General features: G+C 72.3%; 53 protein-coding genes and 3 tRNA genes (2 of these 56 only partly in view). 34 read left to right on the top strand and 22 right to left on the bottom strand.

Annotation, left to right across the window (positions count from 1 at the left end; genetic code table 11):
- From CLT74_RS15770 to ilvD, 3 genes are all read right to left on the bottom strand, one after another.
- Positions 1-1087, bottom strand: the 5' portion of a protein-coding gene (locus CLT74_RS15770; protein WP_199172389.1) for a DUF4037 domain-containing protein. It extends 8 nt beyond the left edge of the window; only the first 1087 of its 1095 coding nucleotides appear in the window; it begins with the start codon at positions 1085-1087; its stop codon lies off the left edge, out of view.
- Between the two features lie 43 nt (positions 1088-1130).
- Entirely contained in the window at positions 1131-1601 is a 471-nt protein-coding gene (locus CLT74_RS15765) for a hemerythrin domain-containing protein (protein WP_099847221.1), read from the bottom strand.
- A gap of 321 nt (positions 1602-1922) precedes the next feature.
- The gene (ilvD, locus tag CLT74_RS15760; protein WP_099852085.1) at positions 1923-3770 is read right to left on the bottom strand and encodes a dihydroxy-acid dehydratase; all 1848 of its coding nucleotides are present in this window, start codon (positions 3768-3770) and stop codon (positions 1923-1925) included.
- 110 nt (positions 3771-3880) lie between these two features.
- On the opposite strand from ilvD, the gene CLT74_RS15755 reads away from it, so the two are divergent.
- The 5 genes from CLT74_RS15755 to serA all read left to right on the top strand — a co-directional run bounded on the left by CLT74_RS15755 (position 3881) and on the right by serA (position 11892).
- On the top strand, positions 3881-6286 hold the full coding sequence (locus CLT74_RS15755; protein ID WP_099847220.1) for an EAL domain-containing protein: 2406 nt from the start codon (positions 3881-3883) through the stop codon (positions 6284-6286).
- Between the two features lie 186 nt (positions 6287-6472).
- Complete coding sequence (locus CLT74_RS15750; RefSeq protein ID WP_099847219.1) at positions 6473-8344, top strand: acetolactate synthase large subunit; 1872 nt, start codon at positions 6473-6475, stop codon at positions 8342-8344.
- A gap of 62 nt (positions 8345-8406) precedes the next feature.
- Positions 8407-8922 carry an acetolactate synthase small subunit gene (gene ilvN, locus CLT74_RS15745; RefSeq protein WP_099847218.1) on the top strand — a complete coding sequence of 172 codons (516 nt, stop codon included), beginning with the start codon at positions 8407-8409 and terminating at the stop codon, positions 8920-8922.
- Positions 8923-9005: 83 nt separating this feature from the next.
- Entirely contained in the window at positions 9006-10019 is a 1014-nt protein-coding gene (gene ilvC, locus CLT74_RS15740) for a ketol-acid reductoisomerase (RefSeq protein ID WP_099847217.1), read from the top strand.
- Positions 10020-10293: 274 nt separating this feature from the next.
- Entirely contained in the window at positions 10294-11892 is a 1599-nt protein-coding gene (serA, locus tag CLT74_RS15735; RefSeq protein ID WP_099847216.1) for a phosphoglycerate dehydrogenase, read from the top strand.
- Positions 11893-12070: 178 nt separating this feature from the next.
- Here the strand turns inward: serA and CLT74_RS15730 are convergent, their stop codons facing one another.
- Both CLT74_RS15730 and CLT74_RS15725 read right to left on the bottom strand, forming a co-directional pair.
- A complete protein-coding gene (locus CLT74_RS15730; protein WP_099847215.1) occupies positions 12071-12430 on the bottom strand; it encodes a hypothetical protein in 360 nt (119 codons plus the stop codon).
- 378 nt (positions 12431-12808) lie between these two features.
- Positions 12809-13654 carry an FAD:protein FMN transferase gene (locus CLT74_RS15725; protein WP_099847214.1) on the bottom strand — a complete coding sequence of 282 codons (846 nt, stop codon included), beginning with the start codon at positions 13652-13654 and terminating at the stop codon, positions 12809-12811.
- A 212-nt stretch (positions 13655-13866) separates the two neighbouring features.
- On the opposite strand from CLT74_RS15725, the gene CLT74_RS15720 reads away from it, so the two are divergent.
- Together CLT74_RS15720 and CLT74_RS15715 are read left to right on the top strand one after the other, a co-directional pair.
- Positions 13867-14898, top strand: coding sequence for a 3-isopropylmalate dehydrogenase (locus CLT74_RS15720; RefSeq protein WP_099847213.1), 1032 nt, complete (start codon positions 13867-13869; stop codon positions 14896-14898).
- 194 nt (positions 14899-15092) lie between these two features.
- Entirely contained in the window at positions 15093-16193 is a 1101-nt protein-coding gene (locus tag CLT74_RS15715) for a branched-chain amino acid aminotransferase (protein ID WP_099847212.1), read from the top strand.
- Positions 16194-16251: 58 nt separating this feature from the next.
- On the opposite strand, the gene CLT74_RS15710 is transcribed toward CLT74_RS15715, so the two are convergent.
- A complete protein-coding gene (locus CLT74_RS15710; protein WP_099847211.1) occupies positions 16252-16992 on the bottom strand; it encodes a tyrosine-protein phosphatase in 741 nt (246 codons plus the stop codon).
- A 59-nt stretch (positions 16993-17051) separates the two neighbouring features.
- Positions 17052-17513, bottom strand: coding sequence for a PRC-barrel domain-containing protein (locus CLT74_RS15705; protein WP_199172194.1), 462 nt, complete (start codon positions 17511-17513; stop codon positions 17052-17054).
- Positions 17514-17828: 315 nt separating this feature from the next.
- Here CLT74_RS15705 and cimA point away from each other — a divergent pair, with 315 nt between their 5' ends.
- Entirely contained in the window at positions 17829-19412 is a 1584-nt protein-coding gene (cimA, locus tag CLT74_RS15700) for a citramalate synthase (RefSeq protein ID WP_099847210.1), read from the top strand.
- Between the two features lie 9 nt (positions 19413-19421).
- Here the strand turns inward: cimA and CLT74_RS15695 are convergent, their stop codons facing one another.
- A complete protein-coding gene (locus CLT74_RS15695; protein WP_099852080.1) occupies positions 19422-20366 on the bottom strand; it encodes an endonuclease/exonuclease/phosphatase family protein in 945 nt (314 codons plus the stop codon).
- A 475-nt stretch (positions 20367-20841) separates the two neighbouring features.
- Here CLT74_RS15695 and CLT74_RS15690 point away from each other — a divergent pair, with 475 nt between their 5' ends.
- The 7 genes from CLT74_RS15690 (at position 20842) to arfB (ending at position 26384) form a co-directional block, all read left to right on the top strand.
- Entirely contained in the window at positions 20842-21339 is a 498-nt protein-coding gene (locus CLT74_RS15690) for a hypothetical protein (RefSeq protein WP_099847209.1), read from the top strand.
- Positions 21340-21526: 187 nt separating this feature from the next.
- Positions 21527-22576, top strand: a complete 1050-nt coding sequence (locus tag CLT74_RS15685; protein WP_099847208.1) for an AAA family ATPase — start codon at positions 21527-21529, stop codon at positions 22574-22576.
- Positions 22577-22602: 26 nt separating this feature from the next.
- Positions 22603-23595 (top strand): DUF58 domain-containing protein, encoded by a 993-nt coding sequence (locus CLT74_RS15680; protein WP_486582736.1) that lies wholly within the window; start codon positions 22603-22605, stop codon positions 23593-23595.
- Positions 23592-24551 (top strand): VWA domain-containing protein, encoded by a 960-nt coding sequence (locus CLT74_RS15675; RefSeq protein ID WP_099847206.1) that lies wholly within the window; start codon positions 23592-23594, stop codon positions 24549-24551. Before CLT74_RS15680 ends, CLT74_RS15675 begins: the two co-directional genes overlap by 4 nt.
- 62 nt (positions 24552-24613) lie before the next feature.
- Positions 24614-25477: a trypsin-like peptidase domain-containing protein gene (locus CLT74_RS15670; protein ID WP_099847205.1), complete on the top strand. Its 864-nt coding sequence runs from the start codon at positions 24614-24616 to the stop codon at positions 25475-25477.
- A 108-nt stretch (positions 25478-25585) separates the two neighbouring features.
- A complete protein-coding gene (locus CLT74_RS15665) occupies positions 25586-25882 on the top strand; it encodes a hypothetical protein (RefSeq protein WP_099847204.1) in 297 nt (98 codons plus the stop codon).
- 76 nt (positions 25883-25958) lie between these two features.
- Positions 25959-26384 carry an alternative ribosome rescue aminoacyl-tRNA hydrolase ArfB gene (gene arfB / locus CLT74_RS15660; protein ID WP_099847203.1) on the top strand — a complete coding sequence of 142 codons (426 nt, stop codon included), beginning with the start codon at positions 25959-25961 and terminating at the stop codon, positions 26382-26384.
- Between the two features lie 25 nt (positions 26385-26409).
- Here the strand turns inward: arfB and CLT74_RS15655 are convergent, their stop codons facing one another.
- Positions 26410-27471 (bottom strand): 3-methyladenine DNA glycosylase, encoded by a 1062-nt coding sequence (locus CLT74_RS15655; RefSeq protein WP_486582735.1) that lies wholly within the window; start codon positions 27469-27471, stop codon positions 26410-26412.
- A gap of 50 nt (positions 27472-27521) precedes the next feature.
- Positions 27522-28829: a hypothetical protein gene (locus CLT74_RS15650; protein ID WP_099847202.1), complete on the bottom strand. Its 1308-nt coding sequence runs from the start codon at positions 28827-28829 to the stop codon at positions 27522-27524.
- Positions 28830-28962: 133 nt separating this feature from the next.
- Here CLT74_RS15650 and CLT74_RS15645 point away from each other — a divergent pair, with 133 nt between their 5' ends.
- The 4 genes from CLT74_RS15645 (at position 28963) to CLT74_RS15630 (ending at position 30417) form a co-directional block, all read left to right on the top strand.
- Positions 28963-29766 carry a fumarylacetoacetate hydrolase family protein gene (locus tag CLT74_RS15645; protein ID WP_099847201.1) on the top strand — a complete coding sequence of 268 codons (804 nt, stop codon included), beginning with the start codon at positions 28963-28965 and terminating at the stop codon, positions 29764-29766.
- Positions 29767-29874: 108 nt separating this feature from the next.
- A tRNA-Gln gene (locus CLT74_RS15640) sits at positions 29875-29946 on the top strand.
- Positions 29947-30082: 136 nt separating this feature from the next.
- Positions 30083-30155, top strand: a tRNA-Glu gene (locus CLT74_RS15635).
- A gap of 186 nt (positions 30156-30341) precedes the next feature.
- Positions 30342-30417: transfer RNA gene (locus CLT74_RS15630), tRNA-Glu, on the top strand.
- A 180-nt stretch (positions 30418-30597) separates the two neighbouring features.
- Here CLT74_RS15630 and CLT74_RS15625 read toward each other — a convergent pair.
- A complete protein-coding gene (locus CLT74_RS15625) occupies positions 30598-31284 on the bottom strand; it encodes an IclR family transcriptional regulator (RefSeq protein ID WP_091084913.1) in 687 nt (228 codons plus the stop codon).
- Positions 31285-31333: 49 nt separating this feature from the next.
- Here CLT74_RS15625 and leuC point away from each other — a divergent pair, with 49 nt between their 5' ends.
- From leuC to CLT74_RS15605, 4 genes are all read left to right on the top strand, one after another.
- Positions 31334-32779: a 3-isopropylmalate dehydratase large subunit gene (gene leuC, locus CLT74_RS15620; protein WP_099847200.1), complete on the top strand. Its 1446-nt coding sequence runs from the start codon at positions 31334-31336 to the stop codon at positions 32777-32779.
- 14 nt (positions 32780-32793) lie between these two features.
- On the top strand, positions 32794-33381 hold the full coding sequence (gene leuD / locus CLT74_RS15615) for a 3-isopropylmalate dehydratase small subunit (protein ID WP_099847199.1): 588 nt from the start codon (positions 32794-32796) through the stop codon (positions 33379-33381).
- A 173-nt stretch (positions 33382-33554) separates the two neighbouring features.
- The gene (locus CLT74_RS15610) at positions 33555-34160 is read left to right on the top strand and encodes an HU family DNA-binding protein (protein WP_099847198.1); all 606 of its coding nucleotides are present in this window, start codon (positions 33555-33557) and stop codon (positions 34158-34160) included.
- 148 nt (positions 34161-34308) lie between these two features.
- Positions 34309-36216 (top strand): endonuclease/exonuclease/phosphatase family protein, encoded by a 1908-nt coding sequence (locus CLT74_RS15605; protein ID WP_099847197.1) that lies wholly within the window; start codon positions 34309-34311, stop codon positions 36214-36216.
- Positions 36217-36348: 132 nt separating this feature from the next.
- Here the strand turns inward: CLT74_RS15605 and CLT74_RS15600 are convergent, their stop codons facing one another.
- From CLT74_RS15600 to cofC, 5 genes are read right to left on the bottom strand one after another with little or no spacing between them, the layout of a single operon-like run.
- Complete coding sequence (locus CLT74_RS15600; RefSeq protein ID WP_099847196.1) at positions 36349-37227, bottom strand: NUDIX hydrolase; 879 nt, start codon at positions 37225-37227, stop codon at positions 36349-36351.
- Positions 37215-38747 carry a CYTH and CHAD domain-containing protein gene (locus CLT74_RS15595; RefSeq protein ID WP_099847195.1) on the bottom strand — a complete coding sequence of 511 codons (1533 nt, stop codon included), beginning with the start codon at positions 38745-38747 and terminating at the stop codon, positions 37215-37217. The genes CLT74_RS15600 and CLT74_RS15595 overlap by 13 nt, the downstream gene beginning before the upstream one ends.
- A gap of 23 nt (positions 38748-38770) precedes the next feature.
- Entirely contained in the window at positions 38771-41065 is a 2295-nt protein-coding gene (locus tag CLT74_RS15590; RefSeq protein ID WP_099847194.1) for an RNA degradosome polyphosphate kinase, read from the bottom strand.
- Positions 41066-41118: 53 nt separating this feature from the next.
- Positions 41119-41316, bottom strand: coding sequence for a cold-shock protein (locus CLT74_RS15585; protein WP_099847193.1), 198 nt, complete (start codon positions 41314-41316; stop codon positions 41119-41121).
- Positions 41317-41365: 49 nt separating this feature from the next.
- Positions 41366-42007: a 2-phospho-L-lactate guanylyltransferase gene (cofC, locus tag CLT74_RS15580; RefSeq protein ID WP_099847192.1), complete on the bottom strand. Its 642-nt coding sequence runs from the start codon at positions 42005-42007 to the stop codon at positions 41366-41368.
- 129 nt (positions 42008-42136) lie between these two features.
- On the opposite strand from cofC, the gene CLT74_RS15575 reads away from it, so the two are divergent.
- From CLT74_RS15575 to CLT74_RS15555, 5 genes are read left to right on the top strand one after another with little or no spacing between them, the layout of a single operon-like run.
- Positions 42137-42874: a lysophospholipid acyltransferase family protein gene (locus CLT74_RS15575; RefSeq protein ID WP_099847191.1), complete on the top strand. Its 738-nt coding sequence runs from the start codon at positions 42137-42139 to the stop codon at positions 42872-42874.
- On the top strand, positions 42871-43869 hold the full coding sequence (locus tag CLT74_RS15570; protein WP_099847190.1) for an NAD(P)H-dependent glycerol-3-phosphate dehydrogenase: 999 nt from the start codon (positions 42871-42873) through the stop codon (positions 43867-43869). The genes CLT74_RS15575 and CLT74_RS15570 overlap by 4 nt, the downstream gene beginning before the upstream one ends.
- 8 nt (positions 43870-43877) lie before the next feature.
- Positions 43878-45029 carry a cystathionine gamma-lyase gene (locus CLT74_RS15565; RefSeq protein ID WP_099852078.1) on the top strand — a complete coding sequence of 384 codons (1152 nt, stop codon included), beginning with the start codon at positions 43878-43880 and terminating at the stop codon, positions 45027-45029.
- A complete protein-coding gene (locus tag CLT74_RS15560) occupies positions 45029-45850 on the top strand; it encodes a putative protein N(5)-glutamine methyltransferase (RefSeq protein ID WP_099847189.1) in 822 nt (273 codons plus the stop codon). Before CLT74_RS15565 ends, CLT74_RS15560 begins: the two co-directional genes overlap by 1 nt.
- Before the next feature lie 38 nt (positions 45851-45888).
- Complete coding sequence (locus CLT74_RS15555; RefSeq protein ID WP_486582325.1) at positions 45889-46935, top strand: ROK family protein; 1047 nt, start codon at positions 45889-45891, stop codon at positions 46933-46935.
- Between the two features lie 84 nt (positions 46936-47019).
- Here CLT74_RS15555 and CLT74_RS15550 read toward each other — a convergent pair whose 3' ends face one another.
- Together CLT74_RS15550 and CLT74_RS15545 are read right to left on the bottom strand one after the other, a co-directional pair.
- Complete coding sequence (locus tag CLT74_RS15550) at positions 47020-47220, bottom strand: DUF397 domain-containing protein (RefSeq protein ID WP_099847188.1); 201 nt, start codon at positions 47218-47220, stop codon at positions 47020-47022.
- Positions 47221-47224: 4 nt separating this feature from the next.
- Complete coding sequence (locus tag CLT74_RS15545) at positions 47225-48070, bottom strand: Scr1 family TA system antitoxin-like transcriptional regulator (protein ID WP_099847187.1); 846 nt, start codon at positions 48068-48070, stop codon at positions 47225-47227.
- A gap of 275 nt (positions 48071-48345) precedes the next feature.
- Here CLT74_RS15545 and CLT74_RS15540 point away from each other — a divergent pair, with 275 nt between their 5' ends.
- Both CLT74_RS15540 and CLT74_RS15535 read left to right on the top strand, forming a co-directional pair.
- Positions 48346-48582 (top strand): hypothetical protein, encoded by a 237-nt coding sequence (locus CLT74_RS15540; protein WP_099852073.1) that lies wholly within the window; start codon positions 48346-48348, stop codon positions 48580-48582.
- 150 nt (positions 48583-48732) lie between these two features.
- Positions 48733-49839 carry a D-alanine--D-alanine ligase family protein gene (locus CLT74_RS15535; RefSeq protein WP_099847186.1) on the top strand — a complete coding sequence of 369 codons (1107 nt, stop codon included), beginning with the start codon at positions 48733-48735 and terminating at the stop codon, positions 49837-49839.
- A gap of 42 nt (positions 49840-49881) precedes the next feature.
- Here CLT74_RS15535 and CLT74_RS15530 read toward each other — a convergent pair whose 3' ends face one another.
- Both CLT74_RS15530 and CLT74_RS15525 read right to left on the bottom strand, forming a co-directional pair.
- Positions 49882-50499 carry a DUF3515 family protein gene (locus tag CLT74_RS15530; RefSeq protein ID WP_099847185.1) on the bottom strand — a complete coding sequence of 206 codons (618 nt, stop codon included), beginning with the start codon at positions 50497-50499 and terminating at the stop codon, positions 49882-49884.
- Entirely contained in the window at positions 50500-50733 is a 234-nt protein-coding gene (locus CLT74_RS15525) for an Lrp/AsnC ligand binding domain-containing protein (RefSeq protein WP_013284547.1), read from the bottom strand.
- Positions 50734-51098: 365 nt separating this feature from the next.
- Here CLT74_RS15525 and CLT74_RS15520 point away from each other — a divergent pair, with 365 nt between their 5' ends.
- A complete protein-coding gene (locus tag CLT74_RS15520) occupies positions 51099-52037 on the top strand; it encodes a thiamine-phosphate kinase (protein ID WP_099847184.1) in 939 nt (312 codons plus the stop codon).
- Between the two features lie 49 nt (positions 52038-52086).
- Positions 52087-52548 (top strand): GNAT family N-acetyltransferase, encoded by a 462-nt coding sequence (locus CLT74_RS15515; RefSeq protein WP_099847183.1) that lies wholly within the window; start codon positions 52087-52089, stop codon positions 52546-52548.
- A gap of 86 nt (positions 52549-52634) precedes the next feature.
- On the opposite strand, the gene rpmB is transcribed toward CLT74_RS15515, so the two are convergent.
- The gene (gene rpmB, locus CLT74_RS15510; protein ID WP_093401721.1) at positions 52635-52826 is read right to left on the bottom strand and encodes a 50S ribosomal protein L28; all 192 of its coding nucleotides are present in this window, start codon (positions 52824-52826) and stop codon (positions 52635-52637) included.
- 232 nt (positions 52827-53058) lie between these two features.
- Between rpmB and CLT74_RS15505 the strand changes: the two genes are divergently transcribed.
- A complete protein-coding gene (locus CLT74_RS15505) occupies positions 53059-54660 on the top strand; it encodes a DAK2 domain-containing protein (protein WP_099847182.1) in 1602 nt (533 codons plus the stop codon).
- A complete protein-coding gene (gene recG / locus CLT74_RS15500; RefSeq protein WP_099847181.1) occupies positions 54657-56861 on the top strand; it encodes an ATP-dependent DNA helicase RecG in 2205 nt (734 codons plus the stop codon). The genes CLT74_RS15505 and recG overlap by 4 nt, the downstream gene beginning before the upstream one ends.
- 161 nt (positions 56862-57022) lie before the next feature.
- On the opposite strand, the gene CLT74_RS15495 is transcribed toward recG, so the two are convergent.
- Positions 57023-57308, bottom strand: partial view of a cell wall anchor protein gene (locus CLT74_RS15495; protein ID WP_099852071.1) — the 3' end only. It continues 1217 nt past the right edge of the window; the window shows 286 of its 1503 coding nt (coding positions 1218-1503); the start codon falls outside the window, past its right edge; it ends in the stop codon at positions 57023-57025.

The raw sequence follows: 57308 nt of genomic DNA, 5'->3' as shown, positions 1-57308 counted from the left end.
CGTGCAGTGCGGCGGCGACGGCCCGGGCCGGGTCGGCCGCGCTGAGCACGTCGGTGCTGTCCACGAACTGGTCGACGCCACCGACGTGTCGCGGCAGTGCGGACACCTCCGGGTCGGTGACCGCGCCGTAGGTGGCGTCGGCGAACCGGTCGGCGGCCAGGACGCGGAACGGCCGGTCGTGGAACGGGCGTACGGTGGGCTCGATCGGCTCACTCAGCCCGAGGTCGTTGTGGGCGCGGGCGAGATGCTCGTACGCGGCGCAGAGCGCGTCCTCACGGCGCGGCCAGTCGGTGGCGGCGAGGGCGGCGGTGAGCAGCGGTCGCAGCGCCGGGGCGCAGCGCAGCCGGGCGAATGCGGCACCCAGCCACTTGCTGTAGGGCGGGTAGCGACGTTCGATGAGCATCGCCAGACGCATCAGGTCCCGGACCAGCCGGGCGGTGACCAGCCGGGAGCCCAGGTCGTCGCCGTTCTCCGCGCAGCGGCCGGGGAAGGCTTCCTCCTGGGCGACGCGCCGCCACTGGCAGGCCAGCAGATAGCGCCAGACGTCGTCGGGATACCAGGTCAGCGCCCTGCGGACGGGTCCGAGCTGGCCGAGCCCGTCGTGGAAGACCGCCCCGGCGGTGACCTCCAGCAACAGTTGGGTCGGGATGGCCAGCCAGTCGCGGGCGGTCAGGCCGCTGCGCGGGTCGCGGCCGAGGCGGGCGGCCAGCCAGCCGTCGAGGTCGAGCACGTCGATGCGGTGGTCGACGCGGCCGTGGCCAGCGGTCCGCAGCGTGCGGGAGCGTCCGGGCTCGGCTGGGCTGAAGCTGGTGCTCCAGCCGCGCACCGCGACGGGCATCCGCTCGGCGAGCACGCTGCTGACGTCGCTGGCGTGTCGGCGGGCGTCGGCGGGCCGGAGGAACAACAGCAGCCGTGGACCCCAGTCGTGATCCGTCGAACGGGCGGTGTCGAAGCCGAGCACCTCGGAACCGGGGCCGAGCAGCGCCGCCGAGTGCGCGAGCCCGGGGAAGCTGGTGTCGAGTATCGGCCGGACCGCCTCGTGGTACGTACTGGCGGCCAGCGACAGGCCGGGAACGAACGTCGGCACGATCACCGCCTCTCGTCGCTTGTCGCTGTGAGCTGCGGACAGCTCACAGCGGCCCCAGGACCTCCGACGGGTCCGCGTCCAGGGCGAGCGTGTCGAGCACCGCCAGGAGTTGCCGTTCCTCGTAGCGGAAGTGGCTCTCCATGATGGCGGCGATCCCCTCGACGTGGCGGCCGAGTTCGGCCGGGGAAGCGGCCCGATCCACGGCAGCCTGCAGCCCTGCGAGCAGATGCGCGATCATCGAGTGGTCCTGCTTCAGGTAGCGCAGGGTGTCGCGCAACTCCGGATGGGCGGCGGCGATCGCGGGGAACAGCTCGCGGTCCTCGCCCTCGTGGTGCCCGGTCAGCGCGGCACAGAAGCCGTGACAGAACAGCAGCAGGTCACGGGTGGCTGGGCCGGCCGCGTCGCCGCGATCCAGCGCGCTGCGGGTCAGGCGCAGGGCTTCGCGCAGCCGATCGTGCACGCTGCGCAGCTCGTGACTCCAGGCGACGAGCCTGGTCTTCTCGCCCTCAGACACAGGAGGGCGAAGGGAACGACAACGTCATCGTCGTGGTCCTTCGTATCCGACGCCTCCATGCCTGACACGGTCTGCCACCGGCACGCGACGTTGGGATCAGGCTACCCGACGGAGCCGGCGACCGTTGCCCCCGGACGCACCGTCGGAGGCACTGTCGAGCTGATCCGTCCGTGCTGTCAAGCGGGGTCCGTCACCCGCCGCAGCCACCGCGATCCACTTGCGCCATCAGCTCGACAGCACCACACCCACCCCTGATGTCCGGCCCCGCCCGAGGCAGGACCATCCGACCGAACCTTCCCCCAGCGATGCGCCGTCAACGTGTCACTCCGGGACGCGACGGTAGGCGCCGTCGCTGGCCGAGGTGGCCATCGAGGCGTACGCGCGCAGCGCCGCCGACACCGGGCGCTGCCGGTCGAGCGGGGTGTACGGGCGGTCCCGCTTCTCCTGGGCGACCCGGCGGGCGTCCAGCACGTCGGCCGGCACGTTCAGCTCGATCGAGCGGGCCGGGATGTCGATGACGATCTCGTCGCCCGGCTCCACGAGCGCGATCAGCCCACCGGAGGCGGCCTCGGGGGAGGCGTGCCCGATGGAGAGCCCGGAGGTGCCGCCGGAGAACCGGCCGTCGGTGAGCAGTGCGCAGGCCCGGCCGAGGCCCCGTCCCTTGAGGAACGAGGTGGGGTAGAGCATCTCCTGCATGCCGGGGCCACCCTTCGGCCCCTCGTAGCGGATCACCACCACGTCCCCGGCGACGATCTCCTTGGCCAGGATGGCGGTCACCGCGTCGTCCTGCGACTCGTAGACCTTCGCCGGGCCACGGAAGGTCAGGCACTCCTCGGGCACCCCGGCGGTCTTCACCACGCACCCGTCGGGGGCGAGGTTGCCGTGCAGGATGGCCAGTCCGCCGTCGGCGGAGTACGCGTGCTCGCGGTCCCGGATGCAACCGCCGGCCGCGTCGGTGTCCAGCGACGACCAGCGGTTGGTGGTGGAGAACGGCTCGGTGGTCCGCACCCCACCGGGCGCGGCGTGGAACAGCTCGATCGCAGCCGGGGTGGCCGAGCCGCCGCGCACGTCCCAGTCGGTCAGCCACTGGGCGAGCGAGGGGGAGTGCACCGCGTGCACGTTCCGGTGCAGCAGGCCGGCGCGGTCGAGTTCGCCGAGGATGGCCGGGATGCCACCGGCCCGGTGCACGTCCTCCATGTGGTACTGCGGCGAGTTCGGAGCGACCTTGGCCAGGCAGGGCACCCGGCGGGAGATCGCGTCGATGTCGGCCACGGAGAAGTCCAGCTCGGCCTCGCGGGCGGCGGCCAGCAGGTGCAGGATCGTGTTCGTCGACCCGCCCATCGCCACGTCCAGGGCGACGGCGTTCTCGAATGCGGCCCGGGAGGCCACCTCGCGGGGCAGCACCGAGGCGTCGTCGCCGTCGTACCACCGCTTGGCGATCTCCACAGCGGTGCGGCCGGCCTCGACGAAGAGCGACCGGCGCGCGGCGTGGGTGGCGAGCGTGGAGCCGTTGCCCGGCAGGGCCAGGCCGATCGCCTCGGTGAGGCAGTTCATTGAGTTCGCGGTGAACATTCCGGAGCAGGAGCCGCAGGTGGGGCAGGCGGACCGCTCGATCTCGCCGAGCTGCTCGTCGGTGACGGCCTCGTTCGAGGAGGCGATCATCGCGTCGATCAGGTCGATCTTGCTGTGCACGATCCCCTCGATCGCCATCGTCTTACCGGCCTCCATCGGGCCGCCGGAGACGAACACGGTGGGGATGTTCAGCCGCAGCGCGGCCAGCAGCATGCCCGGGGTGATCTTGTCGCAGTTGGAGATGCAGACCAGGGCGTCCGCGCAGTGCGCGTTGACCATGTACTCCACCGCGTCGGCGATCAACTCCCGGCTGGGCAGGGAGTAGAGCATGCCGCCGTGGCCCATGGCGATGCCGTCGTCGACAGCGATCGTGTTGAACTCCCGGCCCACCCCGCCGGCCTCGGCCACCGCGTCGGCGACCAGGCCGCCCATGTCCTTGAGGTGTACGTGGCCCGGCACGAACTGGGTGAAACTGTTCGCGATGGCGACGATCGGCTTGCCGAAATCGTCGTCGGTCATCCCGGTGGCCCGCCAGAGGGCCCGGGCGCCGGCCATCGTCCGACCGTGCGTGGAGGTCTTCGACCGCAGCTCAGGCATGTGCACCAGTCTGACACCGTTGCGGCCGGCCGGACACGGGCGTCGTCCCGTGTCCCAACAGATGCACACCCGATCCCCACAGCGGGCATCGATCCGGCAGAGTTGAGGGCGTGCAGACACCCCCGGCCATGATCGGCGCTGCGGTGCTGAGCGCGCTGATCGCCCTGACGGCCGGCGTGTTGCTGGCCGCCGCCGTCCGGCGCCGGGCCACCCCGCACCGTCCGGCGTACGCGGTACTTGCCGTGGGTGGCGCGTTCGCGGTGGTGACCATGCTGGTCGGGGTGGCCGTCGCGGTGACCACGAGCGAGCACTGGGCACACGAACAGCAGCAGCGCATCACCTGGGCGACGCTTGTGGCGCTCGGCACGGCCACCGGCGGGCTGCTGTTCTGCTTCGGTCTGCTCCGTCTGCCCGGGGTGACCGGTTCGGTGCCCTCGGCGGCCCGGCTCGCGCTGGACGGCGTGATCGTGGGCGCCGCGCTGTGGTTCGTCGGCTGGGTGTTGTTCTCCGAGCCGACCCGGCTGCTCGGCGAGGCCACGCCGACGGCCTGCCCGTCGATCCTGCTCGCCTCGGTCAGCGCGGCGTTGAGCGCCGGGCTCTCCGCGATCATGGTGCTCCGGGCACCCGCGCCCCGACGCTGCCTCACCGTGCTGGGCACCGGGATCACCGCCGTGTCGGTAGGTGGTCTGGGTGTCGCGGCCGGGCTCTGCCAGGCCGGGCCGGGGCTGGCGCTGGCCGGTGCGGTGGTGCTCGCGGTGGGGCTGCTGATCACCGCGGTTGCGGCCTACCGGATCGACCCGCCGGGCCAACTCGCCATCGACGTGATCCGCCACGACGGCGAGTACGCCTTCGTGCCGATGGGCGCGATGGCCGCCTCGGCGATGTACCACCTCCTCCAGGACGGCCGGTTCGACGGGCTGGCCATCGCCGCCGGCAGCGTCGAGGGGTTCGCCCTGGTCGCCCGGCAGTACCTCACCCTGCACGACGTGCGGGCGTACGCCCGCCGGCTGGCCGACCGGGAGGCGCACTTCCGGCAGCTCGCGCACACCGACGCGCTCACCGGCCTGGCCAACCGTCGTGGCCTGTTGCAGGCCCTGCACCGCGGCGCGGAGGAGCAGGTGCCGTGCGTGCTGCTCGGGTTGGACCTGGACGGCTTCAAGAACGTCAACGACATGCGCGGTCACGACGTCGGCGACGCGGTGCTGGCCGAGGTAGGCCGACGGTTGCGGGGCAACCTGCGTCCCGGTGATCTCGCGGCCCGGCTCGGTGGTGACGAGTTCGCGGTGCTCATGCACGGTGGCGCGGCGGAGGCAGGGGTGGTCGCGGAGCGGCTGCTCCGGGTGCTCGGCGGCGCCTACGAGCAGCCCGATGCGCCGGTCTTCCTCTCGGTGAGCATCGGCCTGGCCGGCTGGGCCGACGAGCCCGACGTCGAGCTGCTGCTGCGGCACGCGGATCTGGCGCTGCGCTACGCCAAGCAACGCGGCAAGAATCGGATCGAGCGCTACGACGGCGCGTACGACCGGCTGCTGCGCCGCCGTACCACGCTGGAGCACGAGCTGCGCGGTGCGATCGAGCGCGACGAGTTGCGGCTGGTGTTCCAGCCGGTGGCCTCCCTGCCGTCGGTGCGCCCGGTCGGCGCGGAGGCGCTGCTGCGCTGGCGTCACCCGGAGTTGGGCAACGTCCGGCCGGACGAGTTCATCCCCCTCGCCGAGGAGAGCGGGATGATCGCCAAGCTCGGTGCCTGGGTGCTGCACCAGGCCTGCTATCAGCTGTCCCGCTGGCTGGCCGAGGGCCACGACGTCTGGGTGTCGGTGAACGTCTCTCCGCGCGAGCTGCACGCCCCCGAGTACGTGGTGCAGGTCGCCGAGGCGTTGCGTGCGCATCACGTGCCGCCGCAGCGGCTGGTGCTGGAGGTCACCGAGCACGCGGTCGCCACCGACCTCGACGAGCTGATCCGTCGGCTGACCGCGCTGCGGTTGACAGGTGTGCGGATCGCCCTGGACGACTTCGGGGCCGGCTACTCCTCGCTGAACCAGCTCCGCCGGCTCCCGATCGACATCCTCAAGATCGACCACGGGCTGGTGGCGGAGCACGAGCCGGTCCGGCCGGTCGGTCGCGACGGCCCTGCCTTCGCCCCGATGGTCGACATCGTGATGCGGTTGGGTCACCAGTTCGGCCTGGAGGTGATCGCCGAGGGGGTCACCACGCCCACGGAGTTGGCCGCGGTGGTGGCGGCCGGTTGCCGGTTCGGTCAGGGTGCGTTGTTCGGCTGGGGCGTACCGGCCGAGCACCTGGAGGCGATGCTGGAGGCGGCGACGTCGGCGGGTGCTCGCCCGGCCCGTCCCGCCGCCGACCCGCTCCCGCGCCCCGTCGGGCCGCCGGTCCCGCGCCGGGGTGGGAGCGTCCCCGAGCAGGTAGTTCCGGGCCCACTCGGCGCGCCGCACGATGACGCGCCGTCGTCCGTGAACCAAAATGTGGGATCAGTTGACTCATCGCGTGAGATGCGTCAGTCTTGAGCCCATGTCGTCGAACCGGTCGCTGCGAGTACTTACCTGAGCGCACTCTCCCTGACTGAGAGTGCGCTGGCCCCGTGCATCTGGCACGCGGGCCTTTTTCTTGCCGTCGAACCAATCGGAATGCCGGCCCCGCCCGCGTTCCACAGTGTGAGCAGCCCCACCCACTCCAGCCGAAGGCCAACCGCCATGACGAGACCCACGCCCGAGACTCTCGCCCACTCCGCCCGGCGCGCCCGTACCGCCGCCGAGGCACCGGGCGACGCCGACCACGCCCGCGCCGCCGCGCCGGCCGGCCCGGCGGCCCGCCCCGCCCCGGCCCAGGTGTCCGGTGCCGGCTCGCTGGTGCGCTCCCTGGAGGCACTCGGCGTAGACGTCGTCTTCGGCATCCCGGGCGGCGCGATCCTGCCGGCGTACGACCCGCTCTACGACTCGACAGTGCGGCACATCCTGGTCCGGCACGAGCAGGGCGCCGGCCACGCCGCCACCGGTTACGCCCAGGCCACCGGCCGGGTCGGGGTGTGCATCGCCACCTCCGGGCCGGGCGCGACGAACCTGGTCACCCCGATCGCCGACGCGTACATGGACTCGGTGCCGCTGGTGGCGATCACCGGTCAGGTGGCCCGTCCGTCGATCGGCACCGACGCCTTCCAGGAGGCGGACATCCAGGGCATCACGCTGCCGATCACCAAGCACAACTTCCTGGTGCAGGACGGCAGCGAGATTCCCCGGGTGCTGGCCGAGGCGTTCCACCTTGCCTCGACCGGGCGTCCCGGGCCGGTTCTGGTGGACATCCCCAAGGACGTTCTCCAGGCATCGACGACCTTCGCCTGGCCGCCCGTCCTGGACCTGCCCGGCTACCGGCCGACCCTGCACCCGCACGGCAAGCAGATCCGGGAGGCGGCCCGGTTGATCAGTGGTGCCCGCCGGCCGGTGCTCTACGTCGGCGGCGGCGTGCTGAAGGCCGGCGCCACCGAGGGTCTGCGCAAGCTGGCCGAGCTGACCGGCATCCCGGTGATCACCACCCTGATGGCGCTCGGCGCGTTCCCGGACTCGCACCGGCAGCACCTGGGCATGCCCGGCATGCACGGCACCGTCGCCGCGGTCTACGGCCTCCAGAAGGCCGACCTGATCGTGGCGCTGGGTGCCCGGTTCGACGACCGGGTCACCGGGAAGCTGGACTCCTTCGCCCCGGACGCCACTGTGGTGCACGCCGACATCGACCCGGCCGAGATCGGCAAGAACCGGCACGCGGACGTGCCGATCGTCGGGGACGCCCGGCACGTCATCGACGAGCTGCTGGCCGCGGTCACCGCCGAACGGGCGGCGGGTCGTACCACCGACATCTCCGACTGGTGGACGCAGCTCGACGACCTGCGCGAGCGGTACCCACTGGGCTACGAGGAGCCGTCCGACGGCACCCTCTCCCCGCAGTACGTGATCAAGCGGCTGGGGGAGATCGTCGGACCGGACGCGATCTACGTCGCCGGGGTCGGCCAGCACCAGATGTGGGCCTCCCAGTTCATCTCGTACGAGAAGCCGCAGACCTGGCTCAACTCCGGCGGCCTCGGCACCATGGGCTACGCGGTGCCGGCGGCGATGGGCGCAAAGGTCGGCAAGCCGGACACGGTGGTCTGGGCGATCGACGGCGACGGCTGCTTCCAGATGACCAACCAGGAACTGGCCACCTGCGCCCTGGAGGGCATCCCGGTCAAGATCGCTGTGATCAACAACGGCAACCTCGGCATGGTCCGCCAGTGGCAGACCCTCTTCTACAACGAGCGCTACTCCAACACGGAACTGGGCACCCACAAGCACCGCATCCCGGACTTCGTCAAGCTCGCCGAGGCGCTCGGCTGCGTCGGGCTGCGCTGCGAGAACGCCGAGGACGTCGACAAGACCATCGAGGCCGCGATGTCCATAAACGACGCGCCCGTGGTGATCGACTTCGTGGTCGGCAAGGACGCCATGGTCTGGCCGATGGTCCCCGCCGGCACCAGTAACGACGAGATCATGTTCGCCCGCGGCGTCCGCCCGACCTTCGACGAGGACGATATCTAGGTCATGGCCGATTGCACCGAGCGCAGCGAGGGCCATGAGGACATGACAAGAAAGGCACAGCCGTGACCATTCACACCCTCTCCGTCCTGGTGGAGAACAAGCCAGGTGTGCTGGCCCGGGTCTCCGGGCTGTTCTCCCGGCGCGGGTTCAACATCGACAGTCTCGCGGTCGGCGAGACCGAGAACCCGGACGTCTCGCGGATCACCATCGTGGTCAACGCGGAGTCCTCGCCGCTGGAGCAGGTCACCAAGCAGCTCAACAAGCTGGTGAACGTACTCAAGATCGTCGAGCTGGATCCGACCACCTCGGTGGCCCGCGAGCTGCTGCTGGTGAAGGTGCGCGCGGACCGCAACGCCCGAGGTCAGGTGCTGGAGACGGTGAACCTGTTCCGGGCCCGGGTGGTCGACGTGGCCGCCGACACCCTCACCGTCGAGGCGACCGGCACCCCCGACAAGCTCGACGCGCTGCTGCGCGACCTTGAGCCCTTCGGCATCAAGGAGATGGTCCAGTCGGGTCTGGTGGCGATCGGGCGCGGCTCGCGCGCGATCACCGCCGGCCCGGCCCTGCGGGCCGCCTGACCCCATCCCGGCTCGGCTCCGCGTGACCGGGGTCGGCCACCAGCCACGACGGGCCGCTGCGGCCGCCGTACGAAAGGGAAGTCATGAGCGTTGAGGTGTACTACGACGACGACGCCGACCTGGGCCTGATCCAGGCGAAGAAGGTCGCCGTGATCGGTTACGGCAGCCAGGGGCACGCGCACGCGTTGTCGCTGCGTGATTCCGGTGTCGACGTGGTGATCGGTCTGCCGGAGGGCTCGAAGAGCCGACCGAAGGCAGAGGAGCAGGGGCTGCGGGTGCTCACCCCGGCCGAGGCGGCGGCTGAGGCCGACGTGATCATGATCCTCGCCCCGGACACCGCGCAGCGCCACATCTACGCCGAGTCGATCGCGCCGAACCTGGCGCCCGGCAAGGCGCTGTTCTTCGGGCACGGCTTCAACATCCGATACGGGCTGATCAAGCCGCCGGCCGAGGTGGACGTGGCCATGGTCGCCCCGAAGGGCCCCGGTCACCTGGTCCGCCGGCAGTACGTCGACGGCAAGGGCGTGCCCTGCCTGGTCGCCGTGGAGCAGGACGGCAGCGGTGACGCGTTCGCGCTGGCCCTGTCGTACGCCAAGGGCATCGGCGGCACCCGGGCGGGGGCGATCAAGACCACCTTCACCGAGGAGACCGAGACCGACCTCTTCGGCGAGCAGGCGGTGCTCTGCGGCGGCGCGGCGGCGCTCGTGCAGACCGGTTTCGAGGTGCTCACCGAGGCCGGCTACGCGCCCGAGGTGGCCTACTTCGAGTGCCTGCACGAGCTGAAGCTGATCGTGGACCTGATGTACGAGGGCGGCATCGCCCGGATGCGCTACAGCGTCTCCGACACCGCGGAGTACGGCGATCTCTCCCGTGGGCCCCGGGTCATCGACGGCCGGGTCAAGGAGGAGATGCGCAAGATCCTCGGTGAGATCCAGAACGGCGAGTTCGCCCGTGAGTGGGTGGCCGAGGACGAGGCCGGCCGGCCCAACTACAACAAGTGGCGGACCGAGGGCGCGGCGCACCCGATCGAGGAGACCGGCGCGAAGCTGCGCGGCATGATGAGCTGGGTGGACCGGCCGATCACCGAGACCGCCTGAGCGCTTTCCCCAACGGCACCCGGACCGGCGTTCTCCCCGACGCCGGGTCCGGGTGCCGTGCTGTCTCCGGCCGGCTAACGATCGTTAACACGCACGTCACGTCCGGTTTGTGAGGGCACTCACCCCACACTCCGGGGCACGCCGGGCGGCCCGCCCCCTACGATCGCGGGTAGGTGCTCCAGGCGGCACCTGACGGCCATGGCCCGGGAGCGCGCCGGGCGCAGCGCAGCGCCCAGCCCCCGGCCGACCGCTCTGACGACATCTACGAGGACCAATGACTCCTGTCGTACTGATCGCCGAAGAACTCGCCCCCGCCGCCATCGAGGTGCTCGCCCACGACTTCGACGTCCGGCACGTGGACGGCACCGACCGCCCGGCTCTGCTCTCGGCGCTCTCCGAGGCCGACGCCGTCATCGTCCGCAGCGCCACCCAGATCGACGCCGAGGCCATCGCCGCCGCCCCCCGACTCAAGGTCGTGGCCCGCGCCGGTGTCGGTCTGGACAACGTCGAGGTGCCGGCCGCCACCGCGCGGGGCGTCATGGTCGTCAACGCGCCCACCTCCAACATCGTCTCCGCCGCCGAGCAGGCCGTCGCGCTGCTGCTCGCGGTCGCCCGCAACACCGCAAGCGCCAGCGCAGCGCTGAAGGCGGGGGAGTGGAAGCGGTCGAAGTACACGGGCGTGGAGTTGCAGGGCAAGACCGTCGGCGTGGTCGGCCTCGGTCGCATCGGTGTCCTCTTCGCCTCCCGCATCGCCGCGTTCGGCACCCGGCTCATCGCGTACGACCCGTACATCCAGCCGGCCCGGGCCGCACAGCTCGGCGTCCGCCTGGTCGGTCTGGAGGAGCTGCTGCGGGAGAGCGACTTCATCTCGATCCACCTGCCGAAGACCCCCGAGACCGTGGGCCTGATCGGCGAGAAGGAACTGTCGATCGTCAAGCCGGGCGTACGGATCGTCAACGCCGCCCGGGGCGGCCTGATCGATGAGCAGGCCCTCGCCGACGCGCTCGCCGAGGGCCGGGTCGGCGGTGCCGGGGTGGACGTGTACGCCAAGGAGCCGTGCACCTCCTCGCCGCTGTTCGCCTTCGACAACGTGGTGGCCACCCCGCACCTGGGCGCCTCCACCGCCGAGGCGCAGGACAAGGCCGGCCTGGCGGTCGCGAAGAGCGTGAAGCTCGCCCTGCAGGGCGAGTTCGTGCCGGACGCGGTGAACGTGCAGGCCGGCGGCGTGGTCGCCGAGGACGTCCGCCCGCTGCTGCCGCTGGCCGAGAAGCTCGGCCGCGCCTTCACCGCGGTGGCCGGCGGGGTCGCCGCCAGCGTCACCGTCGAGGTACGCGGTGAGATCGTCGACCACGACGTCTCGGTGCTCAAGCTCGCCGCCACCAAGGGCCTGTTCAGCTCGGTTGTCGAGGAGCAGGTGACCTACGTCAACGCGCCGCACCTGGCCGCCCAGCGCGGGGTGGAGGTGTCCCTGACCACCCAGACCGAGACCGTCGACCACCCGGTGCTGGTGACCGTACGCGGCGCGCTGCCCGACGGCCGTACGGTGAGCGTCTCCGGCACCGTCACCCAGGCCGGCACCCGCGACGTCATCAAGCTGACCGAGGTGGACGGCTTCGACGTGGAGATCGGCGCGGAGGGCATCCTGCTCTTCCTCCGCTACGCCGACCGTCCGGGCGTGGTCGGCACCGTCGGCACCCTGCTCGGTCAGGCCGGCATCAACATCGCGGCGATGCAGGTGGCCCGCCGGGAGGCCGGCGGTGAGACGCTGATGACCCTCACCGTGGACCAGGCGCTCGGAGCCGACCTGCTCACCTCGGCCGCAGACTCGATCGGCGCCACCTCCGCGAGCGCCGCCGACCTGCGCGACGAGTAACCGACGCGACGCACCCCAGGCACGCCACGACGGGGCTCGACCGAGGACCTCGACAGACGCCCTCGGTCGGGCCCCTCGTCGTGCGATCGCCGAGCACGGGTCGGCGGTCCACCGCCCGCCCGACGCACCACCGGCACGGCGACGCCGGATCGCCCCGTCGCCGGGCGCGGCGGGTCGGTCAGCCGGGCAGCCGGATCCCGGGCGGCGGGTAGACCGAGCCGTCCTGGGCGTCGAAGAGCATCAGCCGGTGCTCGCCGGCCAGCCGTTCGATGTCCAGCAGCACCTGGTCCGGGCAGGCCGGGTCCAGGTTCAGCTCGATGTGGTCGGCCGCCTTGTGCAGCGGCGCGACGGCCCAGGGAGTGTTCGGGCCGGGCGGCTGGTCCGGGTAGCTGGCGATGAGCGCCCGGTAGAAGCCCACACACCGTGGGTCCGGTTGACGCTCGTGGTGCCGGCCGTTGCGGCACTGCTGCACCGCCGCTCGTACGTCCTCGGGCGTCGCCCCGTCCGCCAGGGCCCACACGCTCAGATCGAAACTCACGGCGGACAGCGTGCCATCTGCGGTTCACCTTGTCGAAAACGGCCCTGCCGCAGGCAAACCGCCGGGGGTACCGGGATCGCACAGATGCTCCCCTGTGGAACCCTTGCCGCGAAACGCGTCAATTCGATAGCGTACGAGTGCGGTGACCTGCCGAGCCTGTGGCGCCGGCCCGTCTTCGGGTGGCGAGGTCGACGTCCGGCCGAGCGGCCCCGCACCCCTCGATTGCGCGAGCCACGCGCACTCGTCGTCGACCGGCCTCCACGGTCGTTGCCGCGACCGTGGAGGCCGATCGCTGTTTCGGTCACCGAGCAGCCGCCCGACATCCCAGGTGACGGTCCGCTGTCGTCACGCGTGGTAACCGGCGGGCGTTCGTACTGGTCAGCGGTGTGCGGCGAAGAGCACCCGGTAGTCCGACCCGGGGCGGAACCAGGCCAACCCGGCCGCTCCGGCGGCGTACAGCGCGGTGGCGTAGGCGTCGGCGACCGCGAGGTCCGGGCCCACCACCGTGGCGGCGACCAGCTGCCCGGCCGGCTCGCCGGTGTGCGGATCCACCACGTGGCCCTGCCGTCCGGTCACCCCGGAGGTGCCCACCGCGCCGGCCGTCATCTCCAGCAGCAGTGGCCCCCGGCCCCGGTCGGTGGGGTGATGCACGGCGACCCGCCACGGGCCGCCGTGCCCGGCGTTGCCGCGTACCACCAGGTCGGCGCCGCTGAGCACCGCGTAGTCGTGGATGCCGGCGTCGCGCAACCGGGCCGCTGCCCGCTCGACCGCCCAGCCGCCGAGCAGGCCGCCCGGGTCGAAGCCGCCGGGCACCGCCCAGGCGTCGAACCAGCCGTCGGTGGCCGCGCGCATCGCGGCGCACCTGTCCACCAGGTCGGTGAGCGGTGGGTACGACTCAGGGTTGATCTCACCCCGGCGCAATCGGGACACCAGGCTCTCCGGCCGGTTCGGGCCGTACGTCAGGTCGATCGCCCGTAGCTCGGCCACCGCGTCGCGTAGCGCCTCACCGGTGCCGCGCCGGCCCAGCCATTCGGGGGCGTTCAGCAGCAGGGTGTACTCGGCGGTCGAGGTGCGGACGGTGTGCCGGACGGCGATCCGGTCCCCGGCGACCAGGTCGGCCCGGTCCGGTCGCTGCTCCCGGGCACCCAGTCGCAGGTCGGGCCGGCGGAAGCGAAAGACCGCCGGGTCCACCCAGCGGGTTCGTGGTTGCTCGTCGGTCCACACTGCGTCCGCCCTCTCCTCGGCGCGTGCCGCCCCGTCGCGGCGCTCGCCCGGGCCCACGGCCCGACACGCTCACGCTAGGCAGCGGAGATGACCGACCCATGAATGCCGCCTGGGAAGCTGCTGTGTGTCACCGATGTCCCGAAAAGTGGAACACTCGTACCGGGGGGCGGGACGGCGGCGTACCGTCGAGCCATTCGAGCGAAGGAGCTGACGTGGCACGGATCGCGGTGGTGGCCGGGGACGGGATCGGACCCGAGGTGGTCGCGGAGGCCCGTAAGGTCGTCGACGCGGTGCTGCCCGGTGTCGAGGCGACCGAGTACGACCTCGGTGCGGCACGTTATCACCGCACCGGTGAGGTCCTGCCCGACTCCGTGCTCGCCGAGCTCGCCGGGCACGACGCGATCCTGCTCGGCGCGGTCGGTGACCCGACGGTGCCGCCCGGCGTGCTGGAGCGGGGCCTGCTGCTGAAGCTGCGCTTCGCCTTCGACCAGTACGTCAACCTGCGCCCGTCGCGGCTCTGGCCGGGGGTGGCCAGCCCGCTCGCGGCGGTCAAGCCGGGCGAGGTCGACCTGGTGGTCGTCCGGGAGGGCACCGAGGGCCTGTACGCAGGCGCCGGCGGCTCGCTGCACCGCGGCACCCCGGCCGAGATCGCCACCGAGGAGAGCCTGAACACCCGGCACGGGGTGGAGCGGGTGATCCGGGACGCCTTCGCCCGCGCCGCCCGTCGCGAGCGGCGCAAGGTGACTCTGGTGCACAAGACCAACGTGCTCACCCACGCCGGCTCGCTGTGGTCGCGCACTTTCGAGGCGGTCGCCGCCGAGCACCCCGACATCGCCACCGAGTACCAGCACGTCGACGCCGCGGCGATGTTCCTGGTCACCCAGCCGCAGCGGTACGACGTGGTGGTCACCGACAACCTCTTCGGCGACATCCTCACCGACATCGCCGCCGCGGTGACCGGCGGCATCGGGCTGGCGGCCAGCGGTTCCATCAACCCCGGCGGGGCGTACCCGTCGATGTTCGAGCCGGTGCACGGCTCCGCGCCGGACATCGCCGGTCGCGGCATCGCCGATCCGGTCGCCGCGGTGCTCTCGGCGGCCCTGCTGCTCGATCAGCTCGGGCACGCCGACGCCGCCGCCCGGATCACCGCAGCGGTCAGCGCGGAGCTGGCCGCGCGGGGCCCCGAGGTAGCCGTACGAACCGCCGAGGTGGGTGACCGGATCGCGGCGCAGGCCGCCGGCTGAGCGTTCGCGTCCCACCGGCCGACGACCCTCCGACGGCTCGCCCGGCAGGGGTGGCGGCGGCCACTCACCGATGGTGTGCCACCCGTCCATCGGTGGACCTACCCGCTGAACGACCGTTCGGGGTAGGTTTCTGGCACAAACATGTTTCCGGCGTGCGGTCGGCGCATGCCGTCGTCCCCAGGGAGGTCAGCGCGATGAGCGGTGGTGACAAGATCGACTTCGAGATCCGTCCGAACCCCGCACCGGTATCCGCCACCGACCGGGCTGCGCTGCTGGTAAACCCCGGGTTCGGCCGGGTCTTCACCGACCACATGGTCACCATCCGGTACGCCGACGGCAAGGGCTGGTACGACGCCCGGGTCGAGGCGCGCGCGCCGATCCCGATGGATCCCGCGAGCGCGGTGCTGCACTACGCGCAGGAGATCTTCGAGGGCATGAAGGCGTACCGCGCGGCCGACGGTGGAGTGACGATGTTCCGCCCGTACGCCAACGCGGCCCGGTTCAACACCTCCGCCGCCCGGATGGCCATGCCGGCGCTGCCGGAACAGACCTTCGTGGACTCGCTGCACCGGCTGATCGAGATCGACCGGGAGTGGATTCCCGACGGCGACGACGGGGGCAGCCTCTACCTGCGGCCGTTCATGTTCGCCAGCGAGGTCTTCCTCGGCGTGCGTCCGGCCAACGAGTACCTCTACTCGGTGATCGCCTCGCCCGTCGGTGCCTACTTCTCCGGCGGGGTCAAGCCGGTGACGGTCTGGGTCTCACCCGACTACACCCGGGCGGCGCCCGGCGGCACCGGCGCGGCCAAGTGCGGCGGCAACTACGCAGCATCGCTGGCCGCCCAGGCCGAAGCTCTTGAGCACGGCTGCGACCAGGTGGTCTTCCTCGACGCCGTGGAACGCCGGTTCGTCGACGAGCTGGGCGGCATGAACGTCTTCTTCGTCTACGACGACGGGTCGATCGCCACTCCGCCGCTGACCGGCACGATCCTGCCGGGCATCACCCGCGAGTCGGTGCTCACCCTGGCTTCGGCGGCCGGGCACCGGGTCGAGGAGCGGCCGGTGACCTTCGACGACTGGCGGGCGGACGCCGCCAGTGGCCGACTGCGCGAGGTCTTCGCCTGTGGCACCGCCGCGGTGATCACGCCGATCGGGCAGGTGCGTTTCCCGGACGGAGAGTTCGCCGTGGCCGGCGGGGAGCCGGGCGCGGTCACCATGTCGCTGCGTCAGCAGCTCGTGGATCTCCAGCGGGGTAAGGCGGCGGACCCGCACAACTGGGTCCACCGCGTGTTCTGAGCTCGTGCCTCGGGGCCCCGTCGTCACGCCTGTCGTGACCCGGGGCCCCTTGCCCGGCCTACGCCAGCAGGTGGGTACGCAGGTTGGTGAGCTGGTCGTCGGTGACCCCGGCGTGCCGCAGGTAGTCGTCGACCGAGCCGTATCCCTCGCGGATCTCGGCCAGGAAGAGCAGCATCGTCTCGGCCGGTGAGGACAGGTACGGCATGGGCAGCTCGGGCACCTCGGGATGGGCGGTGGCCACCCAGGCGGCGAAACGCTGCGACGCCTCGGTGCTCAGCGCGTAGTCCGCCGCGATCTCGTCGTCCTCGACGCCGAGCACCGCGAGGGTCAGGCCGCAGACGATGCCGGTGCGGTCCTTGCCCGCGACGCAGTGCACCACCACAGGTGCGTTCGCGCTGTCGGCGATCAGGCCGATCGCCTCGGCGAGCCCGGCGGTGCCGGTGCGGGCCAGGTCTGCGTACCTGTCGGCGAGGTAGCGGGCCAGGTCGGTGTCGGGCTGGTACGGCTGCTCCTCCCAGCGCGCGTGCTCCGGGTGGATGTGCCGGTAGGCGAGGCCGTCGAAGTCGGGCACCCGGCCGTAACGATCGACCTCCTGTGGGCGGCGCAGGTCGATCACGGTGCGGACGCCGAGCGCGGCGAACGCCTCCTGGTCGGCGTCGTCCATGGCGTGCAGCGAGTCGGAGCGGTAGAGCCGCCGGGAGCGGACGGTACGCCCGTCCAGGCCGCGGTAGCCGCCCACGTCCCGGAAGTTGAAGATCGCGGTGAAGGGAATCCTGCGAGTCTGCTCAGTGGCGTCCATCCGGACACGGTAACGGCCGGTGGAAACGAGTCCCACCGGCCGTCACGGCTGTCAGATGCCTACCGCAGCCCGTTGCCGGGCGGCGTGGCCGTATACGTGTCGTTGTAGTAGCCGCCGAGCTTGTCCCGGTAGGCCGGGTCGGTGGCCGTCTCGTCGTACTCCGGGGCCGCCTTGATCTGGTCCTTGGTGCGGTCGACGAAGACCTTCTGCTCCTCGTGGTCGACGTGGTTCACCGTGCCGGCCGGGAGCATGACCTTCTTGCCGAAGATCCACGGCCCGGTGTCCACCACCAGGTAGCTGGCGTTGACCTCGGTGCTGTTACTGTCGATCTTGCCGATCGAGCCGTCGGTGGCCTCCACCTTGTAGCCGACCAGGTTGGCGCCGGCCACCCCGGCCTCGTCGCGGTAGCTCCACGGGTCGAAGGCACCGGCGGGGGTGCCACCGGCGACGACGCTCTGGTCGACGGCGCGCAGCTCCGGGTCCGGCGTGGCGCTCGTGGTGTTCGGGTCGAGCCTGTCCATGGGATGTCTCCTGCCCCGGCCGTGATCAGCCGTCTCGGAGGAACGTGTTTCGTTGTCCCGAAAACTCCTACCCCCTGCCGGACGCTCTACACCCGCCCCAGAAAAACCATCCGGCACCTGGGCCACGCGCTGTCCCGAGATGTGGGTTGTGCCTCCCAGAAACGATCCGGAGGTGGCAGAGTACCGATCGTGACCAGCACCGCCCGCATTATTGGCAACTAGCGCGCCGGCCTTCCCCTCGCCGAGCGCGCAGACCTCCCGCAGCCGCGGGGGGTCTTTTTGTTGCGCTGGCCGGTGCCTGACGAAGGGATCCCCATGACGTTCCAGGTCTACGACACCACGCTGCGCGATGGCGCCCAGCGGGAGGGGCTCAGCTACTCGGTGGTCGACAAACTCGCGGTGGCTCGGCTGCTCGACGAGTTCGGTGTCGGCTTCATCGAGGGAGGTTGGCCGGGCGCGGTGCCCAAGGACACCGAGTTCTTCCGCCGGGCGCGTACCGAACTCGACCTGAAGCATGCGGTGCTTGTCGCCTTCGGCGCCACCCGCCGGGCCGGCGCGGTGGCCGCCGACGACCCGCAGGTGCGGGGTCTGCTCGACGCCGAGACCCCGGCGGTGGCGCTGGTGGCCAAGGCCGACCTGCGGCACGTCGAGCGGGCGTTGCGCACCACCGCCAAGGAGAACCTGGCGATGATCCACGACACGGTGACCCACCTGGTCGCCGAGGGACGACGGGTCTTCGTCGACGGCGAGCACACCTTCGACGGCTACCGCCACGACGCGGCGTACACCGCCTCGGTGGTGGAGACCGCTCTCGCGGCCGGCGCCGAGCGGTTCGTGCTCTGCGACACCAACGGCGGAATGCTCCCCTCCCAGGTGACCGCGGCCATCGCCGACCTCACCGACCGGATCGGCGTCGCGCCGGAACTGCTCGGCATGCACGCCCAGAACGACACCGCCTGCGCGGTGGCCAACACCATCGCCGCCGTCGAGGCCGGCGTGCGTCACGTGCAGGGCACCGCCAACGGCTACGGCGAGCGCCCCGGCAACGCTGACATCTTCGCGGTCGTCGCGAACCTCCAACTCAAGCTCGGGCTGCCGGTCCTACCGGAGGGCTGCCTGGAGCAGATGGTGCGGGTCTCCCACGCCATCGCCGAGATCGCCAACATCGCCCCCGACACCCACCAGGCGTACGCCGGGGCGGCTGCCTTCGCTCACAAGGCGGGCATCCACGCGAGTGCGATCAAGGTGGATCCGCTGCTCTACAACCATGTGGAGCCTGAGGTGGTCGGCAACGACATGCGGATCCTGGTCACCGAGATGGCCGGCCGGGCCAGCATCGAGCTGAAGAGCCGCGAGCTGGGGCTGGATCTGGCCGGCCATCCGGAGACGCTGTCCCGGGTCACCAACCGGGTCAAGGAGTTGGAGGCCGGCGGCTGGTCGTTCGAGGCCGCCGACGCCTCGTTCGAACTGCTGGTCCGCTCCGAGCTGCCGGACGCCGCGCCGGTGCGGCCGTTCACCCTGGAGTCGTACCGGGTGCTCGTCGAGCACCGCGAGGACGGCGCGGTCGTCTCCGAGGCAACCGTCAAGATCCGCGTACGCGGGGAACGGGTGATCGCCACGGCCGAGGGCAACGGACCGGTGAACGCTCTCGACGAGGCTATGCGGGTCGGCCTGGGCCGGCACTACCCGGAACTGCGGGACTTCGAGTTGGCCGACTACAAGGTGCGGATCCTGGAGGGCAGCCACGGCACCGGCGCGGTGACCCGGGTGCTGGTCGAGACCGCCGACGGTCGGGGCGGTGGCTGGACCACCGTCGGCGTGCACCCCAATGTGGTCGAGGCGAGCTGGCACGCTCTGGTCGACGCGCTCACCTACGGCCTCGACCGGGCCCGGGTGTAGCCGGGCCGCTCACTTCTCGGCGGCGGGCAGCCGCAACTCGGCCAGGACCATGCGGTGGTCACTGCCGGGCAGCTGGTGGACCGTCACGTCGCGGACGGCGATGCGGCGGTCCACGAGCACGTGGTCGATCACCACGGGTGGGATGGGGTCGCCGTCGTACGGACCCCAGGTGCCGGTGAGCCCGGCACCGACCGAGGCGGCGGCGTCGACGTAGCCGGTGCCGAGCAGGGCGCGCAGCGGGCCGTGGTCGAGGGTGGCGTTGAAGTCCCCGGCGAGGATGCTCAGCGGTCCGTCCGGGGTGGCGGCCGGCTGGGCGGCCAGGTCGGCGCGCCAGGAACCCACCTGGTCGATCGCGTACGGGGCCGCCGGGTGCGCCGACTCGACGCGTACCGGGGGCGCGCCGGGCACCTCGACTGTCGCGTACGCCTGCGTGAAGCCCCAGCCGCCGCGTAGCTGGCGGATGCCGCCGTCGTCTATCGGGTGGCGGGCGTAGAGCCCGGAGCCGGGGGTGCCGACGACCGGGTTGAGCTGCCGGTACGCCAGCAGCTCGCCGAGGCCGAGCCGGTCCAGTTCGGCCTCGGCGGCCGGGGTGAACTCCTGCACGAGCAGCAGGTCGACCTGCCGGCTGCGGACCAGCTCGACCACCGTCCGCGGGTCGGCGGCACCCGCGAGCAGGTTGGCGGTGAGCACCCGCACCGTCGGCCCGGCAGCGCGTGGCTGCGGCGCGGGCAGTGCCCGGGGCACCACGAGCGCGAGCAGCGTCAGCGTGGTCAGCGCTGCGACCAGCGCCGGGCCCCGGCGCCGCAGGGCGAGCGCGAGCACCAGCGGGGCCAGGCTCCCGAGCGTCACGTACGGCGTGAAGGCCAACGCCTGCACCAGCGGCCCCCGGTCCAGGCCGACCGACCGCACCACCGCCCACCCGGCACCCGGCACGACGACCAGCCAGCAGAGCATGGTGACGCCCGATGGTCGCCACGTCCGCCGACCGATGGTGATCTTCACGCCTCGCAGGCTACTGAACCCGCGCTCGATGGTGCCGGGTGGCGTCGGGACGTCCTGCCGGGGCATGGGCCGGTTCGGTCGTCGTAAATTGCGGACACCGGCTTCTCGAATCAATTTCGCGAATTGTTCACGGCTTCACTTTCGCGGTTGCTGGCGTTGATCCGACAACTCGCCGACGACATTCGCACTATTGACCCCCGGCATTTTTCGGTGCTACGTTTCAGCTGCTCAGAAGGCTGTGTCCTAGTCGAAGGATCCGCAGCTCAGGGCACCTGACAGTCGGCGATCGGGATGCGTCTGCGGGGGTGCTCCCGGATGGGGCGTGCAGGCGATCAGCGCTCATTGCCGCCCGACTCGAAAAAGGCAAAAACCGCCCCGTGCGCCGCGGGTCGGCCGTATCTCGACGCCCGGACAAGGGAGACCCGTCATGACCAGATTATTCCGACGTAAGACGGCCGCGGTGGCAATCGCGGCACTGGCGCTGGCGCTGGCCGGCGGCGGCATCGCCGCGGCGAAGCCGACAGTCGAGTCCGCCCAGCCCGCTGCCCGCACCGCCCAGCAGCCGGCCGTCACCACGGCCTCGCTGAACAGCGCGAAGGCCGCCCTCGCCAAGGGCGACGGGGTGAGCACCCAGGCGGTCGCCGGCTTCTACGCCACGGCGGTCAACGCCAACGGCACAAAGGCCCGCGGCGCCGGCATCGTCATCAAGTACGGCGTCGGGGAGTACGAGGTGCAGTTCGGCACCAACGTCACGAGCGGCATCTACGTGGCGACGATCGGCCGGCCGGACTCGTGCTGCATCCCGCCGGCCGGCGAGATCTCGGTAGCGCGGCGACTGCTGACCCCGAACGCGGTCTTCGTCCAGACCCGCGACTCCGCAGGCGTCCCGGCCGACCTGCCGTTCTACCTGCTCGTGCACCGCTGATCCGTCCACTGTCACCGGCCTCCGTCAGCCGACGGAGGCCGGTGTCGTGTCCGCGCGGCGTCGGCACCAGGCCCTCTGTCGGACGGTCGGGAACGGTGTCCGGTAAGGATGCCGATCGCATGGTCTGGGCACCCTAGGGCCGCAAATTCCGACGTTTGTCTGCCGGCCTCCTCGGGAAGCAAGCACCGTGACGGACATCTCGGACACCATGGCCAGCCTGCCCCACCCGGCCGATCCGGACGCGACCGCGGCTGAGTTGGACCAGGCGCTCTTCGAGGTCAAACGCGTGATCGTCGGGCAGGATCGGCTCGTCGAACGCCTCCTGGTCGCACTGCTCGCCGACGGGCACTGCCTGCTGGAGGGCGTACCCGGGGTGGCCAAGACCCTCGCCGCGCAGACCCTCGCGACTGTGGTCGGTGGCAGCTTCTCCCGCATTCAGTTCACCCCTGACCTCGTGCCCTCCGACATCGTCGGAACCCGGATCTACCGCGCCTCGAAGGAGAGCTTCGACGTCGAGCTGGGCCCGGTGATGGCGAACCTGGTGCTGGCGGACGAGATCAACCGGGCACCGGCGAAGGTGCAGTCGGCGCTGCTGGAGGCGATGGCCGAGCGCCAGGTGTCGATCGGCGGGCGCAGCCACCCGGTGCCGGAGCCGTTCCTGGTGCTGGCCACCCAGAACCCCATCGAGTCGGAAGGGGTCTACCAACTGCCCGAGGCGCAGCGGGACCGCTTCCTGATGCGGATCGTGGTCGACTACCCGGACGGTGCCGACGAGTTGGCCATCCTCTACCGGATGAGCGCCGACCGCCCCCGGGCCCACCGGGTGCTCGACCCGGAGCGGCTGCGCGAGTTCCAACATCAGGCTCGGCAGGTCTTCGTCCACCACGCCATCGCCGAGTACGTGGTCCGGCTCATCCTGGCCACCCGTGATCCGGGCCGGTTCGGGCTGCCGGCGATGGCCGGGCTGCTCGCCTACGGTGCCAGTCCGCGCGCCACGCTCGGCCTGGTCTCGGCCGCCCGTGCCCAGGCCCTGCTCCGGGGACGGGGCTACGTGCTGCCCGACGACGTCCGGGAACTCGCCGTGGACGTGCTGGCCCACCGGCTGGTGCTCTCCTTCGACGCGGTCGCCGACGGGGTGAGCCCTGAGTGGGTCGTCCATCGGCTGATCGAGGCGGTCCCGCCGCCCCAGGTGGCCGCCGCCCGGCCGGAGTACGTGACCGACCTGGCAGTCGCCTGATGGGCCGCCGGAGCCCCACGCCGCCGGTGGCGGCGGACCCGGTGCTCGCCGATCTCACGCCCGACCAACGGCTGCGGCGGCTGGAACTCACGGTGACCCGCCGTCTCGACGGTCTGCTGCACGGTGAGCGGCACGGACTGCTGCCCGGTCCCGGCAGCGAACCGGCGGGCAGCCGCGAGTACCGGCCGGGTGAGGACGAGGTGCGCCGGATGGACTGGTCGGTGACGGCCCGCACCGCGGTGCCGCACGTGCGGGAGGTGGACGCCGACCGGGAACTGACCACCTGGATGCTCGTCGACGCCAGCCCCAGCATGGAGTACGGCACCGCGGAGCTGGACAAACGGGAACTGGCGGTGGCCGCGGTCGCCACCATCGGCTTCCTCACCGCCGGGCCGGGCAACCGGCTCGGCGCGCAGGTGCTCACGCCGTACGGGCTGCACCGGGTGCCCGCCCGGGGTGGGCGTACCCACCTGCTGGGGTTGCTCCGCGCGTTGCTGGCCGCGCCCCGGGGCGGCGGCGACCACCAGGACACCACGGCGCGGCCCGCGCCCGCCGCCGGGCTGGCCGACGCGCTGGCCGAGGTGCGCCGGGTGGCCCAGCGGCGTGGTCTGGTGGTGGTGGTCTCCGACTTCCTGGACGGCCTGCCCGACGAGGTACGGCTACCGGCCCGGTGGGAACGTCCCCTGCGCCAGCTCTCGGCACGCCACCAGGTGCTCGCGGTCGAGGTCACCGACCCCCGCGAGCTGGAGCTGCCGGACGTCGGCCTGATCACCCTGGTCGACCCGGAGACCGGCGAACACCGCGAGGTGTGGACCGGTGACCGCCACCTGCGCGAGCGCTACGCGGCGGCGGCCGCGGCCCAACGCGATCAGGTCCGGCAGGCCCTGCGCCGGTCCGGCGCGACCCATCTGGCGCTGCGTACCGACCGGGACTGGACAGTGGACATCGTGCGACACGTGCACGCCCAACGTCGGCTGGCCACCGCTGCCGCCGCGCCGCGTCGGGGCGGTGCGGCGTGATCTGGCAGTCTCCCGTCCGGCTCTGGCTCCTGCTCGGCGTGGTCGCCCTGGCCCTGGCCTATCTGGTGGCGCACCGGCGGCGCAGTCGGTACGCGGTGCGGTTCACCAATCTGCGGCTGCTCGACCGGGTGGCACCCCGTCGTCCGACCTGGCGCCGACACCTGCCGGCCGGCCTCTTCCTGGCGATGCTCGCCCTGCTCGTGGTCGGCTTCGCCCGTCCCACCGCCGAGGTCCGGGTACCCCGGGAACGCGCCACCGTGATGGTGGCGGTGGACGTCTCCACCTCGATGCTCGCCGGTGACGTCGAGCCGGACCGGCTCAGCGCGGCCAAGAGCGCCGCCCGGCGGTTCGCCGACGGGCTGCCCGACGAGTTCAACGTGGGACTCGTGGCGTTCGCCGGCAGCGCGGCGGTGCTGGTGCCACCGGGTACCGACCGGGAGGCGCTGCACGACGGGATCGAACGGCTGGCCGAGGGGGCGACGGGCGTGCAGGGCACCGCGATCGGTGAGGCGATCAGCACCTCGTTGGGCGCGGTGAAGGCGCTCGACGACCAGGCCGCGACCGAGCCACCGCCGGCCCGGATCATCCTGCTCTCCGACGGGGCGAACACCTCGGGCATGGATCCGATGGAGGCCGCCGCGGAGGCGGTGGCCTTCGACGTGCCGGTGCACAGCATCTCGTTCGGCACGCCGAGCGGCTTCGTCGACCGTGGCGGCCGGCCGATCCAGGTGCCGGTGGACGGGGAGACGCTGCGGGCCGTGGCCGAGGAGACGGGGGGTGGCTTCCACGAGGCCGCCACGAGTGCCGAACTGCGGGCCGTCTACGACGACATCGGCAGCTCGGTGGGGTGGCGCACGATGCGGCAGGACGTCTCGGCCCGGTTCATCGGACTCGGGTTGGTGCTCGCGATGGGCGCGGCGGTCGGCTCGATGCGCTGGTTCTCCCGCCTGCCCTGATTCCCGACGGGCCCGATCCGCGACAGCGGCCGTCGCCGGCCGCGCACGTGAGGAGCGTACGTATGGCAGTGCAGACCGGACTGGGCGAGCCGCGCGGACCCTGGTTCGTCTCGCCCGACCTCGACCCGGACGGGCGGGGCGGAACGGACGCGCCGGCACAGGAACGGGACCGGTTGCTGGGCGGCTGGCGTCGCCGGTTGTTGGCGGGGCTGGCGATGGTATCGATCTCCGCCGGCTCGGGAGCGGTGGCCGGCGGTTGGGTGGCCGGTCGGGACGGCGTGACGGGTCCGGCCGCCGCGTCCGCGGCCCCGGTGCCGGCGGAGTTGGTGACGGCCGCCGAGAAGACCGTGCCCGGCGTGGTGTCGGTGCTGGTGGGCGGTGGTGCTGGCGGCTCGGCGAGCGGTTCCGGCTTCGCTGTCGACTCGGAGCAGCACATCATCACGAACGACCACATCATCGCCAAGGGCCGTGGTGGACCGGTGACCGTGGAACTGCCGGACGGCCGGCGGTTCGCGGCGGAGGTGGTGGGCCGGGAGCCGGACAGTGACCTGGCGGTGCTCAAGGTGCCGTCGTCGGCCGGCCTGACGTCGCTGCCGCTGGCCAAGCCGGGTGCGACCCGGGTGGGCGAGCCGGTACTGGCCGTCGGATCGCCACTGGGGCTGCCCGGCACGGTGACCGCGGGCATCGTCAGCGCGCTGGACCGTCAGGTGCGCCTCGGCGACAACCGGCACCGGGCGGTGCAGACCGATGCCTCGATCAACCCCGGCAACTCGGGTGGACCACTTGTCAACGCGCGTGGCGAGGTGGTCGGAGTGAACACCGCGATCGCGACGATCGACGGCAACGGCTCGATCGGCATCGGGTTCGCCATCCCGATCGAGCAGGTGCAACAGACCGCCGACACGATCATCGGCAAGGGCGGCTGATTACCCAGAGCTACTGTCCGATTACGTGGAGAACGGGGCAACTGTCGGATTCCCGCGCTCGATGATCGGAGAATGGAAATATTACGCTCGGTATGGATACTGGCGTGGGTGGAGCGTCCTCTCATCGCGGTCCTCCTGCTGGTGGGCCTCATCATCGGAAGTGGCGTCGGGTCGTCGTACGCGCGCGCCCGGCGGGGCTGGAACGACTACCAGGCGGCCAAGAAGACGGTTCCCGGCGCGCGTCGTGCCGCCTGGATGCTGATCAAGGTGGTCACCACGAAGGTCGGTGTCATCGCCCTGCTCCTGATCGGCGCGGTCGCCTACGCCGCCGCCGGTGGCGGTGACGAGCCGGCTCCGGCCGCGCCGACGCCGAGCAGCAGCGCGGACGAGCGCCCCACCCGCTGAACCCGGATCGCCGGGTTGACCGGGCGGTCGCGGCGTTGGCGCGAGCGGCTCCGGAGCCCCACGCTAGCCTCAGGGCGTGGACGACGGACTGCGGGTGACCGACAGGTGGACGGTTCCCGCCGCTGAGCTGCGGGAGCGTTTCTCCCGGTCGTCCGGACCGGGCGGGCAGGGAGTCAACACCGCCGACTCGCGGGTCGAGCTGAGCTTCGACCTGGCCGGCTCACCGAGCATCCCCGAGTCGCTACGCACCCGGGCGCTGGACCGGCTCGCCGGACGGCTGGTCGACGGCGTACTGACGATCGCGGCCAGCGAACACCGGGCACAGTTGGCCAACCGTGAAGCCGCCCGGGAACGCCTGGTGTCGCTGCTCCGCGAAGCGGTCGCCCCGCCGCCGCCACCCCGCCGGCCGACCCGCCCGTCCCGGGCGGCCAAGGAGCGGCGGCTGACCGAGAAGAAGCGTCGCGGGCAGCGCAAGCGCGACCGCCGGGTGGACGGCGAGTAGTCGGCCGTACCTGGCGTCGCCCAGGTCACGCCTCGGCTCGGGCCGCCGGCCCGGCCCGGTCCGGAGCCGCTGCTGCTGCTGCCTGCTCCGCCGTTGCTGCCTGCTCCGCCGCTTCGGCCCGGTCCGTCGCTTCGGCGCGCTCCGGAGTCGCCGCTTCAGTCCGGTCCAGCAGGGCCGAGCAGACCTCGATCAGCCGGGCCCGCAACCGGTTGGCCCGCAGGGCGAACCCGCGTTGCCGGGCCACGTACTCGGCCTTGCCTTCCGGGGTCTCGATCGCCACCGCCGGCTCGCCGTACGACGAGAAGTCGTACGGCGACGCGCGCATGTCGAGCAGCCGGATGTCCCCGGCCAGCTCGAAGCAGTCCAGCGCCAGGTCGCCGGGGACGGCGGGGCCGAGCTTGGTGGCCCACTTGTGGCAGTCCATCGAGGCGTGCAGGCAGCCCGGCTGGTCGAGATCCACCTGACTGGCCCGCGTCGGTCGGAGGTGGTTGCGGCCGACCGCCTCCGGAGTGAAGAACCGGTACGCGTCAAAGTGCGAGCACCGGATCTGGTGCGACTCGACCACCGCGTCGGTGCCCCGCTGGCCGAGTCGAAGGGGCAGCGGATGACGGTGCTCACGCTGGCGGTACACCATCGCCCACTCGTGCAGGCCGAAGCAGCCGGTGAAGGCTGGTCGGGAGGCGATCGCGGTCAGCAGCCGGTGGATGAAGCGCACGGAGTCCCCCCGGTCGGCGCGGAACGCGTCGACGTCGAGGCGTACCGCCCCGTCCGGGTCGGTCGCGTACCAGCGCCACGAGTGGTGCGGTGCCGGACCGTCCGGGCCGGCCTCCAGGCGGACACCGACACCGGGATGCCACCGCCGCAGCACCGACGGTCGGGTGCCGTAGTAGTCGTACAGAAAATCGTCGATGGCGTGGCGTTCCCCGGTGGCCCGGCGGGCCCGGTGACCCTCGGTCAGCGAGTCGGCACGCTGTTCGTGACCGGCCAGCAGGGGCCGCCAGGTGGCCGCCGGAAGGCTGGTCACCACCGCCCGCCCGGCGCGCGAGGCGCACCCGCTCCCACCGCCGACGGCGGAGGTGGCGGACATGGGGACGGCGGTCACGGCCCCAAGGGTACGACCGCCGTCCCGCCGCACTGTCAGGGCACGTCGACCCGTACGCCGGCGGAGAAGACGCCGCTGCGCAGCTCCAGCCGCTGCGGCGCTTCCCGTCCGTTGATCGTGAAGACCAGCGGCAGCACCACGCGGCTGCCGGCGGCAAGCGGGTCGGCGAACACGTCCCGTCCCTGGTTCACCCGTCGGGTGGCCGGCTCGTCGGTGGTGACCCAGTTGCCGTTGGCCAGGTACGCCCGTTGCAGCTTGCCGTGCCAGCTCTGGTGCTCCCGGGTGAGGTTGCGTACCCCGACGGTCGCCTGGCACTGCCGCGCGCCCCGACCCGGTTCGCAGGTCATCCGGTAGACGGTGAATTCGAACGCGTCCTCGCGCAGCGGCATCCCCAGCACCCCGCTGACCCCGGTGCCCTTCCAGGCGCCACTTGTCGGTTGGCTGTCCGCGTCGATGGCGACGACCCGGCGGGTGGCCGACCACGCGGCGGCGCCCACCGTGCCGGCCAGCACGATCGCGGCCACCGGCACCACGACCCAGACCGGCGGCTTGCGGCGTCGGACCGGCGGCCGGGGAGTGGCCGGGCGTGGATAGATCGTGCCCGGCCCGTCCGAGGCCAGCGCCGCGGCCACCGGCCGGCGGCGGTGTCGCCAGGTGAGCAGTCCCACCAGACCCAGCACCACCAGCGCGACTCCGGCGGCCAGGAGCGCCGGAGCCTGGCGACGCCACCCGGTGGGCTCCTGCGACTGGGTCGCCATCCCGGGCGCCGTCCAGGTGGCGCTCGCACAGTCGTACGGCTGCCGACCGTCGCTGGCGAAGGCGCACGTCGGTGCGGTGAGTGGCTGTCGGGAGGTAGCTGTGGTGAGCGTGGTGCCCAGGGTGGTGGTGCTGTCCGGCGGCAGCTTCAGCCGCCAGGTCACCTCGGTCCCCGTCGACCCGCCGGGGCTTACCACCCGGCCGCCGTCGCTGACAGTGGTCGCCGAGACGCCCTGGGGCAGTTCCTGGCGGACCGTGGTGTCCACCGGGGTTCCGCTGGCGTTGCGGACCTCGATCCGGTACCCGGGCGCGGCGCTCTGCTCCGGCGCGACCCGCACGCTCACCTTCGGTCTGGCGGCCGGCGAGGCCACCCGGGTCGGTGTCGGCACCGCCGGCGGTGCCGCCGGCATGCTGGGATCGGGTGTGGCCGCCGCCGGCTGGAGCCGCCCGGCCGTCGGAGCGGCCGGGACGGTGGCCGTCGGAGCGGCGGGGACGGTGGCCGTCGGCAGCACCGGCAGGGCGGTCAGCAGACCGATGCAGTGCACGATCGCCGCTAGGGCCTTGTGGTGTCGTGTCGATGCAGGCATGCGAACGAACCTCCGCAGCCGACGCTAGGGGCGGGGGCGCGTCGGGCGGGTACGAAGCGGCGAATCCGGCCCCGGCGGTGGCCAACGCGGGTAAGCTGCGGCGATCGCCCGCTGGCCGCACTACATTGGCCCTGTGCGTATCGCTCGTTTCGCTCATGCCAAGGGAATGTCGTTCGGGGTCGTCGAGGGGGAGCCGGAGGCGGGCCCGCAGGGGCTCACCATCGCCGAGATCTCCGGCCACCCGTTCGGCCAGATCACGTTCAGTGGAGTCCGCTGGGCCCTGTCCGATGTGCGGCTGCTCTCACCGATCCTGCCCAGCAAGGTGGTCTGCGTCGGCCGCAACTATGCCGAGCACGCCGCCGAACACGGTGCGGAGGTGCCGAAGGAGCCGCTGTTGTTCCTGAAGCCCTCGACCTCGGTCATCGGCCCCCGGGACGCGATCCGGCTACCGGAGTTCAGCAAGCAGGTCGAGCACGAGGCCGAGCTGGCGGTGGTGATCGGCGCGCCCGGCGCCCGTCGGGCGGACCGGGCCGCCGCGGAGCGGGCCATCTTCGGTTACACCTGTGCCAACGACGTCACCGCCCGGGACCTGCAACGTTCCGACAGCCAGTGGACCCGGGCCAAGGGGTTCGACTCGTTCTGCCCGATCGGGCCGTGGATCACCACCGGGCTGGACGTCACCGACCTGGAGATCCGCTGCGAGGTCGGGCGCGACCCGGAGGAGATGGAGGTACGGCAACTGGGGCGTACCGGGGACATGGTCTTCGACGCGCCGGCACTTGTCTCGTACGTCTCACACGTGATGACGCTGCTGCCCGGTGACGTCGTGTTGACCGGCACCCCGGCGGGGGTTAGCCCGCTCACGGACGGGGATACGGTGAGCGTCCGGATCGAGGGGATCGGTGAGCTGACCAACCCGGTCGTGTCGGCGGCCTGATCGCCGGCCTGATCGTCGTTTTGGCAGCTCAGGTGCCGTTTGGGGAAGTCGATTTGGCCTGTCGGTGCCGGGAGGGTAGAGTTTGTTCCCGGCGCCGCAAGGGGCCAATGGGGTATGGGGTAATTGGCAGCCCGACTGATTCTGGTTCAGTTAGTCTAGGTTCGAGTCCTGGTACCCCAGCGCAGCCGAGATTCGTCACGAATCGAGGCCGCTGGATTCTGGTGGAGTTCGGCACCGATGCACCGTGAGGGGCTCGGTCGCGAGGTCTGGTAGAGTTCGGCGGCACCACCGTGAAGGTGGTGCCGCGATGTGTTCTGGCCCCGTCGTCTAGCGGCCCAGGACGCCGCCCTCTCAAGGCGGTAGCGCCGGTTCGAATCCGGTCGGGGCTACAGGTGTTCACGGCTCGTTCCGCTGCTGCGGAGCGGGCCGTTTCGCTTTCCCGGCCAACTGCCCGCGCCTACGACCGCTGATGCCCGTCGTGGAGATCAGCCCGGACCCCTGTGCGGCACGCGGCGACGGCGCCGCTAGACTACTGCCGCACCGCCCGCAAGGGCTGGTGAACCTGGAAAGTGCCTGGCCCCGTCGTCTAGCGGCCCAGGACGCCGCCCTCTCAAGGCGGTAGCGCCGGTTCGAATCCGGTCGGGGCTACCACCCACCGAAGCCCGTCTCGCCCGCCGAGACGGGCTTCTCCCATCTCCCCTCCGCCCACCCACCCCACCAGCTCCGTTGATCATGAAGTTGTTGTCCGGCCGACCGGCGGGTCGTGACAACAACTTCATGATCAACGGGGTGGAGCGGGGGTGTAGCGGGAGCGGGGTGGGGGTTGGTGGGTTAGAGGCCGGAGAGGCGTTGGCCGGCTCGGACGACGGCCATGGCGTGGCGTTCGCCGGGGCGGCGGCCCAGGCGTTCGATGGGGCCGGAGATGGAAATGGCGGCGATCACGCGGCCGGTGCGGTCGCGGATGGGCGCGGAGACGCTGGCCACACCAGCCTCGCGTTCGGCGACGCTCTGCGCCCAGCCCCGGCGGCGTACCTCGGCGAGGGTGCGGCCGGTGAACTTGGATCGGGGCAGCAGCGGCATCACCGCCTCGGGCGGCTCCCAGGCGAGCAGGATCTGCGCCGCCGATCCGGCCACCATCGGCAGCACCGACCCCACCGGGACGGTGTCCCGCAGGCCGCTGGCGCGTTCCGCGGCGGCCACGCAGATCCGTTCGTCCGCCCGGCGCAGGTAGAGCTGGGCGCTCTCGCCGGTGGCGTCCCGCAGGGCGGCCAGCAGTGGCTCGGCCGCGGTCAGCAGCACATCCGGCGCCGCGTTCGCCAGCTCACCCAGGCGCGGGCCGGGGCGCCAGCGGCCCTGGGTGTCCCGGACCAGCATCCGGTGGATCTCCAGCGCCTGTGCCAGCCGGTGCGCGGTGGCCCGGGGCAGCTTGGTGCGTTCAACGAGTTCGGCCAGGCTGGCGCCGTCGACACAGGCGGCCAGGATGACCACCGCCTTGTCGAGAACGCCGACACCGCTCATACTGTGTCCCACAAGCCGAAATTTACCTCCCAGAATTTAGGATGTCCAGATGGTGGGAGTCACTCCTGAGCCGAGGACCCTGGCCGAGAAGGTCTGGGACGCACACGTCGTCCGGTCCGCCGATGGTGAGCCCGATCTGCTCTTCATCGACCTGCACCTGCTGCACGAGGTGACCAGCCCGCAGGCGTTCGACGGTCTGCGCATGGCCGGCCGCCGGGTGCGGCGTACCGACCTCACGCTGGCGACCGAGGATCACAACACCCCGACCGGGTACGCCGATCCCTCGTTCCAGCAGCGCCGTGGCGACCTGCTCACCATCGCCGACCCCACCTCCCGCACCCAGATCGAGACGCTGCGCCGCAACTGCGCCGAGTTCGGTGTGAAGCTGCACCCGTTGGGTGACGAGAACCAGGGCATCGTGCACGTCATCGGCCCGCAGCTCGGCCTCACCCAGCCCGGCATGACGATCGTCTGTGGCGACTCGCACACGGCCACGCACGGCGCGTTCGGCGCGCTGGCGTTCGGCATCGGCACCAGCGAGGTCGAGCACGTGCTGGCCACCCAGACGCTGCCGCAGGCCCGGCCGAAGACGATGGCGGTCACCGTCAACGGCCGACTCGGCCCCGGCGTCACCGCGAAGGACCTGGTGCTCGCCCTGATCGCCAAGGTCGGCACCGGCGGTGGGCGCGGGCACATCGTCGAGTACCGGGGTGAGGCGATCCGGGCGCTGTCCATGGAAGGACGGATGACGATCGCCAACATGTCCATCGAGTGGGGGGCCAAGGCCGGCATGATCGCGCCGGACGAGACCACCTTCGCGTACCTGAAGGGGCGTCCCAACGCCCCCAGCGGCGCCGACTGGGACGCGGCGCTGGAGTACTGGCGGACGCTGCCCACCGACGAGGGCGCGAGCTTCGACTCCGAGGTGACGCTGGACGCCGCCGAGATCACTCCGTTCGTCACCTGGGGCACCAACCCCGGGCAGGGCGCCCCGCTGGCCTCGACCGTGCCGGACCCGGAGGAGTTCGTCACCGAGCCGGAGCGGGCCGCCGCCCGCCGGGCCCTGGCCTACATGGATCTCAGCCCCGGCACCGCGCTGCGTGACCTCGCCGTGGACGTGGTCTTCGTCGGCTCGTGCACCAACGGCCGCCTGGAGGACCTCCGCGCCGCCGCTGACGTGCTGCGCGGCCACCAGGTGGCCGAAGGGGTACGAATGCTCGTGGTGCCCGGATCGGCCGCGGTACGCGAGGCCGCCGAGGCGGAGGGCCTGGACAAGGTCTTCACCGACGCCGGAGCCGAGTGGCGCTTCGCCGGCTGCTCCATGTGCCTGGGCATGAACCCGGACACGCTCTCCCCGGGGCAGCGCGCCGCCTCGACCTCCAACCGGAACTTCGAGGGCCGCCAGGGCCGGGGTGGGCGTACCCACCTGGTCAGCCCGCCGGTGGCCGCCGCCACCGCCGTCGTCGGCCGGCTGGCCGCCCCCGCCGACCTGTAGAAGGGCTGCGACAGATGGACAAGTTCACCGTGCACACCGGCACCGCGCTGCCGCTGCGTCGGTCCGACGTGGACACCGACCAGATCATCCCCGCCGTGTACCTCAAGCGGGTGACCCGTACCGGATTCGCCGACGGGCTGTTCAGCGCGTGGCGCGAGGATCCGGGATTCGTGCTCAACGATCAAGCTTATTCGGGAGCGTCGATTCTGGTGGCCGGTCCCGAGTTCGGCACCGGGTCATCACGGGAGCACGCCGTGTGGGCGTTGCGCGACTACGGCTTCCGAGTGGTGATCTCGCCGCGCTTCGGGGACATCTTCCGCGGGAACGCACTCAAGGAAGGGCTGCTTCCGGTAGAGCTGGAATTGAAAGCTGTCGAAGAAATCTGGAGCATGGTCGAGGAGGATCCGACCACTCCGATCGTCGTCGACCTGACCGCACGCGAGGTGCGGGCCGGCACCGCCAGCTGGTCGTTCCCGCTCGATGATTTCAGCCGCTGGCGGCTGATGGAGGGCTTGGACGACATTGGACTCACCCTCCGACACGAGGACCGGATCAGCGCCTTCGAGGCGGGCCGACCGGCCTTCCTGCCCCGGGTCGCGTAGCCCGATCGCCCCGATCTCCAGCCGATTTCGCCCCCACCGGTGCCACCGGTGGGGGCGAATCCGTTACGACACAAGGGCTTTTTTCCGCCGAATGTTTGTGTCCCGCCAGCACAGGGCATACCGTGCGCGCAGAATGGCTCGCGTCGAGTCAGTTGCACAATCAGGAGGAAGTCGTGAACAAGGCCGAGCTCATCGAGGCGCTCGCCGTTCGCCTGGGGGACCGGAAAACGGCGACGGCCGCGCTCGACGCGGTCCTCGCTGAGGTCCAGGCGGCGGTCACCAAGGGCGAGAAGGTGGCGATCACCGGTTTCGGAGCGTTCGAGAAGCGTGTACGGGGCGCGCGAACAGCCCGCAACCCGCGTACGGGGGAGGCGGTGAAGGTCAAGAAGACCTCGGTGCCGACGTTCCGCCCCGGCGCCGGGTTCAAGGAGATGGTGGCCAGCGGCAAGGTGCCGAAGGCCACGGCTGCGGCGAAGAAGACCGCCGGGGCCACCGCCAAGACCACAGGTGCCAAGGCGACCGCGGCGAAGAAGACGACCGCGGCGAAGAGCACCGCAGCCAAGAAGACCACGGCGAGCAAGACCGCGGCGGCCAAGAAGACCACCGCGACCAAGACGACAGCCAAGGCCGCTCCGGCGAAGAAGACCGCCACGAAGAAGGCCGCCCCGGCGAAGAAGACCGCCGCGGCGACCAAGGCGACGGCGGCCCGGAAGACCGCGACGGCCAAGAAGGCTCCGGCGAAGAAGGCGCCGGCCAGGAAGGCTGCGGCCCGGCGCTGAGCCGGTCGTACGACGAGGGCGCCCGCCGACCGGCGGGCGCCCTCGCCATGTCCACCCGACAGTCCACCGCCTGGCGGACAGCCGTTGACCGGCACGGGACCCGGCCAGCAGAATCGCCGCACCACCCCTCGCCGGAAAGAGAACCGGGTTGAGTCAGCGTCGTCTCGGCACCGCCACCCTGGCCCTGGGGCTCGTCGTCCTGATCGACGTGCTGCGGGTCTTCCTACCGTCGGTCATCACCATCTTCGGGCAGGCCGCGTCGACCCCGGCCGAGCTGCTCGGCGCGTACGCGCTCGGTTGGTTCGTGCTGGCGCTCGCCGCGCCGCTCCTCGTCGCGCGGGTCGGTGCCGACCTCGTCGGTGTGGTCGCGGTGCTGCTGCTCGGCGCCGCCCGGCTCGCCCTCACCGCCGCGCCCGGTGGCCGGGCCCAACTGTGGCTGGCCAGCGCTGGTCTGCTCGCCGGTCTGGTCTGGCTGGCCGCCACCGCCGCCCGGGTCGCGCACCCGGTGCCCGGGCTGGTGCTGGGGCTGACCGCCAACGCGCTGGGACACGCCCTGCTCGGCACGTACGACCTGGTGTGGTGGGGGCGGTGGCCGGCGTGGGTGGCCAGCGTGGCGGTGGTGGCGGCACTACTGGCTGCCGAGACGGCGTTCGGTCGCCGCCGCGACACCACGCAGCGGGTCGACGGCGCCGCGCCGCCGGCCCGCCTCGGCTGGCTGCTCGTCGGGCCGGCGCTGCTGCTCGGCGGCATGGTGGCGCTGTCACCGGCGGTCGCGAGTGCCGCGATGTCCTACTGGTACGGCGAGGCGGGCACCGGCACGTCGCCGCCGTTCGCGTTGGCCCCACTGGGTGTCGCGGCGCCCCTGTTCCTGCTCGGCGCGCTGATCCCGCTCCGCCCGCGCTGGCGGGTGCTGCCGCCGGTGCTGCTGCTGGCCGGAGCCCTGCTGTTCGGGTACGGCCCGCCGCCACTGCTGAGCTTCGCCATGCTGCTCAGCGCGGCGGGGCTGGGCGGCTGCCTCGGTCTGGCCGCTGCTGCCCCGGCGCGGCAGGCCGTCCGCACCGGCCCGGCGTTCGCGGCGGTGGGCGGGATGCTCGGCTTCGCCGTCGCGGCGATGGTCTACTACGCCGCCTACGATCTGGGCTACCCCAACCAGTGGGTACCGGCCGTGGTGGCGGCGCTGACCGGGCTCGTCGCGATGCGTGGCGCGGCGGTCTCCGGTGGGCTCCGACCATCGGCGCCGGAATCCGCACCGGACCTGCCCCGGTGGCGGCTGGCGGCGCTGGCCGCGATCGTCGCCCTGGCCGCCGCCTGGCTGCACGGGCCGTGGCTGGTGTCGAGCAACCGGACCGGGCCGCCGGAGCGGGTGCGGCTGGTGGCGTACAACATCCGGATGGGATTCGGCCTCGACGGCCGCTTCGACCTCACCGCCCTGGAACGGGCGGTGGGCCGGGCCGACGTGGTGGTGCTCAGCGAGGTGGACCGGGGCTGGCTGCTCAACGGCGGCCACGACACACTGGGCCTGCTCGCCACGCGGCTGGGGATGCCCTACGTCTTCGCGCCGGCGGCCGACCCGCTGTGGGGGGACGCGGTGCTCAGCCGTTGGCCGGTGCAGCGGGCCCGGACCCGTCCGCTGCCCGCGGTGGGCGCGCCCACCGGGGCACAGGCGCTCGGCGTCACCGTCGACTTCGGTGCCGGCGTACGCCTGGCCGTGGTGAGTACCCACCTGCAACCGCCGCCGGGTGCGGACCCGGTGGTCCAGGCCCGCGCGGTCGCGGACTTCGCCACCGGGTACGCCGACGGCGCGCCGCTCGTGGTGGCCGGTGACTTCAACACCGAGCCCGGCGATCCGGCCTTCACGACCTTCACCAGCGCCGGTCTTGTCGACGCGCTCGCCCCCGCCCGTCCGCTGCCGACCAGCCCGGCGGACGATCCGCGCGAGCAGATCGACCACGTCTTCGTCTCACCCGACCTGGTCGCCACCGATCCGGTCGCGGTGCCGGGCATCGCCAGCGACCACCTGCCGGTCGCCGTCACCCTCACCCTGTCGGGTCTCTGAGGCGCTTGCCGGCCTGATCCGGTGAGCGGCCGGGTTCGGTGGCGACAAGCAGTGTTCGAGGGGTGCTCCTGCGCGTCCTGTCGAGCTGAACCGGCTGTGCTGTCGCCGCTGCGAGAGCTGGCCGGCAGCCGGTCAGAGACGGTCGGCGGCGACGAGACGGTCACCGGCGAAGGCGAGCAGCCAGCCAGCGCCCTTGTCGGTGGTGTAGTCACCGCACCGTCCGGCCAACCGCTCCAGCGCGCCCGGAATCACCTTGCCCTGGCTGCACACCGCCGCCGGTTCCCCGGCGGCGGCCAACGCGGCCAGGCGGGCGGCGGCGGCCAGCACACACTCGTCGGGCTGCTGACCGGCGCTCGGCTCGTCCAGGTCGCCGCAGACCTCGATCGGCAGGTCCAGCAACGCGGCGGCCGGATCGAGGGTCTGCACGCACCGACGCGCCGACGCGGAGAGCAGCCGCGTCGGGCGGATCAGCCCGATCAGCGGTGCCAATGCCGCTGCCTCGGACCAGCCCCGGGCGTCAAGCGGTCGCCCGGTGTCCGGGCCGGGCCAGGCCAGCCGTTTACCGGCGTGACCGTGCCGCACCAGCATCAGCGCCGCGGTGACCGGCGGCAGCGCCGCGAACGCGGCGAGCACCTCCACGTCGTGCGGATAGCTGACAAGCGTCATCGCCTCGTCGACGGCCAGCCAACGGATCGCGTCGACCTCGGTGTCCGGCTGGAACCCGCCGGTGCCCACCGCCCGCATCGACCAGTAGTCGACCACCTTGGGTCGACCTTCGCTGCGGTACCGCACCGACGGCAGCCGCAGCTGCGGTGCGGCCTGCGCGTCGGCCTCCTCGGCGACCTCCCGGGCGGCGGCGAGCAGCGGATGCTCGCCCGGCTCCAGCTTGCCCTTCGGCAGCGTCCAGTCCCCGTACCGGGGCCGGTGCACCAGGCACACCTCGACGTCGTCGACACCAGCCGGCCGCCACACCACGCCGCCGGCCGCCCGGATCTCGGTCACGGCAGCCACCGGGTCCGGCGTCGTCGACTGGCTCGCCGCCAGGCGTAGGGAAAGTCCGCCCGGGCCCGACGCACAGCCGCCCGCTCACGTTCCAGCAGCCGGCCGGCGGCCACCGCCAGGTGGTGGTCGTCGGGTCGGGCCTCGGCCACCGTCCGCCAGGTCTCGGCGGCCACCGCCGCGTCCTGGTGCTCGCCGAGCAGGTTCTGCACCTTCGCCAACGCCCGGGCCAGCTTCGCCGCGTCCCCACCGAGCACCGGGGCGACCGCGGTCACCGCCGATCGGGCCTGCTTGCCCTGCTTGCGTACGGTGTGCCACTGCTCGTCGGGACCGGCCGGGTGCAGCGTCGCGACGCCGCCCGGCTTCTTCGCCGTGCCGGCCAGCCGTCGCCACGGGCGGGCCACGAGACGCGGCAGCACCCGCCGGGCCGGTGCGTCCGCGCGGGGCGTGAGTCGCGGTGCGCGGGCCGCCAGTACCAGCGCGTCGACCAGGGCGAGATACCGAGGGGAGCGCAGTGCCTCGTCGACCCCGGACAGCGCCTCCTCCTGCCAACCGGCGAGGACGGCGTCCAGCCGGTCGACGGCCGCCGGATCCACCGGGCTGACCGGATCGGTGGCGGCAGTGCGCCGTAGGCGTTCCCGCAGCACCTCGGCGTCCCGGGCCGCCCCCAGGGCGTCCGCAAGCCACTTCAGCTCGGTCCGCAGCGGCCGGGACCACGCGGGGCGGACAAGTGGGCCGAAGGTCTTCAGATCGCTGCGCAACCGCCGGCAGGCCACCCGCATCTGGTGCACGGCGGTGTCGTCGTCGCCCACCGGTGCGCGCAGCCGGACCAGCGGATCGTGCGCCAACAGCCGACCCACCTCGCGGCGTACCGCCTCGGTGACCACCGCCGCGGCACTCGGGTCGGCCGGCAGGTCGTCCGGCGCGACCAGGTCCGGTTCGCCGGTGGCAGCCCGGCCGAGCGCGCGTACGTGCTTCGGGGTGAAGTCGCCACCCTGGGCGCCGGCGTCGCGCAGCAGCTCGGTGAGCCGGTCGAGCAGTGCGCCGTCACCGGCCTTGCGTTCCACCTCCACCTCGCGGAAGGCACTGGTGGCGGCGCCCTCCGCGTCGAGCACGGTGACCTGGTCGTCGACCACCTCGGCCAGCACCCGGCCGGCGGTGTCGACGATCTCCTGGGCGTGCCGGACGGTACGCACGACCGCCGCCGGAGCCAGCGCGGCACCACGGTGGAAGACGGTGACCAGCTCGACAAGCTCAGCAGGCATCGCGTCGGCGGTGCCGGCGCGGGAGATCTCGTTGCGGACGCCGGGGCTGCCGGTCGGCAACTTCACCGTCCACGGCACCTCGTCACCCTCGCGGTACCGCAGCGAGACCCCCGCCCGGGCCAGCCGCAGGTCCACCGTGTCGTGGTAGGTGGCGACCAGGGTCACCGGCGGCAGCGCCCGGACGCTCCCCGAGGCCGGCACGGCGGGGGAGAGGTCGGGCAGCAGCCACCCGGCCGGCACCGTGAACTTCCGTTCCTCCTCGACCATCTGCTCAGCCTATGCCCGTCCGCTCAACCGGCCGTGCTGCCGACGCGTCGCAGCAGCAGGTGCTGGAGATGGGTCAGCGGTGCCTCCGGCCGGCCGGTACGGCGGGTCCAGGTGCCGTCGCCGGCCAGCTCGAACGCGTCCACGTCCGGGCTCATCGCGGCACCGAGCACATGGTCCAGCTCGGCGCGGGCCACCGGGTCGGTCACCTGGACCAGTGCCTCCACCCGCCGGTCCAGGTTGCGGTGCATCAGGTCGGCGGAGCCGATCCAGAACTCCGCGTCGCCGTTGTTGCCGAAGCGGAAGACCCGGGAGTGTTCCAGGAACCGGCCGAGGATCGAGTGCACCCGGATGTTCTCCGACAGCCCGGGCACCCCTGGCCGGAGCGTGCACATCCCCCGGATGATCAGATCGACGTGTACGCCGGCCTGGGAGGCCCGGTACAGCGCGTCGGTGATCTCCTCGTCGACAAGCGAGTTCACCTTGAACTGGACGAGCCCCGGCATGCCCAGCCGGACGTGGTTGATCTCCCGTTCGACCCGTTCGATCAGACCGCTGCGGATGCCCTGCGGTGCCACCAGCAGCCGCCGGTACGCGGTCTGCCGGCTGTACCCGGTCAGCACGTTGAACAGGTCGGTCAGGTCGGCGCCGATCTCGGGGTCGGCGGTGAGCATGCCGAAGTCCTCGTAGAGCCGGGCGGTCTTCGGGTGGTAGTTGCCGGTGCCGATGTGGCAGTAGCGGCGGATCTGGTTGCCCTCCTGGCGTACCACCAGGGCGGTCTTGCAGTGGGTCTTGAGGCCGACCAGGCCGTAGACCACGTGGCAGCCGGCCCGTTCCAGGGTGCGGGCCCAGCCGATGTTCGCCACCTCGTCGAAGCGGGCCTTCAACTCGACGAGCACCACCACCTGCTTGCCGGCGGCGGCGGCGTCGACGAGCGCGTCCACGATCGGCGAGTCACCGCTGGTGCGGTAGAGCGTCTGCTTGATCGCCAGCACGTTCGGGTCGGCGGCGGCCTGCTCGATGAACCGCTGCACGCTTGTCGCGAAGGAGTGGTACGGGTGGTGCACCAGCACGTCGCCGTCGCGCAGGGTGGCGAAGACGCTGCGCGGCACCTCGCCCTCGGCGAGCCGGGGGTGGGTGGCCGGAACGAACGGCGGGTCCTTCAGATCGGGTCGGTCGGCCTCGCCGTAGAGCTGCCACAGCGCGGAGAGATCGAGCAGGCCACGGACCCGAAGCACGTCCTGGGTGTCCATGTCCAGTTCCCGGACGAGCAGTTCCAGCATGTGGTCGGAGATGGAGGCGGCCACCTCCAGCCGTACCGGCGGGCCGAAACGCCGACGGGCCAGTTCCCGTTCCAACGCCTGGAGCAGGTCCTCGTCCCGGTCCTCGTCGACCTCGACCTCGGCGTTGCGGGTGACCCGGAACAGATGGCACTCGACCACCTGCATGCCGGAGAAGAGCTGGCCGAGGTGAACCGAGATGAGGTCTTCGACGGGCAGCATCCGGACCCCGGGCTGGTCCCGGTCGACCCGGACGAACCGGGGCACGTTGTTGGGCACCTTGACCCGGGCGAACAGCTCCGGCCCGCCGTCCGGATCGCGCACCGCGACGGCCAGGTTCAGCGACCGGCCCGAGATGTACGGGAACGGGTGGGCCGGGTCGACAGCCAACGGAGTGAGCACCGGGAAGATCTTCTCGCGGAAGTAGGTGCGCAACCGTTCCCGCTCGGCGTCACCGAGATCGGACCAGCGCAGCACCCGGATGTCCTCGGCGGCGAGTTTCGGCAGCAGGTCGTCGACGTAGCAGGCGGCCTGCCGGGCCACCAGGGCGGCGGCCTTCTCCGAGATCAGCGCCAGCTGGGTGCGCAGCGGCAGTCCGTCGCCGCCCCGCACGGGTAGCCCGGCGGAGAGACGGCGTTGCAGCCCGGCCACCCGCACCATGTAGAACTCGTCGAGGTTGCTGGCGAAGATGGCCAGGAACTTGGCCCGTTCCAGCAGTGGGGTGCGTGGGTCCTCGGCCAGGGCGAGCACCCTGGCGTTGAAGTCGAGCCAGGACAGCTCCCGGTTGAGGAACCGGTCCTCCGGCAGCACGTGGACGGGCGCCGGTTCGTCGGCGGGCTGCGGCAGGCCCGGAGTCGAGACCGGGTCCAGCACCTCCTCCAGACCGGCGGAGGCGGTTGCCGCGTCGTTGTCCGGGACGTTGTCGGGGGCCGAGCTGCTGCTGCGGAACCGTCCGTCGGTCCCCCGGGGGCGACCTCCGTTGCGGCTGGTGGTGTCGTCGGTGGCGGCGGGGCTGGCGGGACGTTCGCGAGGGGTGCTCACCCGCCCATAATCACCCGAACTCGGTTAACGCAAAATGAACTTGCGGCGGGTTGTCAGGACATCGTCGGCAGCGTCACGCGTACGACGTCGCCGGAGGCGTCGGTCTCCACGCGTACCCGCTGGCCGAGACGGAGCAGACGCAACCCGGAGGCGTCGAACGCGCGGGCCGGGAAGGACAGCTCGGTGCCGTCGTCCAGCAGCAGCAGCCCGCTGCGGGTAGCCGCGTCGAAGGTCGCCACAGTGCCCTGCATGCCAGCACCGTACCGAACCCAACGGTGCGGTGCGTGAACGCCCACGCCGTCAGGTCGAGAAGGACTCGATGAGACAGCCGGTGGTGAGCGCCGTGGTGCGCGGGCCGAGTCCGAGCCGCGCCGCGGCGGCCAGGTCGTCGGGGGTGTCCACGTCGCGCCGCAGGCTGGGCCAGTCGCCGGTGAGCGGTTGGGCGCCGCTGGCCGCGTGCGCGGCGGCCGAGTCGGGTCCGAAGCGCGGGTCCAGGGGTACGCCCGGCGGGGCCGCCAGCAGCACCGTGCCGGTGCCCGGGGCGTCGGCCACGAACCGGCGTACCCCCGGTGGTCCGGTCAGTGCCGCGTGCAGGGCCCCCGCCAGTTCGGCCGGCCGCAGGGCGGGCAGGTCGGCGGTGAGCCCGGCCACCCAGCCGGCGACGTCCGCCGCGCCGTGCCGGAACGCGGCGTTGAGTCCGGTGTCCGCGACGTCCGGCAGGACCCGGGCACCCGCACACCGGGCCGTTTCGGCGACCCGGCCGTCGTCGGTGACCACCAGCACCTCGGCCACCCCCGGGCAGGCCCGCACCGCCGCCAGGGTGTCGGCGACGAGCGCCAGGGCCAGGTCCTGATGGGGTACGCCCGGCAGCCCGCCACGCAGCCGGGTCTTCGCGGCTGCCAGGCGCTTGACCGGCACCACCACCGTCCAGGGCTGCGTCACACCTGTCATCCTGCCAGCCGGACGGCGGTACCCTCACTGGCCGTACCCGGGGCGAGCAGGCATGATTTCGGCTGCGGACCTCACCGGGCTTCTCCGGTGGGCGGGTCGGGGCGGGTACGAGGAGGCACGGTGGGTCGGCGCAGGCTGGGGTTCTGGCAATGGTTCGCCGTGGTGCTGGTGAAGCCGGTGATGACCGTCTGGACCCGGCGGACCTGGCGGGGCCTGGAGCACCTGGGCCAGGACGGTCCGGTGATCATCGTGCCGAATCACATCTCGCACGCCGATCCGCTGGTCTCCGCGCACTTCGTCTACGACGCCGGGCGGTGGCCGCAGTTCCTCGGCAAGGCGAGCGTGTTCAAGGTTCCGGTGATCGGCTGGATCCTGCACCGGTGCCGGCAGATCCCGGTCGAGCGGGGCTCGGTCGACGCGGTGAAGTCGCTGGACGCCCTGGTCCGGGCGCTCGACGAGGGTGGCGCCGTGATCATCTACCCGGAGGGGACCACCAGCCGGGAGCCCGACCTGTGGCCGATGAAGGGTAAGACCGGCGCGGCCCGGCTGGCGCTGGCCACCGGTGCTCCGGTGGTGCCGCTGGCGATGTGGGGACCGCAGCGGATCTTCGACCCGCGTCGTGCACGGATCAACCTGCGGCCCCGGATCCCGGTGACCGTGGTGGCGGGGCCGCCGATCGACCTGAGTCGCTGGGCCGGTGCCGCTCCGAGCCGTCAGGTGCTGGAGGAGATGACCGACGTGATCATGCTGCGGCTGCGGGACATGCTCGCCGACATAAGGGGCGGGACACCACCGCCGCTCTGGCAGCGCACCACCCGCCCGCAGCCCGACCGCCAGCATCCGGAGGCGGCGGCGTGACCGGACAGGTAGCGGTGCTGGGAGCGGGGTCGTGGGGTACGGCGTTCGCGAAGATCCTCGCCGACGCGGGCCGGGACGTGACGCTCTGGGCACGGCGACAGCCGATCGCCGACGCGATCCGCGCCGAACGGCGTAATCCGGAGTACCTGCCCGGCGTGGTCCTGCCGGAGCGGGTCACCGGCACCGGCGATCCGGTCGAGGCGATCAAGGGTGCCGAGATGGTGGTGCTGGCGGTGCCGTCGCAGACCCTGCGCGGCAACCTCGCCGAGTGGGTGGAGCACCTGCATCCCGAGGCGACCCTGGTGTCGCTGATGAAGGGCATCGAACTCGGCACCACCAAGCGGATGAGCGAGGTGATCGTCGAGACCGCCAAGGTCGCGGCGGACCGGGTGGTGGTGGTCTCCGGGCCCAACCTGGCACCGGAGATCGCCGCGGGGCAGCCCGCGGCCACCGTGGTCGCCTGCACCGACTCCGACCGGGCGACGCTGGTGCAGCGGTCGATCACCACGCCCTACTTCCGCCCGTACACGAACGACGACGTGATCGGCTGCGAGTTGGGCGGGGCGGTCAAGAACGTGATCGCGTTGGCGTACGGGATCGCCACCGCGATGGGCTTCGGCCACAACACCCGGGCGATGCTTGTCACCCGTGGGCTGGCCGAGACCGCCCGGCTCGGGGTGGCCCTCGGCGCGGACCCGCTCACCTTCGCCGGGCTGGCCGGGATGGGTGACCTGGTCGCGTCCTGCTCGTCGCCGTCGGCGCGTAACCGTACGTTCGGTGAGCACCTCGGTCGGGGTGCGACCCTGGAGGAGGCGCGGGTGGCCACCCGGCAGACCGCCGAGGGGGTCAAGAGCGCGCTGGCGATCCGGGACCTGGCCCGGGCGCACGGGGTGGAGATGCCGATCACCGAGCAGGTCGAGCTGGTCTGCCACGAGGGGGTGGACCCTCGCCTGGCGGTCCAGGCCCTGATGAGCCGCACCACGAAGCCGGAGTGAGCAGCACCATGAGCGAGCGTGAGTTCAGCTCTCCCGAGCCGCACGGCCAGCCGTCGCCCGGGGACGGCACCCGGTGCGTGCACGCGGGTCTGCCCGAACCCGCCCCCGGCACACCGTTCCTGCCCGGGCCGGTGTTCGCCGCGCCGTACCATCTCGACCCCTGGCAGGGGCCGGCGGCGGCTCCGAACGGGTACGGGCGTCCGGACAACCCGACCCGCCGGCTGCTGGAGACGGCGGTCGGCGAGTTGGAGGGCGGCGACTGCCGGGTCTTCGCCAGCGGGCAGGCGGCGATAACCGGGCTGCTGCTGGCGGTGCTCCGGGCCGGTGACACGGTGGTCCTCCCCGCCGACGGGTACTTCCCGGTGCGCGCCTTCGCCACCGACACCCTCGCCGGCAACGGCGTACGGGTGCTGTTCGCGCCGACCGTCGGGCCGTACCCGGAGTTCGACGGGGTACGGCTGGTGCTTGTGGAGACGCCGGCGAACCCGGGGCTCGACGTGGTGGACCTGCCGGCGCTGGCCGAGCGGTCGCACGCCGCCGGCGCCCTGCTCGCCGTGGACAACACCACCGCCACCCCGCTCGGGCAGCGTCCGCTGGACCTCGGCGCGGACGTGGTGGTGGCCTCCGGCACCAAGGCGCTGACCGGGCATTCCGACCTGCTGCTCGGCTACCTCGCCACCCGGTCGCCGGAGCTGCTGTCGACGGTCACCGCGTGGCGTACCGCGACGGGTGCCGTGCCGGGCGCGTTCGACGCCTGGCTGGCCCATCGGTCGCTGGCCACCCTCGACCTGCGCCTGGCCCGGCAGACGGCGAACGCGGCGGCGCTGGCCCACCTGCTGGCCGGCCGCGCCGACGTCGCCGGGCTGCGCTGGCCCGGCCTGCCGGACGACCCGGCGCATCCGGTCGCGGTGCGACAGCTACGGCGGATGCCGGGCCTGCTCTCGTTCGATCTCGGCAGCGCCGAACGGGTCGCCCGCTTCCTCGACGGGGCCCGGCTGGTCGCCGCGGCGACCTCCTTCGGTGGTCTGCACACGACCGCGGACCGGCGGGCGCAGTGGGGCGACGACACCGCGCCCGGTTTCGTCCGGCTCTCCTGCGGGGTCGAGGACACCGCCGACCTGGTCGCTGACGTGTCGGCCGCGCTGGACGCCGCCGCCTGATGGGACCGCCGGTCTCCCCGGTCGGGTACGACGCACTTGTCGCCCGGTTGCGGCGAGCCGGCTGCGTCTGGGCCGAGGACGAGGCCCGCCTGCTCCTGGCGGCGGGTGGCGGTCCGGAGACGCTCGCGGAACGTGCCGAGCGGCGGGTCGCCGGTGAGCCGCTGGAGTACCTGCTGGGTTGGGCTGAGTTCTGCGGCGAGCGGATCGACGTGGAGCCCGGCGTCTTCGTGCCCCGGGCGCGTACCGCCCTGCTGGTCTCGGCGGCCGTCCGGGTGACCGGACCGGCGGCGACAGTGGTAGAGCTCTGCTGTGGTTCGGGCGCGATCAGCCGGGTGCTGGCGCGTCGGCTCACCGCCCCCCGGCTGCTGGCCGCTGTCGACGTGGACCCGGCGGCGGTGGCCTGTGCCCGCCGGAACCTCGGCGCCGTGGGGGTGCCGGTTTTCGCCGGGGATCTCTTCGATCCGCTGCCGGCCGCCTGGCGTGGCCGGCTCGACCTGGTGGTGGCGAACGCCCCGTACGTGCCGACGGCGGCGATGGCCCTGCTACCGCCGGAGGCGCGCGGCTACGAGTCCGCTGCGGCGCTCGACGGCGGGCCGGACGGGCTGGCCGTGCTGCGTCGCCTGGCCGCTGCCGCGCCGAACTGGCTCGCGCCGGGAGGGCACCTGGTGGTGGAGGTCGGTCGGGCGCAGGTCGAGCAGTTCCACCTGGTGCTGACCGAGGCGGGACTGGTGCCGTCGGTGGTGCGCGACGACGCCTCCGACGCGACCGCGATGATGGGCCGGTGCCCGGACGACGTGGCGGGCCGGCGGTACGAGAACTAGCCTCACGTCAGGTCGTGACGGCGGGAGGCGGAGCTCGGGTGGACAGCGCAACGGTGGTCGTCGGGATCGACAACGGTGGTACGACCAACAACACCACGGTGCTCACGCTCGACGGGCGGTTCCTGGTCGACCGCATGGTGGAGACGCCGAGTCGGGTGCAGGACGGTCCGCAGGCGGCGGTGGCGGCGATGGCGGACGCCTTCGACGACGTGCTGGCCCGCACCGGGGTGCCACGCGAACGGGTGGGTGCGGTCGGGCTGGACACCCCCGGTCCGGCGAGTGCGAGCGGAGTCATCTCGTCGAAGGGCTCCACGAACTTCTCCCAGCCGGCCTGGCGCGGCTACGACGTGCGGGGCGCCCTCGAACGTCGGTTGGGGCTGCCGGTGGTCTACCACAACGATGGCAACGCCGCGGCGCTCTACGCCCATCACATCCACTTCGGGTCCGAGGCGATGCGACGCTCGTCGGTGTCGGCGGTCGTCGGCACCGGACTCGGCGGTGGTCTGGTCGAGAACGGCCGGGTGATCTCCGGCGCGGCGGGCATGGCCGGTGAGCTGGGGCATGTGCAGATTCCGATGACCACCGTGCTGGCCCCGGGGCAGCCGATGCCGACCTGCGCCTGCGGTTTCGCCGGTGACGTCGAGAGTGTCGTGTCGTTGACCGCGATCGAGCACAACCTGTTGCCGTACTGGCTGACCCGCTTCCCGGGGCATCCGCTGGCCGGTGAGTCGCCGGCGCGGGCGGCCAAGCTGGTGCGCGGCTACGGCGAGCGGGGCGACGAACTCGCCCGGGAGATCTTCGCCCAGCAGGCGAGGGCGCTCGGCGCCCTGTTCACCATCGCGGCGAACTTCACCGATCCGCACGCGTACTTCGTGGGCGGTGGGGTGGTGGAGGCGGACCCGGAGTTCCGCGACTGGTTCCTGGCCGCCGTGCGGGAGCACACCATGCTCCGCGTGGAGCAGGCCGCCCTGGCCACCTTCGCGCTGGTGCCGGATCGTGACATGGCCGGCGCGCGAGGGGTGGCGCTGGCCGCGCTGGAGGCGCTGCGGACGCGCCCCGCGCCGCCGCCGCTGGTCGGCGACTGAGACGACGGCAACGGAGGGGCTGACCGGGCCGGCGGTGCCCTTACCGGCCCGGTCAGCGGCACTGGGGTGCGGTTCCTCCGTGGCTCAGCGGGTCGGCGGAGCCTGGGCGAAGGCGGTCCACGCCGACGGCGGGAAGGTCAGCAGCGGACCGTGCGGGTCCTTGGAGTCGCGTACGGCGACAGTGCCGGGGACGACCGCCACCTCGACGCAGGCTCCTTCGTCGCCGCTGTGGCTGCTCTTGCGCCACCCGGCCACGACCACCACCGCGTTTGTCGTCGGTGCCATCGAATTACCGTCCCTTCAGGAGTGTGAAGATTGCCTCGCGGCTGGCCGTCGGGCTGAGTGCGACGGTGCGCAGGTGCTCCATGATCTTGGTGCAGGTACGCAGGTCACCGGGACGGTCCAGGATCATCTGCCCGGCGACGGTCTCCACGGAGGCGATGATCGGGTCCTCCGGGTCGGCGAACTCCAGGATGTGCAGTGAGCCCCGGGTGCCCCGGTGGTAGCCGGCGGCCAACGGGATCACCTGGACCGTGATGTTCGGCAGCTCGCTCATCTTGAGCAGGTGGCTGAGCTGGCCCTGCTGTGCGGAGTGGTCACCCACCGGGCGGAGCAGCGCGGCCTCGTCGAGGATCGCGTCGAATATCGGCGGGTCCTCCTCGAAGACCCGCTGCTGCCGGTCCAGTCGCATGCGTACCCGTTCCTCGACGTCGTTGTCGCTGAGGGTGTGCGGCCCGCCGCGCATCACGCCACGGATGTAGTCGGCCGTCTGCAACAGCCCGGGCACCACCGACGGCTCGAAGTTCGCGATGGCGATGGCCTCGGCCTCCAGCGCGATGAAGTCGATGGTGCGCCGGTCGAGCAGGTACGAGTACGACACCCACCAGCCCGGCTTGCGCGCGTCCTTGGCCAGCTCGACGGCGGCTGCGACCTCGTCCGCGCCGACGCCGTAGAGGGTGAGCAGCGCGCGCACGGTCGCCGGGCTGACCAGGGTCTTCGCGTTCTCGTAGCGGGAGAGCGTGCTGCGGGTGCTGTTGATCTCGTCGGCCGCGGCCTCCAGGGTGAGGCCGGCGGCCTCCCGATGGTGGCGCAAGGCGATGCCCAACCGGCGGGCGCGTGCGGTCTTCGGAGCCATGTATAGATGGTCGCACGTATTTGGGAACCTGTACATGAGAGAACGCCGGTGAGAGTTGCATTCATGCCCATGAAGCTGTCAATCTGTTAGCGCGTCCTCACCGCCGGTTGTCGTGGCGACGGTGGTGGTGAGCGACCGGAGGGGATGGGGCGCGCGGCGGTCGGGTTTTCCCCCGTACCCGACCGCCGCGTGCCGCGCCAGTGGGTCGGCCACCGGAAGGGAATCGACGTGCGGACTGGTCAGCGGTTTTTCGGCGAGCGCCGGTGCGGCCGGCGATGACACGATTCCTGGTGGTGCTGACCGACGTCCGCCCGTACGAGGTGGACGGTCGCAACGAGCGGCTGGCGCCCGAGCGCCGTCGCCAGGTGGTCGGTGCGAGCAGCCGCGAGGCGGCCGAACGGATCGCCGGGGCCTTCATGGCGCTGGGCATGGTGCGGGCCGGCCGGCAACGGGTCAAGGTGCTCGCCATCGGTCGGCGGCACGCGTACGGCGAGCGGGAGCTGGCGGGCTGACCGCCGCGTGCTGACCGATTACGTTCCGTATATCATGCGTTGACCGTTTGCGGCGGTCAGGCGTTGCCGCAGGGTATCGGCTACCCGTGCCCGCCACGCACAGTAAGGTCATCGGGAGAGCGCCAGCAGTGCTTCCGAAAGGTGACCACAGTGACCACCCCAGGCAAGACCCGCGTGGCGATCGTCTTCGGCGGCCGCAGCCCGGAACACGGCATCTCGTGCGTCAGCGCCGGCAGTGTGCTCGGCGCGCTGGACCCGGACGAGTTCGAGGTGGTGCCGGTGGGCATCACCCGCGCCGGCCAGTGGGTGCTCACCAATGGCGACCCCGGCCAGTTGGCGATCAGCGCCCGCCGGCTGCCGGAGATCACCGCGGACTCCGGCACGGACATCGTGCTGCGGGCCGACCCCGCCGGCGGTGGGCTGCTCGTGCTCGACCCGACCGAGGGGCCCCGGGCGCTCGCCGACGTGGACGTGGTCTTCCCGGTGCTGCACGGTGCCTACGGTGAGGACGGCACCATCCAGGGCATGCTGGAGATGGCCGGCATCCCGTACGTCGGGGCGAAGGTGTTCGCCTCGGCCGCCGCGATGGACAAGGAGTTCACCAAGAAGCTCTGCGCCGCCGAGGGCATTCCGGTCGGCCCGTACGCGGTGCTGCGCAGCGGGACGACACTCAGTGAGGCGGACAAGCAGCGGCTGGGCCTGCCGGTCTTCGTCAAGCCCTCCCGGGCCGGTTCGTCCTTCGGTATCACCAAGATCAACGACTGGGCCGACCTCGACGCGGCCCTCGCCACCGCCCGCGAGATCGACAGCAAGGTGCTGGTCGAGGGCGCCATCGTCGGTCGGGAGATCGAGTGCGGCGTGCTGGAGGGTGAGGCCGGCGGCGCGCCGGAGGCGTCCGTGCTCGCCGAGGTCCGGGTGGTCGGCGACTACGACTTCTACGACTTCGAGGCCAAGTACATCGACGCCGAGTCCGCCTGCGAGTACGACATCCCGGCCGACCTGCCGGAGCGGGTCACCCGGCAGGTACGCGACTACGCCGTGCGCGCCTTCACCGCGCTTGACTGCGCCGGCCTGGCCCGCGTCGACTTCTTCGTCACGCCCGACCTCGACGTGTACCTCAATGAGATCAACACGATGCCCGGCTTCACGCCGACGTCGATGTTCCCCCGGATGTGGGCGGCGGCCGGTCTGGAGTACCCGAAGCTTGTCGACCGGCTGATCCGCACCGCGTTGACCCGGGGGCCCGGGCATTACTGAGCCGGTCGGGTCGTCGCCACGCGCTGCGGCTGCCCCGGTGCGTCAGGAGGTGCAGCCGGACGGCGCCGTGCCGGACGACCGGATCGACTCGACGATGGTGGCGGAGACCGGGGAGGCCCACTGCAACGCCTCGCCGTAGAAGTGCGGCACCCGCAGGGTGACGGCCGTCTCCCGGTCGACGGTGGTCAGCTCCGTCACATCGGGCCCCTCCACCGCGTACCAGCAGACCGAGTTCACCAGGTAGAGGTGGTCGTCGGGCTTCACCTCCGGTGCGTCAACACCGCAGGCGACGGTGAGTGCCGGGTCGCCGTACGCGGCGTTCTGCTCCGGCCCGGCGCTGACCTGTCGCTGCGGCAGCTCGCGGATCGAGTCGGGCAGCTGCGACAGCAGGGCGCGGCAGACGACGGCCGGCCGCTCTCCGAGCTGCGGGGCAGCCATCTCGACGGGCGCGGTGGAGACCGGACCGGGCGTGGTCGCCGACGGCTGCGGCGCGGCGGCCGGCTCCTCCGGCGCCAGGTTGCCCAGCGCGAGCGCACCCACAAGCAGCGCGACCGGCACCGCCACCGCCGTGGCGATCAGCGCCGCACTGCGGTTGGTACGGTCGGGCGCCTCGGCCGGACGGTCGGCCTGGGCGACCGGCGATCGGGTCTGCTCGTCCATTTACAGGCGCACCACCGAACACGTGAGGGTGCGGGTGATACCGGGCACCATCTGCACCTTGCTGACGATGAGTTTGCCGAGCTCGTCGACGGTGTTCGCCTCGGTGAGCACGACCACGTCGTACGGCCCGGTGACCGCGTCGACGCGGACCACGCCGGCGAGATCCGCGATGAGACCGGCCACGTCACGTGCCCGGCCGACCTCTGTCTGGATGAGGATGTACGCCTGTACCACGACTCGACCTCCCTCCGTCGCCGCCCGCCAGGCGGCCCGAAGGGAGAAAGTACCTTACGGACCAGGGCAGACCCCTATCGGTGGCCAAGGAGAAGCAGTGAGCGAGCGCAGCGAGCGAGCCATCAGGCTCAGGGCGGTGGTGCCTCACGGCGGCACGCAGCGCAGCGGAGTGCCGTCGTGAGCGGAGCGCAGCGAGCGAGCCATCAGGCTCAGGGCGGTGGTGCCTCACGGCGGCACGCAGCGCAGCGGAGTGCCGTCGTGAGCGGAGCGCAGCGAGCGAGCCATCAGGCTCAGGGCGGTGGTGCCTCACGGCGGCACGCAGCGCAGCGGAGTGCCGTCGTGAGCGAGCGCAGCGGAGTGTCGGCGTGAGTGTCGCGGGGGTCGGGGAGTTCGGGCTGATCGACCGGGTGACCGCCCGGCTGTCGTACGGCTCCACGGTGCTGCTGGGCCCCGGGGACGACGCCGCGGTGGTCGCCGCTCCGGACGCCCGGGTGGTCGCCACCACCGATGTGCTCGTCGAGGGACGGCACTTCCGGCGGGACTGGTCCGGAGCCCACGACATCGGCCGCCGGGCGGCGGCGGCGAACCTCGCCGACGTGGCGGCCATGGGAGCGGAGCCGACCGCCCTGCTGGTGGCGCTCTGCGTACCGACCGACGTCGACACCGGCTGGATGGAGGAACTCGCCGACGGGCTCGGCGCCGAGGCGGCAGGTGTCGGGGCCAGCGTGGTGGGTGGCGACATGTCGGCCAGCCCCACGCTCACCATCGCGGTAACCGCCCTCGGCGACCTGGGCGGTCGGTCACCTGTGACCCGGGCCGGTGCCCGACCCGGTGACCTGCTCGCCCTGGCCGGCCGGACCGGCTACGCCGCGGCCGGGTTCACCGTGCTCTCCCGTGGCTTCCGGACGCCCCGGCTGCTGGTCGAGGCGTACCGCCGGCCGGAGGTGCCCTACCCGGCTGGACCGCAGGCCGCCCGGCTCGGCGCCACCGCCATGATCGACGTCTCGGACGGGCTGCTCGCCGACCTCGGGCACGTGGCGAAGGCCAGCGGGGTGGCGGTGGACATCTCCCGGGACGCCTTCGAGGTGCCGCCGCAGATGCGCGACGCCGCGCAGGCGCTCGGCGTCGACCCGTACGCCTGGCTGCTGGCCGGTGGCGACGACCACGCGCTGGCGGCGACCTTCCCCCCGGCGACGGCCCTGCCACCGGGCTGGCGGGTGATCGGCCGGGTGGCCGAGGGGGCCGGTGTGACGGTGGACGGCCAGCCGTTCGACGGCCCGCCCGGGTGGGACCATTTCCGCTGACCACCGGCCACCCGGCGGGGCGCAGCCAGCGGGGTCGTACCCTGCACGGGTGCACGAGATCGAGATCCAGACGGTGCCGTTCGACTCTCCGGAGGCCCAGCGGTTGATCACCGCGACCCTGGCCGACCTGGGTACCCGGTACGGCGGCAGCGGCGACGAGACCCCTGTCGACGCGAGCGAGTTCGTACCGCCGGCCGGGGCGTTCCTGGTCGCCCGGATCGACGGGCGGCCGGTGGGCTGCGGCGGCTGGCGCAGCCACGGCGACGGGACCGCCGAGTTGAAGCGGATGTACACCGCGCCGGAGGCCCGGGGACGGGGCGTGGCCCGCACGGTGCTGGCGGCCATCGAACGCTCGGCCCGGGAGAACGGCCGCCGCCGGATCATCCTGGAGTGTGGCGACCGGCAGCCCGAGGCGATCGCGTTGTACAAGGCGGCCGGCTACGAGCGGATCCCCAACTTCGGCTTCTACGCCGACGAGCCCGGCTGCCTGTCCTTCGGCCGTACCCTCTGATCAGCCGGCCTGCTGCGGACACGACGACACCGGCGGGCCCGATGGGCCCGCCGGTGATGACTGTCGTGATGTCCGGTGCTGCCGCGTCAGGCGCGGGCGACCTTGCCCGCCTTGATGCAGGACGTGCAGACCTTCAGCTTCTTGGTCGTGCCGCCACCGGCCGGGGTACGCACCGACTGGATGTTCGGGTTCCAGCGGCGGTTGGTCCGCCGGTGCGAGTGGGACACGTTGTGGCCGAAGCCCGGCCCCTTGCCACAGACGTCACACACGCTAGCCACGGGATACTCCTGGGATTGAAACGTTCATGAAGTCGCCGCCAGGCGCAGCCCGGGCAACCTGGCCAGGGTACCCGATGGGGGAACCACCTGCCGAACCGGGCTCGACAGCCGCCACGGCCTTCCGCCAGGCCGACGCGACGGCGGGCCGAGGGTACGCGCGCGGGAAAACCCGGACGAAGCGGGACCCGCCCGGTGCCGGGCGAGTGTCAGCGTACGCCAGTAGGCTGCCACCGTGCTGGACACCCTCGACGCCGCCGCCGTGCGCCGCTGGTGTGCCAGCGGCCTGGCCGCGCTCAAGCGGCACCAGGGTGAGATCGACGAGCTCAACGTCTACCCGGTGCCCGACGGGGACACCGGCACCAACCTGGTGCTCACCCTCACCTCCGCGCAGCAGGCGCTCGCGATGGACCTCGACACCCACGCCGACGGTGTCTCGACCGCGCACGGCCACGCGCTGCGCCTGATGGCCCGGGGAGCCCTGCTCGGGGCGCGGGGCAACTCCGGGGTGATCCTGTCGCAGATCCTGCGCGGCCTCGCCGACGCGTTGGCCGCCACCCCGCAGGTGCGGGGCCGGGAGCTGGCCATGGCCCTGCGCGAGGCGACCGACGCGGCGTACACCGCCGTCGCCCGCCCGGTGGAGGGCACTGTGCTCTCGGTGGTCTCGGCCGCTGCCGGCGCGGCCGAGCAGGCCGGCAGCGACGAACTGCGGGTGGTGGCCAGGGCGGCGGCGAACGCCGCGACCGGTGCGCTGGCCCGCACGCCCGAGCAGTTGCCGGCGCTGGCCCGGGCGGGGGTGGTCGACGCCGGTGGCCGGGGCCTGTGCCTGCTGCTCGACGCTCTGGTCGAGGTGGTCACGGGGGAGAGCCCCGAGCGGCCGGCGCCCGGCGTCCCTGCGGTGCGACAGCCGGTCACCGTCGCCCGGGAGACCGGCTCGCCGGAGTACGCCTACGAGGTGCAGTTCCTGCTCGACGCCGAGCCCACGGCGGTGGAACGGATGCGGCAGGCGTTGGCCACCATCGGCGACTCACTGGTGGTCGTCGGCGACGCCGGCACCTGGCAGGTCCACGTGCACGTCAACGACGTCGGCGCGGCGATCGAGGCGGGTGTGACCGCCGGCCGCCCGTACCAGATCGCGGTGACCCGCTTCGCCGACCAGCCGGAGCCGGCACCCGCCCGGTCGTCCGGCGGACGCGCCGCCGTGGTGGTGGCCAGCGGTGCCGGGATCGCCGAGCTGCTCGCCGCCGAGGGGGCGGTGGTGGTGCCCGGCAACCCGTCGGTCGGGGAACTGCTGGACGCGGTACGCGCCACCGGCGCGGCTCGCGTGGTGGTGCTGCCCAACGACCCGGACGCGCAGGCGGTGGCGAACCAGGTCGCCGAGGAGGCGCACCGGTTGGGGGTGGAGGTGGCCGTGGTACCGACCCGTTCACCGGTGCAGGCGCTGGCCGCGCTGGCCGTGCGCGATCCGCGACGCCGCTTCGCCGACGACGTGATCGCGATGGCCGAGGCGGCCGGCGCCTGCCGGTACGCCGAGGTGTGCCGGGCCGGCCGGGAGGCGCTCACGGTCGCCGGTCCGTGCCGCGCCGGCGATGTGCTCGCCCTGGTCGAGGGGGAGGTGAACCTGATCGGCGTCGATCTGGTGGACACCTGCGTCGCGCTTGTTGATCGGATGCTCGGCGGTGGCGGCGAACTGGTCACCCTGCTCGTCGGCGCTGACGCGCCCGACGGGCTGGTCGACGCGGTGCGTGCCCACATCACGGCGCGCTGGCCCTTCGTCGAGGTCCAGGTTTACCCGGGTGGGCAACCGCACCATCCCCTGCTTGTCGGTGTCGAGTGACCGCCGAACCGTCCGACCTGGACACCCCGCTGAAGAAGCTGGTCGGAGAGAAGACCGCCAAGGCGCTTGCCGGCCATCTCGACCTGCACACCGCGGGCGATCTCATCTACCACTTCCCCCGCCGCTACGACGAGCGCGGCGAGCACACCGACATCCGCGCGCTTGACGTCGGCGAGCAGGTCACCGTGCTGGCCCAGGTGCAGCGCACCGCCGTACGCCCGATGCGTCAGCGGCGGGGAAACCTGCTGGAGGTGACAGTCGGCGACGGCTCCGGGGGCGGCCTCACCCTCACCTTCTTCGGCAACCAGGCGTGGCGCGAGCGGGAGCTGCGGCCCGGCCGGTGGGGGCTGTTCGCCGGTAAGGTCACCGAGTTCCGGGGCCGGCGGCAGCTCAACGGGCCGGAGTACGTCCTGCTCGGTGAGCAGACCGACACCGAGGCGGCGGCCAGCGAGCAGATCGAGGAGTTCGCGGGGGCGCTCATCCCGGTCTACCCGGCCGCCGCGGCGGTGCCCACCTGGGTGATCGCCCGCTGCGTACGGGTGGTGCTGGACACCGTCGCGCCGCCGGAGGACCCGTTGCCGGCCACCGTGCGGGCCAGCCGGAACCTGGTCGGCCTGGGCACGGCCCTGCGGGAGATCCACCGTCCGTCCAGCCGGGAGGAGCTGTACCGGGCCCGGCGGCGGCTGAAGTGGGACGAGGCGTTCGCCGTGCAGGTGACGCTGGTCCGCCGCAAGCGCGACGCCGCCGCGTCACCCGCGCGTCCCCGGCCGGGGCGTGCGGGCGGCCTGCTCGACGCGTTCGACGCCCGGCTGCCGTACGAGCTGACCGCCGGGCAACGCGACGTCGGCGTGGAGATCGCCGCCGACCTCGCCACAGGTCACCCGATGCACCGGCTGTTGCAGGGCGAGGTCGGCTCCGGCAAGACCGTGGTGGCGCTGCGGGCGATGCTCCAGGTGGTCGACGCGGGCGGGCAGGCCGCGCTGCTGGCCCCGACCGAGGTGCTCGCCGCCCAGCACCACCGGGGCATGCTCGACCTGCTCGGTCCGCTCGCCCAGGCTGGTGAGCTGGGTGCCGCCGAGCACGCCACCCGGGTGGAACTGGTCACCGGCTCGCTCGGCGCGGCGGCTCGACGTCGGGCGTTGGCCGAGGTCGCCAGCGGTGCGGCCGGCATCGTGCTGGGCACCCACGCTCTGCTCTACGAGGGTGTCGACTTCGCCGACCTGGGCCTGGTCGTGGTCGACGAACAGCACCGGTTCGGGGTCGAGCAGCGGGACGCGTTACGGGCCAAGGCGGAGCAGCCGCCGCACGTGCTGGTGATGACCGCCACCCCGATCCCGCGCACCGTCGCCATGACCGTCTACGGCGACCTGGAGATCTCCACCCTGTCCCAGTTGCCGCGCGGGCGTTCGCCGATCGCCTCGCACGTGGTGCCCGCCGCCGAGAAGCCGGCCTTCCTGGATCGTGCCTGGCGCCGGTTGCGCGAGGAGGTTGCCGCCGGCCACCAGGCGTACGTGGTCTGTCCCCGGATCGGGGATGACACGTCCGGGACCGACGAGGAGCCACCGGCGGTCGACGACAATGGCCGCCGGCCGCCGCTGGCGGTGACCGAGGTGGCCCCGCTGCTGGCCGACGGGCCGCTGCACGGTCTGCGGATCGGGGTCCTGCACGGTCGGCTGCCGGCCGACGAGAAGGACACGGTGATGCGGTCCTTCGCCGCCGGTCAGCTCGACGTGCTGGTGGCCACCACCGTGGTCGAGGTGGGGGTGGACGTGCCCAACGCGACGATGATGGTGGTGCTGGACGCCGACCGTTTCGGCGTCTCGCAGCTGCACCAGTTGCGGGGTCGGGTGGGCCGGGGCAGCGCGCCCGGGCTCTGCCTGCTGGTGACCGAGGCGGCCGAGGGCACCGGGGCGCGGGAGCGGCTGGACGCCGTGGCCTCCACCACCGACGGCTTCAAGCTCGCCGAGCTGGACCTGGAACAGCGGCGCGAGGGTGACGTGCTGGGTGCCACCCAGTCCGGCCGCCGTTCGCACCTACGGCTGCTGTCGTTGCTGCGCGACGCGGACCTGATCCGGGACGCGCGGGCGGAGGCGATCGCGTTGGTCGAGGAGGATCCGGACCTGGCCCGGCATCCGGCGCTCGCCGCCTCGGTCGCCGCGCTCGTCGACGCCGATCGCGCCGAGTACCTCGAAAAGGGCTGACCGTCCGCTGGTGGCCGACGCCACGGCCGTGAGCCGGTCGGCCGCGTCCGGCAGCCGCGACAGGTCGGTCTGTCGGCAGAACTGTGATGAAACGTGAACCGCCCCGGTGCCCATGTGGGCGACCGGGGCGGTTCAGATCAATTCAGTTCGGCCGGCTCGGCTCAGGCGGTGAAGTGGATCCGCCGCCGCCGGGCCATCACGAACAGCACGGCACCCAGCGCCAGCAGGGCGATCGCGCCAGCGGCGATGCCACCAGCCGCGGCACCGGTCACCGGCAGGCCCGGGGGCTCCTCGCCGCCGCCACCGCCGCCGCAGCCCTCGGGGGCGTAGACGACCTCAAGCTCCAGGCCCAGCTCCGGCAGGACGACAAGCGCCGCCTCCTCGTCACCGGCCGGGAAGGTGACCTTCTCCGACGATCCCGGGGCGACGGTACGGGTCTCGGTCTTG

It is taken from the genome of Verrucosispora sp. CNZ293 (genome assembly GCF_002754655.1).
The sequence above is the reverse complement of the archived record's forward strand: the minus strand, read 5'-3'. Positions and strand labels throughout refer to the sequence as shown.

Bases quoted from the DNA above. Each gene is read 5' to 3' on its own strand.
- ilvD (WP_099852085.1), bottom strand. From the start codon at position 3,770: ATGCCTGAGCTGCGGTCGAAGACCTCCACGCACGGTCGGACGATGGCC.
- CLT74_RS15750 (WP_099847219.1), top strand. From the start codon at position 6,473: ATGACGAGACCCACGCCCGAGACTCTCGCCCACTCCGCCCGGCGCGCC.
- ilvC (WP_099847217.1), top strand. From the start codon at position 9,006: ATGAGCGTTGAGGTGTACTACGACGACGACGCCGACCTGGGCCTGATC.
- serA (WP_099847216.1), top strand. From the start codon at position 10,294: ATGACTCCTGTCGTACTGATCGCCGAAGAACTCGCCCCCGCCGCCATC.
- CLT74_RS15715 (WP_099847212.1), top strand. From the start codon at position 15,093: ATGAGCGGTGGTGACAAGATCGACTTCGAGATCCGTCCGAACCCCGCA.
- CLT74_RS15710 (WP_099847211.1), bottom strand. From the start codon at position 16,992: ATGGACGCCACTGAGCAGACTCGCAGGATTCCCTTCACCGCGATCTTC.
- CLT74_RS15705 (WP_199172194.1), bottom strand. From the start codon at position 17,513: ATGGACAGGCTCGACCCGAACACCACGAGCGCCACGCCGGACCCGGAG.
- cimA (WP_099847210.1), top strand. From the start codon at position 17,829: ATGACGTTCCAGGTCTACGACACCACGCTGCGCGATGGCGCCCAGCGG.
- CLT74_RS15695 (WP_099852080.1), bottom strand. From the start codon at position 20,366: ATGCTCTGCTGGCTGGTCGTCGTGCCGGGTGCCGGGTGGGCGGTGGTG.
- CLT74_RS15690 (WP_099847209.1), top strand. From the start codon at position 20,842: ATGACCAGATTATTCCGACGTAAGACGGCCGCGGTGGCAATCGCGGCA.
- CLT74_RS15670 (WP_099847205.1), top strand. From the start codon at position 24,614: ATGGCAGTGCAGACCGGACTGGGCGAGCCGCGCGGACCCTGGTTCGTC.
- CLT74_RS15655 (WP_486582735.1), bottom strand. From the start codon at position 27,471: ATGTCCGCCACCTCCGCCGTCGGCGGTGGGAGCGGGTGCGCCTCGCGC.
- CLT74_RS15650 (WP_099847202.1), bottom strand. From the start codon at position 28,829: ATGCCTGCATCGACACGACACCACAAGGCCCTAGCGGCGATCGTGCAC.
- CLT74_RS15625 (WP_091084913.1), bottom strand. From the start codon at position 31,284: ATGAGCGGTGTCGGCGTTCTCGACAAGGCGGTGGTCATCCTGGCCGCC.
- leuC (WP_099847200.1), top strand. From the start codon at position 31,334: ATGGTGGGAGTCACTCCTGAGCCGAGGACCCTGGCCGAGAAGGTCTGG.
- leuD (WP_099847199.1), top strand. From the start codon at position 32,794: ATGGACAAGTTCACCGTGCACACCGGCACCGCGCTGCCGCTGCGTCGG.
- CLT74_RS15595 (WP_099847195.1), bottom strand. From the start codon at position 38,747: ATGGTCGAGGAGGAACGGAAGTTCACGGTGCCGGCCGGGTGGCTGCTG.
- CLT74_RS15585 (WP_099847193.1), bottom strand. From the start codon at position 41,316: ATGCAGGGCACTGTGGCGACCTTCGACGCGGCTACCCGCAGCGGGCTG.
- CLT74_RS15565 (WP_099852078.1), top strand. From the start codon at position 43,878: ATGAGCGAGCGTGAGTTCAGCTCTCCCGAGCCGCACGGCCAGCCGTCG.
- CLT74_RS15560 (WP_099847189.1), top strand. From the start codon at position 45,029: ATGGGACCGCCGGTCTCCCCGGTCGGGTACGACGCACTTGTCGCCCGG.
- CLT74_RS15550 (WP_099847188.1), bottom strand. From the start codon at position 47,220: ATGGCACCGACGACAAACGCGGTGGTGGTCGTGGCCGGGTGGCGCAAG.
- CLT74_RS15545 (WP_099847187.1), bottom strand. From the start codon at position 48,070: ATGGCTCCGAAGACCGCACGCGCCCGCCGGTTGGGCATCGCCTTGCGC.
- CLT74_RS15540 (WP_099852073.1), top strand. From the start codon at position 48,346: ATGACACGATTCCTGGTGGTGCTGACCGACGTCCGCCCGTACGAGGTG.
- CLT74_RS15530 (WP_099847185.1), bottom strand. From the start codon at position 50,499: ATGGACGAGCAGACCCGATCGCCGGTCGCCCAGGCCGACCGTCCGGCC.